The organism is Vibrio sp. 10N.222.52.B7, from assembly GCF_041474275.1.
Lineage (GTDB): Bacteria > Pseudomonadota > Gammaproteobacteria > Enterobacterales > Vibrionaceae > Vibrio > Vibrio crassostreae_C.
This window is the reverse complement of the sequence record NZ_JBFRTU010000021.1, coordinates 37,334-93,845: the sequence shown is the minus strand read 5'-3', so window position 1 is coordinate 93,845 and position 56,512 is coordinate 37,334. Positions and strand designations below refer to the sequence as shown.

Below are 56,512 nucleotides of genomic sequence, written 5' to 3'. Positions count from 1 at the left end.
CTGGGGTTCAATCCAGCGGCTTTTTTGTATGTTCTGGGAATCATTATTGCCCCATTACCAGTCAGAGTTAACAGAATGTTAACATGTATTTGCCCTACTAAAAGTAATCCCTTGTCTGTTGGATATTTGCAAGGCAAACTGCTGGGCAAAAGTTCGAAAACACTCTGAATGTCTAAAAATCGCCATATTTTTCGAAACTAGGGATTTTATATCATTGGCTTTTCGGTTTCGGTTTCGGTGGCTGAAAGTTTGGGATAATTTGAAAACCATTTGGACATAGCTATGCCTGTACTCTTACCAGAGTACTAGCGGCAGAAGTTTCATAATTTCTGTTGCGCTGCGCTTACAAACCGATAAGAACATAAATCGATATCTACTTAGCCATCTTTACATACCTTTACATCACATGACGTTATCTTACTTACATTAGTATATTCTTAAGTAGTGAAACAAAGAGAAGGAAAACGTCATGAAAATCAAAAGCACGATAATCGCGTTACTCGGTATCGTTATTGCCTTCGGAGCAATGGCTGGTGGCATGAATAACAATATGTCACGCCCAGTATTTTCACAGTTTGATCTCGATGGTGATGGCAAGATAACCGAAGCCGAGTTCAATCAAGCACGCTCAGAACGTATTGCCCAGCGAGCAGAAGAGGGACGTACGTTGAAAAATATCAATCAAAGCCACAGTTTTGCTTCGTTAGATAGCAACGCGGATCGCGCTATCTCTCAACAAGAGTTTAATGCTCATCAAGGCATGGTGAACCCCAAAAATACCATGGGCAAAGGCAAAAACAATCAGTAGCTCAATTCAATCAGGCCTCCATTTGTGAGGCCTGACTTATTTTGAGATCAAGGAAGCAAATCCGCTTATGTTGGTGTGCTACCTTTTGCTTAAGGAAAAGCTAATATATAGTAAGGGAATCGCTATGACTAGGTATAGCTGGTTACAAAGGGCTCTGTTTGTTCCTCCTGTTTTGTTGGGCATCGCGTTATTGGTGATCGCACCAGGGATGAAGGCTGAACCGCCTAATGCGAGTAATACGGCTGCTAAAAAGGTGGTTCGGGTGTTGAAAGTCGAGCCGCGAAATATCCAACCTTCTGCCATCGGATATGGACATACCGAGTCTGTTCAAGACTGGCAGGCACAGTCTGAACTTGACGGCGCGGTTGTGTGGGTTTCTGAGCAATACAAAACGGGCGCTATTATCCGCAAAGACAGCGAACTCCTTAGAATTGACCCCACCGCTTATCAACTTACTATTGCCCGTTTGCAAGCTGAGCTTGAAGTGCTAATGCTAACGAATCAGACCATTATCGATTCGCTCAAGATTGCAGAGAAAGAGTTTGAGGTACAACAGTCAGAATATGCCCGCTCAATCAAATTGAGTGAAACCGGGCATATCTCCAAAACAGAGAAAGACCGCGCGACCAAAGACTTGCTCAGCAGCCAGCAACAGCTCCAGACACAGAAAAACCAACTGGCAATTAATCAAGCGCAGCAAAAGGTTTTGCAAACGGAACTAGCACTTGCAAACCGAGATCTCGAACAAACCGTAATTAAAGCCCCATTTGATATTCGCATTGTCGAAACCTTGGTTGGACTCGCCGAGTATGTCAACAAGGGGGAATTGCTGCTCAAAGCGGATGACATCGATGCCGTTGAGGTTCGCGCGCAGTTTCCGCTTGGTAAAATGCGTCCGCTAAGAAATTCCAATCGCTTTGACTCGCTTGACGAAGATGTTCATAGCAACTTGAGCGCGACAGTCGAGCTCCAAGCAGGCGATAAAGTAATTACTTGGCCTGCCGAGATCAGCCGCTCCGGCGGTGAAATCGATGCTCAGACTCAAAGCCAAAGCCTGGTTGCACAAGTAAATCAGCCCTATCAGCAAGCCATTCCCGGGGAGAAGCCACCACTTATTCGTGGGACTTTCGTTAAAGTCACGATTAAAGCACCAATGATGGAGCAACAAGTCTTGCTACCGATAAACGCCATCCATGATGGTAAAGTTTACACTGTCTCTGAAGGTAAACTGAAAAGCAAACCTGTCAGGATAGATTTCGTCCAAGGGCAGGTTGCGGTGATCAAATCTGGCGTGGAATTCGGTGATGTGGTTGTGCTAAGTAAACTTTCACCCGCCGTTGAGGGGATGGCTTTACAACCGCAACCGGATGAGAAAATCGGCCTTTGGTTGGATACGCAGAGCGGATTTAAAGCCCTAAACGCGATTCAGAAAGAGGGCAAATTATGATCGCTTTTTTTGCTCGGCACACCACTGGCGCCAATGTCCTGATGATGGCGGTACTGCTGTTAGGGGCTTTTGCCTTGCCCAAACTGCAGAAAGACACTTTTCCGTTGACGCCGACCAAAAATATTGAGGTTCGGATCGTTTATCCGGGCGCGTCACCTTTTGAGATGATGGAAGAAGTGTGTTACCCGTTGGAAGATTCTCTCGATAAGCTGAGTGGAATTAAAGAGTTAAGCTGTGATGCCCGAGAGAGTTTGGTCATCGCCAATGTGGAAATCGGCGATGATGAAGACATTGACACTTTAACCAGCGATATTCAGCAGCACGTTAACGCCATCAGTGATTTTCCGGATCGAGTTGAGCAGATCACGGTGTCGAAACTGGACCGAGTGGCAACGGTGGCCAGTGTCGCGATTACCGGCAATATGTCAGATAGGGACTTATATCTCTATGCCCAACAAATTAAGCACAAGTTAAAAGAGAGCCCATTGATCGCTCAGGTGACCGTGAGCGGTTTTGCGGATCAAGAAATAGAAATTCACGTATCGCAGTGGAAGTTGCAGCAGTACGGCCTGAGTGTGTCCGACTTGTCCAATCTAGTACAACAGCAAAGTATCAGCACTCCTGCTGGCGTATTTAGTAATGACTTGGAAGAGATCAGCGTCCGCTTCGACCACTTAGGCAGCAACGTCAGAGACTTCGAAAATATCGTGATTAAATCCAGTGAGACGGGGACTCAGGTTCGCCTCGGTGATGTTGCCGTTATTCAGCAGAAGTTCACTAGCGATGAAAATCAAATCCTGTTCAATGGTCAGCGTGCCGCTTTGCTTCAGGTGTCCAAAACGCAATTTCAAGATACCTTAACGGTCAAAGATGCGATCGTCAGCATCGTTGAAAAAGAACAGGCGAGAGCCCCTGAAGGCGTCGCTTTAACCATCACCCAAGATTCCAGCACCAATATTATTGAGCGTCTGAGAATCCTCACCAGCAATGGCGCACAGGGATTAGCACTGGCATTTTTGATGTTGTGGGCGTTTTTTAATATTCGCTTTAGCTTTTGGGTCACCATGGGGCTGCCGGTTTCATTCCTTGGCGCCATTTTTGCGATACAACTTCTCGGTTATACCCTGAATATGATGACGCTGGTCGGGCTGATTGTCGCGATTGGTCTGCTAATGGACGACTCGTTGATCATTGCAGAAAACATCGCTGCCAAGAGGCAACAAGGGCTACCCGCGTTTGACGCTGCAGTTGAAGGTACCAAACAAGTCTTCCCAGGTGTGATTGCATCGTTTGCTACCACCATCATGGTGATAGGGCCGCTGATGTTTCTCACAGGCAAGATGGGCGAAGTACTACGCTATATTCCCATCGTGTTATTGATTACCTTGCTTGTTAGTCTGATAGAAGCTTTCTTGATCTTGCCGTCTCATTTGGCACATAGCCATACTGAATCTCGCTCTAATCCTATACGGGACAAGTTCATTGCCGGTTTTGAAAACATCAGAGACAGATTCTTTGTGCCAGTGAGTGTCAAGGCGATGAATGCACCTTATCTTTCAGTAGGGATATTGGTGATGGTGGTGATGATTTCAACCGCTTCCATTTCGTCAGGTTGGCTGAAATTCAAAGCCATGCCTGCCTTGGAAAGTGATGTGCTGCAGGCGCGTATCTTGCTCCCTCAAGGCAGTTTACTGAGCCAGACAGAGGCGGTGGTGGAGAAGGTTTCAAACGCGCTTGATGAACTCAACCAAGAATACGCAGAGAAATACCCAAGCTCAAAACCTTTGGTCGCGAGCACCACGATCATGTTCAACTCAAATGCTGATGCTAATGAGTCGGGGCCGCATATGGCAACCGTCAGTGCCGATCTATTGCCAGCGCAATTTAGGCAGCAGAGCATTAAAGATCTGATCCAAGATTGGAAACAAAAAGTAGGCCCTACGGCGGATGTGGTTTCACTCAAGTTTACCGATAAAGAACGGGGCATTGCTGGCAATGGCATTGATATTCGGGTTCAGGGTGAGTCGTTACAAGAGCTCAATCAAGTCAGCCGCTCGCTGGTGAAATGGTTGAAGGGATTTGACGGTGTCTATAACCTCTCCACCGATCTGCGTGAGGGCAGAACCGAATTTCACGTTAACCTTAAAGATGAAGCTGGCGTGATGGGAGTTAATGCTTCCAACATTGCTCAAACGCTGCGCAGCGCGGTAAAAGGCAGTACTGATCTGACGGTTTTCCAACAAGGCGAGCTGGTGGATATTAGTGTGAGACTGGATGAGTTTACGCACCAAGCTAGCCTGTATGAGTTGAATAACTTGATGGTGACGGCAGGCAATGGAACCCTAGTTCCATTATCAAGTGTTGCGACGTTTGACAGAAAACAAGCCTTCTCGCGAATTCACCGCATTAATGGGATGAACACTGTGGTTGTGCAAGGCAATATCGATACGCGGGTTGCCAATGCGCGTGAAATCATGCTGCAGTTCAATAGCGAATTTGTCTCGCAAACTCAACACAAATTCCCAGACATCACCTTCACCTCGCAAGGTCAGGATAAAGAAAGCTCAGATACGGGCTCCTCGCTGGCGACCTTCTTTGCTCTTGGCGTGGTGGGGATTTATCTTATTTTAGTGTTCCTGTTACAAAGCTACACTCAACCGATTGCTGTGCTGCTGGCAATCCCTATGGGCTGGATTGGTGTGGTATGGGGGCACTTGGGCATGGGGTTCGATTTGACTATTCCAAGCTTGGTTGGCTTTGCTACCTTAGCGGGTATCGTCGTTAACGATAACATTCTGTTGGTCAATTTTATTAAGAAGAATATCGCCCAAGGCGAGCGCTTGATAGACGCTTGTCGAGAGGCGGTACGTGACCGATTTAGAGCGATATTTATCACCTCGTTAACCACATTTGCAGGATTGCTTCCACTGTTAACCGAAACCAGTACGCAAGCGCAATTTCTGATCCCGTTAATTGCCAGTATTGCGTTTGGCTTAGTCTCGGCTACGTTACTAGCGTCAATTGTTGTGCCTTGCGTGCTGCTTATTTTGGACGATTTAAAGCTGACCAAATGGGCAGAAGGTGCTCAATCTTCCCTTTGAGGCCCTTGGGAGTGCATGCTGAACCATGTCATTTAGCCCGGCATGAAAATGGTAGTTTGCGTAGAATTTATTTGGCGATTAAACCCTATCACTGACTGCTGTTTTTTTGCGTACAAAAAACAATAGGGTCAGGTCTTGTCTTTTGCTCTTTGGTGGCAGTTTTTCTATCAGGTTTAGTTATTTGTCATACCTGAAGTTATTAGTCATTTGCTAATGTTTGATTTTCCAAAACTCATTTCTGTCCAAAAGTTTGTTATACACACATCCACTATACGGTGATCCCTACACCACACTCACCACCAAAAAAAGCGCAGACCTTTCGATCTGCGCTTGTGGTTATTGTCCCGATAACACTGTTTAAATCGTTTTCAATTAACCCACGTTCTTACGTGCGTTTTGGAACATACGCATCCAAGCGCCATTCTCGCCCCAACCTTCCGGAGACCAAGAGTTTGCAACCGTACGGAATACACGCTCTGGGTGAGGCATCATAATTGTCACGCGGCCGTCAGTCGTTGTTAAACCTGTGATAGCGTTTGGCGAACCATTCGGGTTATTCGGGTATTGCTGCGTTTGGTTACCGTTGTTATCAACGTAACGTAGAGCAACCGTACCTGAGTTTTCAATCGCGTTTAGGTGGTCGTTATCACGTACTTCTACGCGGCCTTCACCGTGAGAAACAGCGATTGGCATACGAGAACCTTCCATGCCGTTGAAGAATACAGAATCTGACTTCTGAACTTCTACTAGGCTGAAACGTGCTTCAAAGCGCTCAGATTCGTTGCGAACGAAACGTGGCCAGTACTCCGCACCTGGGATAAGTTCACGTAGATTCGACAGCATCTGACAACCGTTACACACACCTAGAGAGAAGGTATCTTCACGCTTGAAGAAGTTTTCAAACTGGTCACGAGTAGAGTCATTAAACAAAACCGACTTCGCCCAACCTTCACCAGCACCTAGTACATCACCGTAAGAGAAGCCACCACATGCCACAAGGCCGTTGTATTCTTCTAGTACCGCTTGACCTGTTAGGATGTCGCTCATGTGAATATCAGTTGCTTCGAAGCCTGCACGGTCGAATGCTGCTGCCATTTCAACGTGAGAGTTAACACCCTGCTCACGTAGAATCGCCATCTTAGGCTTAGCACCTGTGTTGATGAACGGTGCTGCGATGTCTTCGTTTACGTCAAAGCTCAGTTTCACGTTCAGACCTGGGTCCGAGTTGTCTTTCTTCGCTTCATGTTCTTGGTCAGCACATACTGGGTTATCACGCAGACCTTGCATCTTGTGCGTTGTCTCAGCCCAGATAGTACGTAGTTCAGTACGGTTACGTTCAATCACTACAGACTCGCCAGACTTAATCACTAGTTCATCTGATGCTTCCCCTTCACCAACAACGCTGCCAATCACATGAGAACATGCTTCTAGACCGTTAGCTGCAAGAGTAGAAAGTACTGCGTCTAGGTCGTCGTTACGGACTTGGATTACTGCACCTAGCTCTTCGTTGAACAGTGCTGCTAGCGTGTCTTCACCTAACGCTTCAATGTTTGCATTAACACCACAGTGACCTGCGAATGCCATTTCTGCTAGCGTTACGAATAGACCACCATCGCCTTTATCGTGGTAAGCGACAACTTGGTCGTTCGCTACAAGTGCTTGAACGCCTTCGTAGAAACCTTTTAGTTGCGCTGCGTTGTCTACGTCTGCTGGCTTGTCACCAAGCTGCTTGTAAACCTGTGCAAGTGCTGTTGCACCCATACGGTTTTTGCCGTTACCTAGGTCGATAAGAACTAGGCTTGTATTACCTAGTCCTTCAAGGTTATCAGGGGTGCGAAGCTGAGGAGTAATCGTCTTACGAACATCTTCAACACGTGCAAACGCGGTGATAACAAGAGATAGCGGAGACGTTACTTCTTTCTGCTCGCCATTCTCTTCCCACTTAGTCTTCATCGACATTGAGTCTTTACCCACTGGGATAGTTAGACCCAGAGCTGGACATAGTTCTTCACCAACCGCTTTAACCGCTTCGTAAAGACCTGCATCTTCACCTGGGTGACCTGCTGGAGACATCCAGTTAGCCGACAGTTTAATGTGTTTGATATCGCCGATGTTGGTCGCTGCGATGTTAGTAATTGCTTCACCAACCGCTAGACGAGCCGATGCGCCGAAGTCTAGAAGTGCCACTGGCGTACGCTCACCAAGAGACATAGCCTCACCGTGGTAAGAGTCGTAGCTTGCCGCTGTTACTGCGCAGTTAGCAACAGGAACCTGCCATGGACCAACCATTTGGTCACGAGCTACAAGGCCTGTTACCGAGCGGTCACCGATGGTGATAAGGAATGTTTTCTCAGCGACTGTTGGCAAGCGAAGAACACGGTCAACCGCTTCGTTCATCTCGATGCCAGAACGGTCAATCGCAGGGTTGTTAGCTTTTAGCGTTTTCGCGTCACGGTGCATCTTAGGTGTTTTACCTAATAGGATGTCCATTGGCATGTCGATTGGCGTGTTGTCGAAGTGTGAATCTTCTAATTTCAGATCACGTTCTTCAGTTGCTTTACCAACCACTGCGTACGGTGCACGTTCACGCTTACAAATCGCGTCGAACGTTGCCATGTCTTTATCAGCAACCGCCATTACATAACGCTCTTGAGATTCGTTACACCAGATCTCAAGTGGGCTCATGCCCGGCTCATCGTTTGGTACGTCACGTAGGTTAAAGATACCGCCACGCTCGCCATCGTCTACTAGCTCAGGAAGTGCGTTCGAGATACCGCCCGCGCCCACATCGTGGATGAATGCGATTGGGTTCGCATCACCTAACTGCCAACAACGGTCGATAACTTCCTGACAACGACGCTCCATTTCTGGGTTTTCACGTTGTACAGAAGCGAAATCAAGATCTTCAGAAGAAGAACCAGAATCCATTGAAGATGCCGCACCGCCACCAAGGCCGATGTTCATCGCAGGACCACCAAGAACGATTAGGCTTGCACCTACTGGGATCTCTTTCTTCTGAACGTGCTCATCACGGATGTTGCCAAGACCACCAGCTAGCATGATTGGTTTGTGGTAACCACGCACTTCTTCACCTGCGTGAGAGTTTACTTTCTCTTCGTAAGTACGGAAGTAACCAAGTAGGTTTGGACGACCAAATTCGTTGTTGAATGCCGCACCACCAAGAGGACCTTCAAGCATGATATCCAAAGCAGTCACGATACGGCTTGGCTTGCCAAAGTCAGTTTCCCAAGGTTGAACGAAGTTCGGGATCTTAAGGTTAGATACAGAGAAAGCAACAAGACCCGCTTTTGGCTTACCACCAATACCGGTTGCGCCTTCATCACGGATTTCACCGCCTGAACCTGTCGATGCACCTGGCCACGGTGAGATTGCCGTTGGGTGGTTGTGCGTTTCAACTTTCATCAAGATGTGTGTTTTTTCTTGGTGGTAGCTGTACTGGCGAGTTTCTGGATCTGGGAAGAAACGACCAACTTCAGAACCTGTCATTACCGCTGCGTTATCTTTATAAGCAGACAGAACATGTTCTGGTGTCGTTTCAAAGGTGTTCTTAATCATCTTGAACAATGATTTTTCTTGCTTAACGCCATCGATAGTCCAATCAGCGTTAAAGATCTTATGACGACAGTGCTCTGAGTTCGCTTGTGCAAACATCATTAGCTCGATGTCCGTCGGGTTACGACCTAGCTTCTCAGTGAAGCTTTCAAGAAGGTAATCAATCTCATCTTCTGCAAGTGCAAGACCTAGGGTAACGTTTGCTTTTTCAAGCGCTTTACGTCCGCCAGTTAATAGGTCAACTTCCGCATAAGGAGCAGGCTCAGCAACGGTAAATAGTGCCGCCGCTGATTCGAAGTCAGTGAAAACCACTTCCATCATACGGTCGTGCAGGATTGCTTTCAGCTCAACAAGTTGAAGTTCAGAAAGTTCAGCAGAGGTTTCAATGTAGAAAGCAGTACCGCGCTCTAGACGTGACACTTTAGCCAGTCCGCAGTTGTGTGCGATATCTGTTGATTTTGAAGACCAAGGCGAGATAGTGCCTGGGCGTGGCGTTGCAAGCAGCAGTAAACCTTCAGGTTCATGCTCTTCAATCGTTGGACCGTAAGTCAGTAGCTTTTCTAGCTTCTCAACTTCAGACTCATCTAGGTCTGCCGTTAGATCAGCAAAGTGGGCAAACTCAGCGTAAATACCTGTTACAGGTAAGCTTAATTCACGACAAAGCTCTAAAAGCTTGTTAACACGAAACTCAGATAGAGCTGGGGAGCCACGCAAAATTCTCATGTGCTTACGTCTCTTATGCAGTTGATTAAGGTAGTATTGGAATAAATTCAGTGGGTTAAAGGAAAAACCTAACTGTTTTCTTCGAAGCTATTCCCGAAGGTTTAAAAACCTATGCCGATCCCACCTCTTCAATGCGAGCGCATTATAAAGCATTTCTTTTTGTGACGTAACACCAAAAGCAACCGTTTGCGTGATTTTTTTTATCTTTCTGCGTAAATGGTACTTTTGCTGCATTTATCACCACTTTTACAACTGTTTAATTAAACCTGCTTTGCCAGCCTTGCGGGGTTTGGTATAAAGGAGCTTCCACTTTTCGAGATTTCATTTTGATGCCTAAATTTACGCTCATCTTTTCGTCTAAGTTCCTTCTGCTCGCCATCGCCCTATTTGGGTTGGCTGGATGCCAGATTGAATCTGAACCTAAAAGTGTCCTTGAGCAGATACGAGATCGTGGCGTTCTTCGTGTCGGCACCCTAAATAACCAACTCTCTTATTACATCGGTCCTGATGGTCCTGCTGGCTTGGATTACGAATTAGCTCGTGAATTTGCGCAGGAGCTTGGTGTAAAGCTTGAGGTTAAACCCGCTTACCGTTTGTCTGGCTTGTTCCCTGCACTGCAGAAAGGCGAAATCGATCTTATCGCGACCGGCTTAACGCAAAACAACAAACTGACACGAGCTTATCGCGCCGCACCTGCTTATTACTACGTAAGCCAACAGGTCGTATACAAAAAAGGCCAGTGGCGACCGAGAAACCTTGAACAACTGATCAATTTCGAGAATGAGCGTCAGGCTGACTTTGTTAAAGCACAAACTGAATCAGAAGAGGCGGCGTCTACTGACACATTAACGCCATCTTTGGTTGTGGTGAAAGACTCACACTTTGAACCAACACTCAAACTGCTGCAGAAAACGCACGATGACTTCATCTATGACGCGGTTGGCAATGCAGACATCAATGACCTGCTAAAAGAAGTATCAACAGGCGAACGTTTATTCACAGTGGCCGACTCTATCGAGCTATCACTGGCGCAACGTTTGTACCCAGATGTTGCCTTGGCATTTGAGCTGACAGAAGACCAACCTATCTCTTGGTACCTAAATAGATCGGAAGATGAAAGCCTGTATGCTTTGCTGATTGAGTTCTTCGGTAACCTAAAACAGTCTGGTGAACTGGCTTCACTAGAAGAGAAATACATCGGCCACATCGGCACTTTTGACTACGTTGATACTCGTGCCTTTATCCGCGCACTGGACAGCAAGTTGCCAAAATGGTCGCCGCTATTTCAAAGGTACTCTCAAGAATTTGATTGGCGCTTGATTGCCGCTTTGGCCTACCAAGAATCACACTGGAACCCTGTTGCGCGCTCACCAACGGGTGTTCGTGGCATGATGATGTTGACACTGCCCACCGCGAAGAGTGTTGGGGTAACCAACCGTCTCGACCCGAACCAGTCGGTACAAGGCGGTGTTGAGTACCTGCGTCGTATCGTGAACCGAGTACCAGATTCAATCACTCAACACGAAAAGATCTGGTTTGCACTTGCTTCATACAATGTCGGTTACGGGCACATGATGGACGCGCGTCGCCTCACGAAGGCACAAGGAGGAGATCCTGATGCTTGGGGCGATGTGAAAGACAGATTACCTCTGTTAAGACAGAAGAAGTACTACAGCCAAACTCGATATGGGTATGCGCGTGGTGATGAAGCGAGAAACTACGTTGAAAACATTCGCCGTTATTACCAAAGCATTATTGGCCATGTAAATAAGCGCAATAAAGAACAAGAAGCGACCCTTGAAGGTTTGGTGGTGATCCCACCTTTAGAAACCTCAGGTGCTGAATCGAGTATCAGCGCAGCTCAGTCGACAGTAAGCAGTTCTGAGCCTTCACAGTAAAACCCAAAAGAGCAATGCCATCTAGCATTGCTCTTTTTTATTGTCTTTTTTCGACTCTTCTTTCGTCACTAAGGGATAAGGGAAGCAGGCAAGAAAATGATGATGAGATCTAGAGTGTCATATTGCAGTAACAATCGAACCTTACAACGGCACACCACAATCAAGATTATGCTCTGTTGCACTGCAATGCTGGCTTTAGACTAGAACTGCTCTTCTATTTAAGCCAAGCGTGCGACAGGCCAAACAAACGAATAACACTATAATTAAATCGTTAGTCCAAACTAAAAAGTCAGACGACAAATAGGAAATCATTGAAATGATGAAGAAACTGAAATCGAAACGCCTTGATAAGACCGTTGCTGCAAACCGTCGTAAGCGTATGCTTTCAAATAATAAGAAGAAGATCATTTGGCGCAATCGCGCTTTCATGCAGATGATTGCTGAGTAAATGTAGTTACTCAGTCAGTTTGCTTGGCACTCTTGCGATAGAGAGTGCCGAAAGTACGCTGCTATTTCTTATTGCCAGCCTTCATCTCTGCTTCTAAACGCTGCTCTTCCAACAGACGTTCTTGCTTTCGCTTCTCTTTTATCTCTTTTCTACGACGCTTGAAAAACGCTTGTAATTGCTCACGGCACTCTTCCTCTAACAAACCATGTTCAACGTCGGCATAGTGGTATGAGGCTTGGCTTTCAAACAAATTCAACACTGTACCTGCAGCGCCTGCTTTTAAGTCTGGAGCACCAAACACAATGCGCTTTACTCGGCTGTGTAGCAAGGCACCTGCGCACATTGGGCAAGGCTCTAGCGTAACGTATAAAGTGGTATCGAGTAGCCGATAGTTTTCTAAGGTTTGACCGGCTTTACGCAAGGTTTCAATTTCTGCGTGTGCCGTAGCATCGTGGCTGCCAATCGAACGGTTCCATCCTTCAGAGATAATCTCCCCATCTTTTACTAATACTGCACCAACAGGAACCTCTCCCTCGCTCTCTGCTTGCTTAGCTACCTCAATGGCGCGTCGCATGAAGATTTCATCTTGAGGGGTGAATTGATGGTCTGACAAAGGGAACTCCAGAAACAAAGGATAAAAACGAAAATAAGTATGCGGTGAAGCATACCTAATCTTAGAGATAATGAACAATAAAGAGGTAATAGACAACAACAGACAATGAACCATTGCCGCTTGCTGGTTGGTCGAACTGTTAGCTATTAGCGTCTTCTATGTCATCGGCTATTGGCGTCGCTTTGATACTCACAATGCGATTGTTCTCAACAGAGATAATTTCAAACTGCCACTGCTGGTATTGAACAACTTCGCCTGCATCCGGTAAGCGCCCTATTAACCATGTCACAAGGCCATTCAGCGTTTGGAAGCTCTCGCTTTCGCCCTCAAAATCCGATAGCTCTAAACGGTTTTTCAGTTCACTGATAGGAATCAATCCATCCACCAACAAACCGTCTTCCACTTGCTCGGTCCAAAGATCGTTCGGATTATTCGATAGCTCGCCAGCAATCGCCTCAAGAATATCGTAATGAGTCACAAGACCTTGAACATCGCCATACTCGTCGACAATGAATGCCATCTCGGTGCCCGACTCTTTAAAGTAGCCAAGTAGACGCAGAGCTTTCATCGATTCTGGAACATAGATCGGCGAGCGAGACAGCCCCATGATCACTTGAATGCTTAGATTGCCCGCCTGATTCAGCAAGGCTTTGGCTGACACTGTACCCACCACTTTATTGAGGTGATCTTGGCACAATGGAAACACACTGTGTTTTGATGAACGCAGTTTCTTTAATATCTGCTCAACGGGTTGGTCGACATCCAGAAAGTCGATGTCTCGACGCGGAGTCATCAATGAGCTCACAAGACGATCATCAAGCTGCAAGATATTACGAATCATCTCTTGTTCGCCGCGTTCAATCACACCCGATTCTGAGCCCTCTTTCACAAGTGCATGGATATCATCTTCGGTAACGCTATCTTCTTCACCGCCTCGGCCCATCAACTTAAGAATACCTTCCGTTGAAGCCGACAACGCAAACACAAACGGCGTCGCGATTTTAGATAACCAGAAGATTGGCAGCGCGACTAACACAGCAATGTTTTCAGCTTGAGACTGAGCAAAACGCTTTGGTACCAACTCACCGACAACGATAGCGAAATAAGTAATACCTACCACCACAACCGCAGTAGACAAGATGTTCGCTTGTGTTGGGTCTACTCCCCACAGTTCAAGTTGAACGGCTAGTGGAGCCGATAGCGTCGCCTCACCCACAATCCCGCTGAGTAGGCCGATTACCGTGATACCGATTTGGATTGTAGAGAGGAAGCGGGTTGGGTTTTCTTTGAGATCAAGAGCAACCTGAGCGGAGCGGTGTTTTTTGGCTAAGCGTTTCAGCCGACTATTTTTTGCTGCTACCAATGCAATCTCAGACATGGCAAACAGACCATTTAAAACAATTAACCCTACTAAAAGCAGAATTTTCATGTGGCTTGGATTTCCTAAATTTACCGGCCAACAATTAGCCGTAATCCGGAGTATAAGCTGAGTGCCTTTATTTTGAATATAAAAAGTTTTGGATATAGAAAGTTTTGGATATAAAAACCTTGGATATAAAAAACGGAAAAAATAGCGAAAAAAAGCCCGCACATTTCGGTGCGGGCTTAGCAATGAATAAAGCTTAGTTTTGCTTAGTTCAATCTTACATTGTGTAAGTATAAGGTGCTTGGATACCTAGTGGGATACCAAGAGCCCAGTAAGCTAGCAAGAAGATAGACCAACCGATTAACATCGCAATCGAGAATGGCATCATTAGAGAAGCTAGAGTACCGATACCTGTCGACTTAACGTAGCGCTGACAGTAAACAACAACCAGTGGGAAGAACACCATTAGTGGAGAGATGATGTTAGACACTGAGTCACCTACACGGTAAGCCGCTTGAGATAGCTCAGGAGAGATACCCACAACCATTAGCATTGGAACTAGGATAGGACCAATCAGTGCCCACTTAGCTGAAGCAGAACCAACAAGAAGGTTAACTGCAGCCGTTAGTAGAATCATACCAACAACCGTTGCTTCACCTGGAAGGTCCATCGCTTTCAAGCCTTCAGCACCGTAAAGTGCCAGCATAGTACCGATGTTTGATTGAGCGAATGCAGATAGGAACTGAGCACAGAAGAACGACATTACAATGTATGCGCCCATCGTTGCCATCGTCTCAGACATTGCTTTGATAACATCATTACTATTCTTGAATGTACCCGCTACACGGCCGTAGACGATACCCGGAATAATAAACAGGATGAAGATCAGAGGAACGATAGACTTCATTACTGGTGCTGAGAACGCCGTTAATTCGCCTTCAGGTGAACGAAGTGCTGAGTTTTCAGGCATTAGAGCCGCGATAAGCAGACCAATACCGGCAACCATTGCCCAACCAGCGAATTTGAATGCTTTAGATTCAATGGCTGTGAACGTACCTAGATCAGGTGCTTGTTCTGCATCTTCATCTACAGGCGTATTAGCAAGACGAGGCTCGATAATTTTCTCTGTAACGTACCAACCAATTGCCACAATTAGAATTGAAGACAAACCAGTAAAGAAGATGTTCGCTAGAGGGTTGATCACATATGCAGGGTCAAGAACGTTTGCCGCTGTTTGAGTGAAACCAGCTAGTAGCGGATCAATACCTGAAGGGATAAAGTTCGCTGAGAAACCACCTGATACACCAGCAAACGCTGCTGCAATACCCGCTAGAGGGTGACGACCCGCAGCGTGGAAGATGATACCGCCAAGAGGGATTACTAGAACGTAACCTGCATCAGCTGCTGTGTGAGACACGATAGCAACCAAGATTAGCATCGGCGTTAGTAGCTTAGCTGGCGTGAAGTTAAGCATCTTCTTAAGGCCAGTCGTAATGAAGCCTGAAGAGTCTGCAACGCCAACACCTAGCATAGCAACAAGTACGATGCCTAGAGGTGCGAAGCCTGTGAACGTGGTAACCATATTCGCTAGGAAGCTAGCAAGCGCTTCACCAGTTAGTAGGTTGTTTACTTCAAGAGCAGCACCCGTTTGAGGGTTGATTAAGTCGAATGAAAGATTCGATAAAAGTGCAGATGCTACCCATACAATAACTAGAGCCCAGAAGAACAGGATTGCTGGATCTGGAATTTTGTTGCCGGCGCGTTCAATGAAGTTTAGAAAGCGGTCCATACCACTGATCTTCTCAGTCGATGGTGCTTTTTTTACGGCTTGGTTACTCATTGTAACTCCATATGTGATGTTGTTTTGTTTAGGCCTAATATAAGTTTTGACCACGGCCTATTGGTACAGCACATATTCTATTAAAGTCGTTGTTAAAAAGCACAAGATTCCACCTAATTTTCCATAAATGGAGACATATTTTGCAAAAATACCATACAACCACAACAATATAAAAACATAAAAAACACCATTCCATATACAGATTTTTAACTAGCACGTAAACAATGTCCGAGGAGTGAAAATTATCAGTAAAAGGGGTAGCATGAGCCTTGGCATGCAGTAAACGTTTGCTTGAGGGTCAATCAAACTCACTGTATTTGGAGAGCATAGTTTCGAGGTAAATACTTTGTGCGTGGTTCATACGATCTTGCCATGCAATTGTGACAGTAATGCTTTTTAATGCGCTAGACAGAGCACCGTTTGCATTAGTCACTTCACAAGTCATGGCATAGGCAGACCCCGACAAACCGGATAAAGGATCTGAACTTGCTGTGTTGAGACAATGACTCGCCTGATTTAGTTCTGAAAAAGGAATTAAACCTACCGCCCCACTCGCATTAGACGCCCGAGTTCGATAATACTCCATCTGCCTTTCTGCAAAATGCAGCGCTTCGATACTCTGAATCGCATAGTCGGCTTTCTGCTCAGTGTAGGTCTGCAGCTTGACCATGCCTAACGCGGCCACGCCCACCAGTAGAAAAGAGATAAGTACTTCAAGTAAACTAAAACCACGCTGGTTAGAAATCACTCCATGAGCCCTTTTTCCACTGTATTTCGACAGGTTCATCATGCGGGTTGTATTCTCCTCGATAATCTAGATTCATCGAGCCTTTAATCGTAGAAAGCCCCCCGATTGAATCCAAAAATATGCCTCCTTTAGGGAAGAAGGAAGCGTTAGCTATATAGGTACTATTTTCTTCAACCAATAAAGAGTAATCCATCGTTGCTGGTAACTTATCCCAACTATCAGCAAGAAAGTCCGTGTTTTTTTCAGCACCTGAAGCGTCCTTGAAGACACTCATGTCATTCAAGTGATAAAAAGCACCATCAAGTACACTGGCGTTTCCATTTGCGAAAATCCCATTTTCGACCACTAAAGATCGTGGTGTGATCGTTCCTGCACTATCCACAATATTAATGGCTGGGTGCCAAACTACACAGTCCCCAATGACCCACACCTTAGTTTTACCAGCTGAAAAGGCATCATTGATTCGAGTACTGCACTCCTTGCCCACGTATTTATTTGTGTTTGAATCGAAATCTACATGCACGGTATTCCCGTGAGAATCCGTCTCTAATAGGTTTATTACCTCATATTCATTACTTTTAAGGGCGTTGATATTGTCCGTTGTTTTCTTTACCCCGAAGTAGTTTTCGAAACCATTTAGATTGGTGTCATGAACGTAATCACTCATAAAAGCACCGCTAGGATCACTACCCGATGCGGTAATCGTTGCGCTCTCACTCAAGTCAGTTACCGCATCTTTACAAGCGCTAAAATCTGCAGGTGCATTCTCAGGATTAGAAACGGTGGTTAAGCTCCCCCCTGTACCTTTGGTGTGTATAACAGAGTCGAAAAACCGAACTGCCACACACTCATATACACCGTTGTTACTGGTTTCACTGAGTTCAGGGTCGATATCCATGATGTCCTCGGAAATAATTTCGAGAGCCGATATTGCTTGTATGGCCCCCAAACCCGAATCATTAGAAAATCGAATTTCTTTATTAATCGATGTTCTGTTGGCGGTTGAGACAAGGATATTAGCGTTATCGGATGATTTATCTAATGAAGAAAGCTTGTTGCTACAGGAATCCAGGAGATCACCTGGGATCGCGGTACTGCTGTTTTCAATAATAACGCTTAGACCACACTCCAATCCCCCCTCGGCGGTCCAATGTTCTTTGCGAGCTTGAACCTCGTTTTGAGCACGCTTTATTTGGTAAAAAGTGGTTTTAAAGCTACCAAGAGAAACGATCAGCACACCAATCAATAGAATACTGACTAGAAGTAGTGTTACCGCTCCATTTTGCTTTAATCGCATCATTGCCAATTCCTTTGTACCACTGAAGTCACTACTCTCTGACTTTCATCTGCATTCACAAGAGAAGCTTCTAGAGCGATATCGACTCTTTGCGAGGTTGCCAGACTGTTAGATAACTCAGTTACAGAAACCAAAAAAAGTTCTACTTCTATTTGCTTTTCGAAAAACAAACTTTCACATGTCATTGCTCCCAAACCAGATGACGTAATCTGAGTGATATCTAATAAATAAGAAGATTCTTCTTGGCAATAGTTCAGCTTATTACCCTTAAATTGATAGACAATGTTTCGATAGGCCGAAGATGCGCTGTTTTGTCGATAAACAAAACCAACGTAAGATTCACTGGCACTGGATTGAAAGGTATAAATCGTATTGGCAGCGCCCGATAGCTTCACTGATTGTCCAGAGTCTGCATCATAACCGGCTCGCCAGAGCTCCTCTTTCATCATTTGAGTAGTAGCGAATAGGTTCTGAGATAAGAGCAGCTCCAAGCTCTTTTCTGAACTCAAACGTTGGTTGGTAACAAATACCGAGCCGATAGTACCGATAACAATCACACCGATCACAGAGGCCACTAACATTTCGACCAAGGTACTACCTTGAACACTCCTAGCCACAGATCTCATAACCATAATGACCTATGCTATTGCGCCCATCGCTGTTTGGGTCACTGCTGCAAATTCGGATCCGCCCTGTCGTTTTCGATGCGATGATTGAAAGTACATCCGACAGCGCATTCGTGGAGGCGAGTGAAACATTACCGTCTCGAAAACGTCCCCTGACGTTATCGATCGCAATTGAAGTACTATTGGAGAAATTAAAGTCTACTTTTATACCTCTATATGCCGAACCATCAAGATGCATAAGTACATTATCAGAAACGTAAAATGTTGAACTGCTCAACACCATATCCCAATCACCATCAGAACTTTCGGTTCCACCTAAGGCACCTGAAACCAAGAACAAAACATAAAGCTCTTGGTTACGAGTGACCGCTTCTGATCGGGCAGTAATAAGAAAACTATGAACCTCAGGGGCTAAGCGCTGCAGTTTAGAAGAAGCCAACAAAGAACTAAAACTAGGGGCAGCCGCAGCCAGTAGCACTGAAAGCACCACTACAGTAATCAGCAGCTCTAATAGCGTAAACCCGCGAGTCATTTCCCAAATTCCTATGTAATAACTTGAGCAACCGTACTCAACCTTGCGCACATGCTAACACTAAGGAAAAATAGCCAGATAAGTGAAAAGGAAGTCCTCGTGATGATTCGAAAAAATAAATGCAACAGCAACAACACGCGCGTAAAAGGGATGACATTGATCGAGTTATTGATTGTGGTTGCCATCATTGGGATTTTGGGGGCTATCGCCTATCCGAGCTATACCAACCACGTAGTGACTGGACATCGAACTAGCGCACTCGCTGACATAGCTCGAATTCAATTAGAACTAGAAGCAGCCTATGACAGCGGTTATGACTGGAGTGGTATTGTTTCGGGAAGCGATTGTTTGATCTGCGATACCGAAGCGAGTCGTTTTGTTTTCAGTGTCACCAGTTCGGCTTCTGCTGCCTATACGATTACAGCAACACCTCAGTCGGGAGTAGGTCAAGATAAAGACAACTGCTTCGATGGACAAAACCATAAAGTGCTCACTCTCGACAGTGCTAATGTCGAATACCCAGAAGCCTGCTGGATGTAGTGTGATGAGGGTTTCAGGTGAAGAGAAAGAGAAAGAGAAAGAACCAGGTTTGAGATACAAAAAAAACCTGCTACATGAGCAGGTTTTTTAATTTTATCAACAACTTAAAGTATCAACAATCTAATTACTTAGTTAGGTCATCGAAGAAGTTTTTAACGCCGCTAAAGAAACCTTCAGACTTTGGCTTATGCTTGCTTGCCGCTTCACCACCACAGGTTTCTTCGAATTCACGCAGTAATTCTTTCTGGCGAGCGCTTAGCTTAACTGGAGTCTCAACCACTAGCTTAACGATTAGATCGCCCACACCGCCACCACGAACGCCTTTCACGCCCTTGCCACGCATACGGAACATACGGCCCGTTTGTGTCTCTTCTGGTACCTTAAGGTTTACACGACCATCCAGTGTTGGAACTTCAACTTCACCGCCTAGAGCAGCCATAGAGAAGCTTACTGGTACTTCGCAGTAAAGGTTGTTGCCGTCACGTTCAAAGATGTTGTGTTCTTTTACGTGTACTTGTACGTACAGATCGCCAGCTGGAGCGCCTTGCTCTCCCGCTTCGCCTTCGCCTGATAGACGAATACGATCGCCAGTATCAACACCAGCAGGGATCTTAACGTTAAGTGTTTTCGTCTTCTGTTTGCGACCTTGACCATGACATGAGTTACATGGGTCTTTGATGATCTTGCCTTTACCGTTACAAGTAGGACAAGTCTGTTGAACCGCAAAGAAACCTTGGCGCATTTGTACTTGGCCGTGGCCATGACAAGTGCCACACGTTTGTGCAGAAGAACCCGCTTTCGCGCCGCTGCCGTCACAAGTATCACACTCTACAAGTGTTGGTACTTCGATTTCTTTAGAAACACCACGAACCGCTTCTTCTAGAGAAAGTTCCATGTTGTAACGTAGATCTGAACCACGTTGTGCACGCTGTTGACCGCCACCACGACGACCGCCGCCGAAGATGTCGCCAAATACGTCACCGAAGATATCGCCGAAGTCACCTTGGCCACCGCCGCCGAAACCACCGCCGCCGCCCATGCCACCTTGTTCAAAGGCTGCATGACCGTATTGGTCGTAAGCTGCTTTCTTTTGAGAATCGGTTAGGATCTCGTACGCTACTTTTACTTCTTTAAACTTATCTGCTGCGGTCTCATCACCCTGGTTACGGTCCGGGTGGAATTTCATCGCTAAGCGTTTGTACGCTTTTTTAATATCGCGCTCTGATGCATCGCGGCTTACGCCTAATACTTCGTAAAAATCACGTTTTGACATGTTCTAGGTCACCAAAATAATTGCTACTACCGAATGATCACTTCAGTAGTCTGTGTATCAATCTAGATAAAAGTTCTGCCGGCTGAAATGCCGAATAAAGCTATTATCTAGATCGACAAGTCTAAATACAAATTTACGGGCGTGAGAGTTACCTCTGACGCCCGCAATAATAAGTCTTTGAGACAAATTTCTAAGCAGATAGCTTGAGTCCTAAGTGGAAGCGCGGAGCCTACGTTAGTAGGTGGACACTTCCGATAACGAAATCAGGCTACTCTGCGACGAAATTATTTTTTGTCTTCTTTAACTTCTTCAAACTCAGCGTCTACAACATCGTCGTCTTGCTTAGGTTGTTCACCAGCGTCAGCACCAGCTTGTTCAGCTTGAGCTTTCTGTTGAGCAATTTCCATTAGCTTTTGAGCTGCTTGCATAAGTTCTTGAACTTTAGCGTCGATAGCTTCTTTATCGTTACCAGACTTAACTTCTTCTAGTGCAGTGATAGCCGCTTCGATTTTAGCTTTCTCGTCTGCAGGTAGAGCTTCACCAGCTTCTTCTACTTGCTTCTTAGTGCCGTGAATCATTTGGTCAGCTTGGTTACGTGCAGTTACTAGCTCTTCGAACTTTTTGTCCGCTTCTTTGTTAGCTTCTGCTTCTTGTACCATTGCTTCGATCTCTTCCTCAGACAGGCCGCCTGATGCTTGGATAGTGATCTTCTGCTCTTTACCTGTTGCTTTATCTTTAGCAGATACGTTCAGGATACCATCAGCATCTAGGTCGAATGTTACTTCGATTTGTGGCATGCCACGTGGTGCTGGTTGGATACCTTCTAGGTTAAACTGACCAAGAGACTTGTTGTAAGTCGCTTGCTTACGCTCACCTTGAAGAACGTGGATAGTTACTGCGTTTTGGTTGTCTTCAGCTGTAGAGAACACTTGATCCGCTTTAGTAGGGATAGTTGTGTTTTTCTCGATAAGCTTAGTCATCACGCCGCCCATCGTTTCGATACCGAAAGATAGAGGAGTAACGTCTAGTAGTAGAACGTCTTTAACGTCACCAGCTAGTACACCACCTTGAACAGCAGCACCCATTGCAACAGCTTCGTCAGGGTTCACGTCTTTACGTGGCTCTTTACCGAAGAATTCAGTTACTTTAGCTTGAACCATAGGCATACGAGTTTGACCACCAACTAGGATAACGTCAGTGATTTCGCCTACAGATAGGTCAGCATCTGCTAGAGCTACTTTTAGTGGCTCAAGAGAACGTTGAACTAGGTCTTCAACTAGAGACTCAAGCTTCGCACGAGTCACTTTGATGTTCATGTGCTTAGGACCAGTCGCATCAGCAGTAACGTAAGGTAGGTTTACGTCAGTTTGAGTAGTAGAAGAAAGCTCGATTTTCGCTTTTTCTGCTGCTTCTTTAACACGCTGCATTGCTAGTGGATCAGCTTTAAGGTCGATACCTTGCTCTTTCTTGAACTCATCTACTAGGTAGTTGATCATGCGGTTATCGAAATCTTCACCACCAAGGTGAGTGTCACCGTTAGTTGAAAGAACTTCGAAAGTTTTCTCGCCTTCTACTTCATCGATTTCGATGATAGAGATATCGAATGTACCACCACCAAGGTCGTATACAGCGATAGTGCGATCACCACCTTGCTTGTCTAGGCCGTAAGCTAGAGCAGCAGCAGTTGGTTCGTTGATGATACGTTTAACATCTAGACCAGCGATACGGCCAGCATCTTTCGTTGCTTGACGTTGAGCATCGTTGAAGTAAGCAGGAACAGTTACTACTGCGCCAGTTACTTCTTCGCCTAGGAAGTCTTCAGCTGTTTTCTTCATTTTCTTAAGAACTTCAGCAGATACTTGAGGAGCAGCCATTTTTTGGCCTTGCGCTTCAACCCATGCATCACCGTTGTCAGCCTTAACAATGTTGAAAGGCATGATTTCGATATCGCGTTGAACTTCTTCATCTTCAAAACGACGACCGATTAGACGCTTGATAGCGAACAGTGTGTTTTGAGGGTTAGTAACAGCTTGACGTTTTGCAGGTTGACCAACTAGCGTTTCGCCTTCTGTGTATGCGATTACTGATGCTGTTGTGCGTTCGCCTTCAGCATTTTCAATTACGCGTGGTTTGTCGCCGTCAAGAACAGCAACACAAGAGTTAGTAGTACCTAAATCAATACCAATGATTTTACCCATCAGGCCATCTCCGAAATATTTTCTATTAAGTTTTTGCTATACCCACATATGTGGGGGTGGTAATCAGGGAATCAACCCTAATACACAAAATTAAAGTGCAAATGTAATTTGCTTTCGTATGCACCATAGATAAGGGCTGCAAACTGGTTTTCAAGGGAATAAGTAAAAAAAATCTATTTTTTCCCGTATCTTTTTACATAAAGGTAAAAAGTGACCGATCCCTTGCCAATTAAGGCTCCAATGTTGAGAAACTCTCGCATTTGTCGCCACATTGAAACCTCAACCCTATTCCAGATGCCATAAAAAAAGACCTTCATGTGGAAGGTCTTTTTCAAATAGATATTAATCAGTTAAATATTGTTCAAATGGTGACTGATTCAGCCATATTATTGGTTGAGCACTAACTGGTAGAAGCTCGCTTGAGTGTAATCACCCGCTTCCATACCACGCCATTCACAGGCTGAGCTCGACTTCTTAGTGTTGCATTGATTGTATGCGCCCGCCTTGAAGTACATCCAGTCCTGTCCATAACCAAGGTCGATATCATGCCCCTGATACTTACCCTTGGCCAAATCAACATCATACGTCTTCACAATAGGATCGGCTGAGTTTGGATTCTTAGTAAAGGTTAAGTGCATGATGTTATCTTTGATATTCACATCGTATGAGAACACTTCACCTAGCTTGATGCCATCAGCAGGGTCCGAGCTGCCTTTTTTCAGATTGTATTGACCAAATACATCATGGCGAATGTCTTTACGAAGTTTCTTTCCGTTTTCATCCTTCGCGTTTTTCATCTCTGTCGGCGGGTTTAACTCATAGTTCCACGTTAACGAACCATGCTCATGTTCTGGCAACTTGCGGTAAACAATTTTCAGTGGCTCATTGTCTGAACCATGAATTTGGCCGATCACTACCGAGAATGCGCCTGTTTTTTTGTAGCTACCGCTGGTACTCACCTGATCAACAGAAAGTGTTGCCGTCATTTGACCACCGATAGAACCAAACTCTTCCGCGTTCTTATGGCTTGAAATCGCGAAGTTGTTGCTCGGCGCAGAGTAGCTATCCGCTAGCATCGCTCTTAGCTCACTACGCGTGTTTTTACTGTTTGGCGTCGTTGGAGCTGTATTCGGAGCCACAAACACCATCGCACCAGATTCAGCATCCGTGTAGAACCATTTAGGGTGAACGTAAGGCGTGTCTACATTCGACAGTTCCTTTTTACCAATCTCCAGCGTTTTACCTTTTCTAGACCCTTCAGTCGTCAGCTCCGGTAAGTTAATTTTCCATTTAGATAAATCGAAGTTTTGTGCTGGTGCTTTTGCAGGGTCAAGATTGAACTGTTGACCAATATCGTGATTAGAAGCAAGAGCGGGAGCGGCTAAAAGGCTGGCAGTCAGTAGGCTAAGGTAAGACAGCTTCATTATTGGGTTTCCTTTATGTCGTCATAATGTAGGTTGTCAGAACAATAAAATAATATTGTATTATTATATGTGATCTATATTAAAGATTGAAAACTGATGGCCAATTCGGCACGAGTAAAAAGAAAAAATGAGACTTAACACCAATCAAAGATATTTTTAGCCAAGTTATCAGATAGCCCAAAGCACTTATCATCAGAAACAAAAAAGCCCCGCTCTGGTTGAGCGGGGCTTCGCAGTTATTGAGTCTTAATTAAGAATTAAGCTTCTGCTTTTTGCAGCTCAGCTTCTTCGTTAGCTTCAACGCCAATTTCGTTTTCAGACTTAGCAACGATAGTGTTAACCGCTGTATCACCGACTACGTTTGAAGAAGTACAGAACATGTCACAGATACGGTCAACAGCAGCAACAATCGCTAGACCTTCTGGTGGTAAACCTAGTTGGTGCAAAAGAACACCGACCATTACAACACCGCCACCCGGAACACCACCAGCACCGATAGACAGTAGCAAGATAGTTAGACCAAGAGTAAAGATGTCAGCAGTGTTGATTGGTTGACCGAATGCGTTTGCTACGAACATTGTCGCTAGTGCGATGTAGATAGATACACCAGACATGTTCATTGTCGCGCCTAGTGGAACACCGAAACCAGCCACTGATTTAGATACACCAAGCTTTTCAGTTAGGGTGCGCATTGTTACAGGAATTGTCGCATTCGAACTTGCTGTTGATAGTGAGAAAAGGATTTGCTCACGGATTGCACGTAGGAATTGCTTAGGTGTAATACCTGTCGCGATGCCAACCATCATTGGGTAGAAGAAGAAAATCCAGAACACTAGCATTGCAACAACCAGTGCTACATAACCAGCTACCGACATTAGCGTGTCTGCATCAAGTGTTGCACCTAGTTGAATCATCAGTGCGAATACACCAAACGGAGCCAGGCTCATTACTAGGCCGATAAGCTTCATCATGATCTCGTTAGCCATCTTGAATGTCTTGATAGCTGGGCCACCACGAGAATCAAGAGCTTGGATAGCAAGACCAGTCAGAATAGCCATGAAGATGATTTGCAGCATGTCTCCACTTGCAAATGCTTCTACAGGGTTGCTAGGAACGATATTAACAACAAGAGAGAAGATATCTGGCGTTTCAGTTGTTGTAAGCGCAATTGTCTCAGAAACCGTACCCGCAAGGTTCGCACCTGCACCTGGTTGGAAAATAAGACCAATCGTTAGCGCTGCTGAAATCGCGATGATGGTGTTAATAATGTAAAGACCAAAGGTTTTACCACCAAGACGACCAAATGAACGAATATCTTTTAGCTCAACAATACCGCAAACAATAGATACGTAAACAAGAGGAACTACAAGCAATTTGATAAGTGATACGAACATACCACCAGCACCTTCGGCAGCGCCAAGTAGATACGTATCAAAAATAGCAATACCGCTGAATAGGTACTGAATAGCAGTACCAATAAGTAGACCGGCGAACAAGCCTACAAAAATTTTACTTGAGAGCGATTTATCCATCGTTCTTCTCCAGTTTGTTGTGTTTGAAATTTGTACTTTTATAGTTATATATGCGACCAAAATCGCTATATGGCAGTGGATTTTACATACAAAGATAACAATTAAAAGTATTTATTTACAAAAACATCACAAATGTGACATCAAAACATTTACTCAATCACAACAAGTTTCATAACACAAAACTCTAAATCGCTGATCTGAATGAAATAAAAAGAACGACATTCTTAATGCGGTTTTGATGCTTATTTACGTGGACTCTCAAGTTATAGGCACAAAAAAAGAGAGGCCTATACCTCTCTTTTTATTTTACGCAAACCAGTGATTTATTTTGTCGCTGCGACTAACTAAGTCAATGCACCAGTCAATCACTTGGCAACGTAATTCGTCATTACTTAGCAACCATAACCATCGCTGGGCGAACCACACGACCGTTTAGTTCGTAGCCTTTTTGCATCACAAACATAACCGTGTTCGATTCGTGATCTGGGCTTTCTTGAATAGACATCGCTTGGTGGAATTCAGGGTTGAACGCTTCACCTTCAGGGTTGATCTCTTTAAGACCAAACTTAGCAACTGTGTCTACGAACGTTTTGTGCGTTAGCTCAACACCTTCATACAGTGGCTTAACCACTTCGTTTTCAGCGTCTGCTGCTTGCATTGCACGCTCTAGGTTGTCGATTACAGGAAGCAGACCTTCAGCAAACTTGTTCAAAGCGAATTTACGCGCTTTATCAATTTCTTGTTCGCTACGGCGACGCATGTTTTCAACTTCAGCTTTCGCGCGAAGAACAGAATCTTGCTGCTCTTTCACTTTAGATTCACTAGAAAGCAGTGCAGCTTCCAGTTGAGCGATTTTTGCTTCCTGCTCATCAGCAGCGTCTTCATTCAGTTCAGCTTCTTCAACTTTCTCAGCTTCAGCGATGATCTGATCTAGCTCTGCTTCGGTTACTTTGTTTTCTTCGTTGCTCATGATATCTCCAGAATTCGTTTTCAATGCAAGTGACAGGCGTGTTTGCGCCCCAAATTGATATAAAACACTCGCATAGACGTTCAACTTGCCTTTATTATGGGGATGAAGAATTTTGATTCAAGCCTAATTCGTTTGGAAACGTTATGAAAAAGCCATTTGAAGTCATCGCCATTATCGGTAAACCTCGAGATCAGCAAGCAATTCAGACTCATAGAGAGCTCTATCAGTGGTTAAGTGCTGAGGGTTATCAAGTGTTTGTTGATGACAGACTCGCCACTATTTTGGACGACATCCCAAAAGAACATTTTTCTAGCCTGATTGAATTAGGTAAACGCGCCGATCTCGCTATTGTGGTCGGTGGTGACGGAAATATGCTCGGTGCCGCTAGAATCTTGTCACGTTTCGACATTTCAGTGATTGGTGTTAACCGAGGTAATCTTGGTTTCCTAACCGATCTCAACCCTGAAAACTTCCAGAGCGCGTTGACTGATGTTCTCAAAGGCGAGTTCATGGAAGAAGAGCGCTTCTTACTTGAAACGGAAATTCATCGTCACGGCCAGATAAAAAGCCACAATGCGGCACTTAATGAGGCAGTACTGCACCCCGGACAAGTGGCGCACATGATCGAGTTCGAAGTGTATATCGATGATAGCTTCGCCTTCTCACAGCGCTCTGATGGCTTAATCGTCTCAACACCGACAGGTTCTACCGCCTACTCGCTTTCCGGCGGCGGCCCTATCCTGTCATCAAGCCTAAATGCTATCTCACTCGTGCCAATGTTCCCGCATACCCTTTCAAGCCGCCCATTAGTGGTGGATGGCAAGCGTCGTATTAAGCTTATCGTATCGCCTGATAACCGTGGAACTCAGGAGGTGAGCTGCGATGGTCAAATCTCACTGCCTGTTTCTCCTGGTGATGAGATCCACATTTACCAAAGCCCGAATGTACTTAAGTTGATCCATCCTAAAGACTACAACTACTACCATGTTCTACGTAACAAACTAGGTTGGTCGAGTAAGCTGTTCTAAAAGAATAAACGCTCCAGTGGTAACCGAAAATTTGAAAGGCTGACGACATTCGTCAGCCTTTTTATTGCCAGTAAAAGCCCGTCGGCTCTAGCTTCTCTGCAGTTCCTTATACCTCCACTCCCAAGAGGGAGGAACGACTGAGTTGGGAATCTATAGCGGTTTCAGTGATCTACGAACAACCTCAATTCTGATAACGGTCGCAAAAAATTTTCACCTGTCGACTTTACTGTATAAAGAAACAGTATATACTGAGCTTATATACAGTATTGTTCAGTTATACAGGTAAATAAAAATGCTGGCTCATTTAAGTGTTAATAATTTCGCTATTGTTAAGTCTTTACAGCTAGAACTCTCTAAAGGCATGACAACAATCACCGGGGAAACTGGTGCAGGTAAATCTATCGCTATCGACGCTTTAGGCTTATGTCTTGGAGGACGATCAGATGCAGGAATGGTTAGACAAGGTGAAGAAAAAACCGAAGTCAGTGCCGCTTTTTTACTTGAGAACAATCTGCATGCAACCCGCTGGTTAGAAGACAACGAATTGCTTGATGGCAGTGAGTGCATCCTGCGCAGAACCATCTCAAAAGAAGGTCGTTCTCGTGCATTCATCAACGGTAGCCCTGTCCCTCTTTCGCAATTGAAATCACTTGGACAACTGTTGATCAACATCCATGGTCAACACGCGCATCACCAGTTGATGAAAAGCGATTATCAAATGGCCATGCTTGATCAATACGCAGGCCACTTGAACCTATTGAAATCGACACGTAATGCTTACCAAGCATGGCGACAAGCGGATAACCACTTAAAAGAGTTACGTGAGAATAGCCAGCAAAACCAAGCTCAAAAACAACTTCTTGAATACCAAATCAAAGAGTTAAATGAGCTGTCTATTGGGGAGGAAGAATATGAAGACCTCGAACAAGAGCATAAGCGCCTCTCCAATAGCGGAGAACTGGCCACAACCTGTCAGCAAGCTATCGAGCTTATTTATGAAGGCGAAGAAGTTAATGCGCTTGGTATTCTGCAATCGGCCAATAACTCCTTAATTCAGTTAGCTGAGCTAGATGAAAGATTGGCCGAGTTACCGAACTTGCTTTCTGAAGCCATTATTCAGATCGAAGAGACCAACAACGAGTTAAGAACCTACCTAGACAGCATTGATGTTGATCCCGGTCGTATGGCTTACGTTGAGGAGCGTTTCTCTAAAGTGATGTCGATGTCTCGTAAACACCACGTGTTACCTGAAGAGCTGTATAAGCACCATCAAGACTTACTACAACAAGTTGAAGCGCTTGATTGCTCTGATGAAAAATTGGAAGAACTGGCCAACGAGGTAGAAAACCAATACCAATCGTTCGTTGCTAAATCAGAGAAGCTTCATAAATCTCGAACTCGTTACGCAAAAGAGCTCAACAAGCTGATCACGCAAAGCATGCACGAACTGAGCATGGAAAAAGCGCAGTTTGCCATTGAAGTGAACAACACCAACACACACCCTTCTCCATTGGGTATGGATAACGTGACCTTCATTGTTTCGACCAACCCAGGCCAACCAATGCAGCCGATTGCGAAAGTGGCCTCTGGTGGTGAGTTATCACGAATCTCACTGGCGATTCAGGTGATCACAGCGCAAAAAGTGGATACACCAAGCCTGATTTTCGATGAAGTCGATGTGGGTATCAGTGGACCAACCGCTGCGGTTGTCGGAAAAATGCTACGTAAGCTGGGCGAATCGACACAAGTTATGTGCGTGACTCACTTACCTCAAGTTGCCGGTTGCGGTCACCAACAACTTTTTGTAGCGAAGAACACGAAATCAGGTAAAACCGAGACTCAAATGCACACGCTTGATGAGCAACAACGCGTTTCAGAGCTTGCTCGACTGCTTGGTGGCAGCCAGATTACCGAATCGACGCTTGCCAATGCAAAAGAGTTATTAATCGCAGCATAGGTTACATATTCAGCAACTTTCTGATAATTTACCGAAAATTCTTGGCAATTTTGCAACTTAATTCAAAATTGCCAGTCATAACAAGCTCAAAGCGCAAGGAGCTTTTTACTTCTTGCTGGAGCTTGTTTATTATCAGGCAGTATTTTAGCGAAGAAAGATCTCAAACTATGCGAATTAAAAAGTGGTTAGTTGCAGTTCCACTTGCACTAACAATGTTGACCGGTTGCTCTCTATTAGAGAAGTTGGTTTATCGAATTGACATCAATCAGGGTAACTATGTTGAACAGGAAGCTGTCGATCAGCTCAAGTTTGGCATGACAAAAACACAAGTTCGTTACGTTATGGGCTCACCTATGCTTATCGAAAATGGCTACCCAGATACGTGGTACTACATTTACCACCACACAAAAGGCCATGAAGACTCGATTCAAAAAAATCTTGTTGTTAACTTTGATGCAACGGGCACCTTAGTGACGATCAATGGTGATTTTGAAGCCAGTGATGAATTCTTCGAAAGCCTTCGCTAGCTTTCAACTAACAAAGCTTTCCAGTCAAAAGCAAGAATCGCAAAAGCCTGCTCATATGAGCAGGCTTTTTAATATCTGCTAACAAATGAGACTGTAGACTGTATTGTCTAACAAACAGATGAAAAAAAGCTCGCTAATGCGAGCTTCTTTATCATTCAAATTTGTTTGGTATTACGATTTAGCCGCCGCTTTCGCTTGTTCAGCACGCTTACGGCGAATTTCTTTTGGATCGGCTAACAGTGCTCGATAAATTTCGATACGATCTTTATCTCGAACGGTTGCATCTAACTTAACGTTGCGGCTGTATACGCCAACTTTATTTTTCGCCAAGTCGATTTCTGGATACAACTCTAAAACACCAGACTGCGCAATAATCTCTTCAACGGTCGCGTTCTTATTTACCACTAAGGTAAATACACGCTGCTCATGTGGAAGCGCAAACACAACTTCTACGTGGATCATATCTGATTCAATAGTCATGGCTTAATAAACCTGTTTCGCGCGTTGAGTAAAAGCACTGACCATATTGCTCGTCAGCTCATTGAAAACCTTACCAAATGCCATTTCAATCATTCGGCTAGAAAATTCAAACTCCAACTTAAGCTCAACCTTACACGCTTGCTCATCGAGCGGAGTAAAATACCAACCGCCCTGCAATTTTTTGAACGGGCCGTCCACCAGCTCCATCAAGATCTCAGCACCATCCGCTAAGCGGTTCGATGTGGTAAATGTTTTGCTGATACCAGCTTTAGAGACATCAACCGAAGCCACCATAGTTGAATCTGAAGATTCGATCACACGTGAACCAGAACACCCTGGCAAAAACTCGTGATAACGAGCAACATCATTGACCAAGTTGAACATCTGGTCGGCACTAAACGACACTAATGCTGAACGAGTAACCTTTGGCATATAGACTCCTGTTAAAGACAGCGTTACATTAACACAAACTGCAATTTTAATTGTATTGGGCCAGAGCGCAAATAAAAAGGATTCCCCAACTAGGGTGCAATCCGTATAATGAGGCCATTATGGCAAAGAATAAATCAAAATCAAAAGCCGGTAGTAATACCATTGCGCTTAATAAGAAAGCTCGCCACGAATATTTCATCGATGATGAGATAGAAGCGGGGCTTGAGCTACAAGGCTGGGAAGTAAAATCCCTACGTGAAGGCAAAACCAATATCGCAGAAAGCTACGTCTACATCCGAGATGGCGAAGCATTCATCAGTGGTATGACGATCACTCCGCTAACTCAAGCGAGTACTCATATCGTGGCGAACCCAACACGCATCCGTAAACTACTAATGTCGAGAAAAGAACTCGATAACCTTATCGGTCGTATTAACCGTGAAGGCATGACACTTGTCGCAACCGCACTTTACTGGTCTCGCTCTTGGGCGAAGATTAAAGTTGGTGTAGCGAAAGGTAAAAAGCTGCACGATAAACGTACTGATATGAAAGAAAAAGATTGGGCGAGAGATAAAGCACGAATTATGAAGAGTAATTTGCGTTAATTTTAAGCACTTAAACGCACAGTGCTAGACAGGGTAAGCTTTTCTGGTACTATGCAAATAACACTTGGGGCTGATTTAGGATTCGACAGGAATTTTGAAGTCTGAGGTGCATGCCGTGGGGCGGTTGGCCACGTTAAAAGCCGCAAAAAAATAGTCGCAAACGACGAAAACTACGCACTAGCAGCTTAATAACCTGCTCAGAGCTCTCTTACCCTAGCTTCCGCTCGTAAGACGGGGACCAATAAGAGATCAAACCCAAACTAGCTAGCGTGGCTTCTCCCACCTGAGAGGAAAAGCGCGAATTATAATTCAGGTTAGCCTTTAACTAGCGTGTCGGTTCGCAGGTTGCTGGTGAAATTAAAGATCGACTAAGCATGTAGTACCAATGATGAATGATTTTTGGACGCGGGTTCAACTCCCGCCAGCTCCACCAAACGTTTGGAAAAGGCCACCTTCGGGTGGCCTTTTTTGTATTTAATTACATGTACTTACTTATAAAACACCACCTATTCTGCCTCATGATGCTTCATACTATCCCACGTTTTTAGTACCCAACTATTTACCTTATACTCAAATCACCACTTAAATTGGGTACTAAGGGAAACTAAATGCCAAGACGAGTTCCGCCTCTAACTGACGCTAAAGTTAAAAACACTCGAGCAACAGACAAAGAGCAAGTTCTTTCTGATGGGAATGGGTTACAGATCAGAGTATTGCCAAATGGAACTAAATCATGGCGGTACGTTTATACCAATCCAGCTTCAAGAAAGCGCGCTAGTATTTCCTTAGGAACCTATCCAACTACGACGCTCGCAACCGAAAGGATTCTAGTACAGGAACTCAGAGAGCTTGTAGCACAACGTATAGATCCCAAAGCTCACAAACTCCAAGAAAGAAAAAAGGAAGAAGCGAAAACTTTTGAGACAACCTTAGATACAGTCTCATAAGGTATAGTTTTTTATATATCCAGAGTCGCGCTATGAAACTTACCGCACTGCTTAAAAAGCACCTGAGCTAGGACTTTTTACCTCTAAATAAAACCAGGCAATAACAAGTTAAAAATAAAAACCATCATGCCACGCAAAAACAAGAACATAACACCACCAAGCAAGCCAAAAACCAACTTAAAATTGACATTATATGCTTAATTAGTGATATTTTATGCCAATCTTAATTATAGCTAAAAACTGACAATGAGCACGACAACCACAACATCGGATACCATCCAAAATAAGACATGGAAAATGCCAGATACTCTGGTGCTAATTTTCTTTATCGCGTTGCTTGCGACTGCAATGACATATGTCATACCTGCAGGCATGTTTGAAACACAAGACATCAGCTATGTTTCTGATGGTGCAGAGAAAACTCGTACCGTTCTAGATCCAGCTTCATTTGCCTATCACACCGACCCCCAAGGCAACCCGATTTACAATACTGTCGGACTATTCGCCAGCGGTGGTGATATCGGCTTAATGAACTTCGTATTTGAAGGTTTAGTGTCTGGATCTAAGTGGGGTTCAGCAATCGGCGTTATCATGTTTATGCTTGTGATTGGCGGTGCTTTCGGCATTGTGATGCGCACAGGTACTATTGATAACGGTATCTTGCGTCTCATAGACAAAACCAAGGGCAGTCAATCTCTTTTCATTCCAGTATTATTTGCACTGTTCTCGCTCGGTGGGGCTGTATTTGGTATGGGTGAAGAAGCCGTCGCCTTTGCCATTATTATCGTGCCGCTAATGGTACGTATTGGCTATGATGGTATTACTACGGTAATGGTGACGTACGTAGCGACTCAGATTGGTTTTGCTGCTTCTTGGATGAACCCATTTTCTGTTGCTGTTGCCCAAGGCATTGCTGGTGTACCTGTCTTATCTGGGGCATCGGTGCGTATCGCTCTATGGGTTTTCTTCACCGCGCTCGGCATCGCTTTTACGATGTGGTATGCGAATTCGGTAAAGAAAGACCCTTCGAAATCTTACAGTAAAGCTGGTGATGTTTACTTCAAGAAGCAACAAGGAGACTTGACTCAATCACGTTGGAATATCGGCGATACGTTGGTGATTCTCACCGTGATAGCGAGCATGACCTGGGTTATTTGGGGTGTAGTGGTTCACGCATGGTACATTCCTGAAATTGCCTCTCAGTTTTTCACTATGGGATTTGTTGCTGGCTTAATCGGTGTTATTTTCCGATTAAATGATATGACCATCAACGACATGGCCGATTCATTTAAGGAAGGCGCAAGTGTGATGCTAGCGCCCGCTATTCTTGTGGGTAGTGCTAAAGGTATCTTGCTGATTTTAGGCGGCGGCAGCGATGCAACCGAGCCAAGCGTACTGAATTCAATCTTAAGCAGTGCGGGCGGTGTGATTAGTGCATTGCCAGAAGCGATGGCTGCTTGGCTGATGTTCGCCTTCCAAGCTATTTTCAACTTCTTTGTAACGTCAGGATCAGGGCAGGCAGCTCTAACGATGCCATTAATGGCGCCACTCGCCGATTTAGCAGGTGTGACTCGTCAAGTCGCGGTTTTAGCATTCCAGCTAGGTGATGGCTTTACCAATATCATCGTCCCAACATCAGCTTCTTTGATGGCAACACTAGGTGTATGCCGCATTGACTGGGGTGATTGGGCAAAATTCTGCTGGCGCTTTATCGTGCTGCTATTCTGCTTGTCGAGCGTTATTATTGTTGCGGCTCACCTGCTGGGTTTTGCATAACAGCGCCTTTCAATATTTACGTGTATCTCAATGGGCAGTTTACTGCCCATTTTTAATCACAGCTTTCAATAACAATCATCCAACACAGACTCAGAATAGATTGTGAACCAGAGACAAAGGAAACTAGTGTGAGAAAAACTACTTATACCAATGATGTTCTAAATGGACACCCTGTAATATCTCAACTCAATGTTGATGACTTACCGATGGGATGCCATCGTTTCTGGTTTGAGGCACAAACTAACGGTGTTGGTCAAAATCATCATTTACCTGTGGTCGTCTATCGCGGTGAGCAAAGTCAAAATGCTCGCAAAATAATGGTAACGGCAGGCGTTCATGGTGATGAATTAAATGGAGTTATTACCGCACAGAAGGTCATTCAAAAGCTCGTAAACGAGGAGATACACGGCACAGTCATCATTATTCCGATGATTAATGTGTCAGGTATGTTGATGCACAGCCGAGATTTTATTTCATCGGATCCGGATGCATCCCCAGCAAACCTTAACCGTATATTCCCTGGAAACCCGAACGGTGATGCCTCACAACGTTTTACACATTCAATTTGGCAGAACCTACTCAGCCATAATGCGGATCTTGCTATCGATCTGCATACCCAAACTCGCGGAGCAGAGTATCCTTTGTATGTCTTTGCCGATTATCGAATCCCCGCAGCAATCAAAATGGCTCGATTGATCAATCCTGACTGTATTTTTGATGATCCAGGTGATGATGGCGTTTTAGAAACGCAGCTCAATAAAAGTGGTACGCCCGCTATCACCGTCGAGGTTGGTTCTGGAAAGGTTTTACAACCCGACCTCATTGAGCGTTCAGTGAATGGCGTGATGAATATCCTGCACTCGGAAAATATCATCTCTACAAAGATAGATCAGCCTCACTATGCCTGCTTTGAAGGCAAAGAAACGGTGACCATTAGAGCCAATGTCGGTGGTTTCGCTCTCCCTCAAGTTAAGGTCAGTGAATCAGTACAATCAAAACAATTGATTTCAATTCAATATGATAGTTTTGGTTCTGAAAAACAACGTTATTACGCCCCTGCTGATGGCTATGTACTCAGTGTCAATCAAGATCCGATGCGTGAACCGGGCGCTTTGTTAGTCAGACTATTGAAGTAACACGTCACTTCATCAAATGGCTCTTTACTGATGGCATTTGAGTCGTTAACCCATATTGTGAAAAGGGGATAACTCGGCAGAGCTATCCCCTTATTATTACTTATAAATATTAATCACTTACTGTGATCGGTATGACTATGATTAGTATTACTGCTGAGAAAGCCCAGTACCACTGCGCCAACCATGACTGCACAAACAATGGCAAATAGACGTGTCATTTGTGCCGAGAGGGACGCAGATCCTGGGTGGCTGATGATCTGATAAGCCAAGGTCGTAAAATTAGTAAACAAGAGCTGATAAATCGTCAGATTCGCCTGCCGCCTGATAGCAAAACACGCAAGTTGCAAACCACACACCAAACTCACGCCATAAATAACCAAGATTGGAGCGCCTGACACCATCATGATCATCACAGGTAACGTAAACAGAATGCCAACGCCAGTGGTGACAAGCTTGTTTCGGCTGAATGTACGGTGGTCGTGATTCGATGGGCTTTTCAACATACTGCCAAGCGTAATCGCAATCAACATCGTTTGTGACACCGAATTTCCTACCAAAATCGCCAGCACAACCACAACCGCGGTCGCTTTAAATGCAACCATGATATAGTCACCAGTAGTGGGCGCATCGGAAACGGCCGCAGTCGGAAGGACATTCACTTCATCCCCCGGGAACAACCAGAACCCCAAGTAAGTGACGATCAAAGCTATCACCAGCTTTTCAAAGAACAATAGGGGCAATCCCGCCATTGGGAGATGCATCTGCTTGTTGACCACCACCATCACGATGACCACGATAATGGTCAGTGTCGCGATGATATCTTTTGTATTCTGATGGCTACGCTGATAACTCCAGAACAGCAATAGCCAGCAATAGAGGACAAAACCGGTTGGCGAGTCGACCAATACACTACCAAAAAACACCACACCAAAGCTGATTAAGATTAATGCAACAATCACCTTTAATATTAAATTAATCGGTGGTTTGGATGGCATCAATGTCATGAACATCACAACAAATATGGGCGACAAAACAGCGAGCATCTGCCCACTTTGTTGATGGTAGAACAATAGCGAAAGCGGCAGTAACACCAATCGAATAATGGAGTTAGCTGAGCTATGAAACATAAGTCCACACGCTTAGAATTCTCATCCAAAGCTGAGCAAGCCACTCACCTGGGGTACTTTGCTCTGTCATGACAGCCACTGTGGCTTGTGAACCAAAACGAATGTTGCTTGGAACCTCACCATGATCAAACACAATATTGACTGGGTAGCGCTGCGCGGCAATAGAATTGGTGTCTGAATTTAAAAAGCCAGTCTCTTGGTCAGTGCTATTGCTGCCACCCGTTCCCCAACCAATGCTATCAACCGTGCCGTATAGCACTCGCCCCGGTAACGCATCCAATACGATCTCAACTCTTTGCCCGACTTGTATATGCTCTAGCGAGTTTTCTCTGTATAACGCAGATATCCACACCTCTCGCGGATCAACAAAGGTCAAAACAGGTGAGCCTGCGGTTGCTCGCTGGCCTACCGTCAGTTGTAGGTTACTCACCACGCCATGAGAAGGAGCCATCACTTGGGTTTTCTGTAAGTTGAGCTGAGCCTGCTCAAGGGCTGCAATCGCCGCCAACACTTGTGGATTATCACTCCCTTCTGGCCCTAACGCTTGTTTTGCCTGAACCAAAGAGGCTTCTGCGGCTTTCAATGACGCTTCAGCACGATCACGATTCTCTATGGCGTTGTCTAATTCAGAGCGGCTAACCAGCCCTTTACTGGCGAGTTCACTCACTCGACTCGCTTGCTCTCGAGAATTATCCCGAGCCGCAACCGCCTCGGTCACTTTCGCTTGTGCAACGTTAACCGCCGCTGTGCTTGCGCCAATATTTTGGCCTACTTGAGCAAGATTCGCTTCAGCGGAACGCAAACTGATCTGATAGTTTCGAGCATCAATTTCAAACAACACTTGGTTCGTTTCAACGACCTGATTATTTTCAGTTTGCACAGACGTGATATTGCCAGAAACTTCAGGAGCAATACGCACAATATAAGAGTGAACACGGGCGATCCCCGTCATTGGTGTGACGCGGTCGGCCCACAAACTGTAAAGCCACACTACTAAAATAACCGAAATAATAATTAAACTAAGCTTACGCGAAGATTTTTCTGCTTTTGACATGCTCTCTCTCTCGATCCGACAGCACGATTTACTCGCCTGCCGAATACGATGTTTTAAAAATTAAAGTGAATTCCACTTCATTGTAGTCTAGTCGATCTGTCTCTTGAGTAAAAACAAACGATTACTTGAAATATTGTCACGGCAACAATTAACAATCAACAAAAAGCCACACATCCCATTAATGAAATGTGTGGCTGTTTAGATCTGTTCTGCTACGAACTTAGATAAGTTTAGGGGTTACTCCATATCACCTAACAAGTAATCTTCATCGCTGCTCACTACTGCGCCGTGCTTCAAGAAGTTCTTACCTAGGATCATGCTGTATTCGAAGCGAGAACGGTCTTGAAGGTTTACCCTCACCTCTTTCTCTAGGTCTCCGAGCTTAACCTTCATTTCTACCACAGGGCGAATGTTCACCTTCTCGCCTTTCTTGGCTTTGATACGCATTACATCAATCACTGGCTTGGTGAAATCTTGCTTATCGCCTTGGTTGTTTTGATAGGTAAAGCTCACCATGTCTTGGCCATCTTTCTTAAATCGTTTGATGTTGACTGCGTTCATTGAGCTTACATCCGCACCAGTGTCGAGCTTGGCCGGGAACTTCATGCCGTTCACTTCTACTACTTCAATATGCCCAACTTTAAACAGTGGTTCGGCTTTCAGAAGGTAATCAGAACGCGTATTAACGTAAACGCCCTCTTTTGCCATCTTCTTGCCTAAAATAAAGTACGCTTCTTTCTCATTTGTATTGAGCACGTCGATGGCGAACTCTTGCGTACGCACTTTTCCAGACACCGCAAACTCACCACTTACAACAGGGCGAGTATCATCCCCGACTTTAAGCTTCTTAATAATTGGCTTGGTCACCTTCTGCTTCTCACCATTTACATCGGTAAGATAAAATTCAACGGAAGCATCTTTGCCTTTACCTGTCATTTCAAAACTGTCGACCTTCAGCAAAGGTGTATTGACAGTGAAAGAAGCCACAGCCTTAAGCGGGAAGTCATCTAGGGTGATGTCCTCTTCCGGCGAGATAATCATAGGCTCACCAGACTCAGCCACATCACTAAAGTTCTCTGAACCTTCTAATAAAATATTCTCAGCACTGGTATCAATCATGAAGAGTTCGCTGGCGGTGTTGGTTCCAAATCTCAACTGCGACTCACTACTCGAGCGCTCACGTAGGTACACCAGAACGTCTTTAGTCGTGTTTTCATCGAGTTGAACAGGCACATACACCAAAGGTCTCTTCTTACCGCTCACGCTTAACATACGAACCAACGGCAATGTCATCTCTTTTTGCTTGCCGTCGTTGTCGAACATATCAAACGTCACTTCACTGTTCTTCTTATCTATATCGATGTCTTTTGCATGAAGGATGCTGTAGCGATTTTTTAATGAGAAGGTCGCGTTCATCGCCATTCCAGAGATAGACACCACCTCTTTTCGGCCAACAACGGTCGCGTTCTCTTGCTCTTGTAAATAGTCATAACCTGCAAACACCAGCGCGTTATCCGCAAGGAAGGTTTTACCAATCAGCACTGGCGCAGAGAAGTGGCTTCTGTCGGTCAGGTTAACGTCGGTTTTTAGCTCTTGGTCTGCAATGGTGAGCGACATTTTTACGGTAGGGCGAAGCAAAGGCGTGCTGCTGGTGCGGCTGCGTATCATGCTGACACGCTCTAAAGGCGCTTCGATTAATACCATGTCTCCCGTCCGCGGGTTTTGAACCTTAAAAGACACCACAGCCTCATATTTCGCAAAGGTACTGCCATCCCAATCATCGTAATCAACATCGGAATTGTTCAACAGGTCTTCGGTTAACGCCGCCATCAACTCTTGGTCTTTGAGATTTTGGTAATCGGGATTAGAGCTCTTCACATGAATGTCTTCAGCATGCATAGAAGTGGTTTCCGCACCGGTATCAATTTTACCAATGAAAGGAACGTCTTTTAGCCCTTGAACGCTAGATAGGTACACGTTCTCAGTGCGACCTAATACCGACTTACCATCGAGTTCGTAAGTGGGATTTTGAGTGGTAGGTGAAGTGTCAGTAGCCAAAGTGTATTGTGAAAAAAGTAGAGTGCTTAAAAGAGTTAGAGCCAAAGGTATCTTTTTCATTAGTTGGTCCGTTGTGATCAGTTCACTAATAATACTGGCGTTTGCGCGAAGAGTTCCCCCACCAGCAATGGTTCTCACATAACGTTAACGCTATGAGTTTTTAAATGACAAACCGATGACTTTGCGCTGCATTCGCTTATCGATTATTGACTAATGGATACCCAATAACCTTTTCAATGCTCGGTGTTCTATTGAAGAAATGAATACAAAAAAGGCCAACGACGAGCGCTGACCTTAGCGATTCAAAACACACCTGAAGCGAGTTTAACTTGCTAAAACACAAACGGTTCTAGATAAACATAGCACTAAAAAGTCCCGACTGTTTTCTTTGCACAGATAGCTCGAGCTTTTTCTGCGTCCTCACCTTTATTTTTGAGATAGCACTGTCGATAAGATTCGACGTAGCGCTCAAATAACACCTTGGCTTCAGGTTGTGGTTTAGAGAGCAGTTGGTTAACGAACTTTCTTGATCCAACCTCAAAATGCTGAGTATCGATTGGGCTATTCCAATCCCCTCCCCAGATCATAAATCCGTGATGGGCAAACAGCTCCACCACATCTTCAGCCATGCCGCGGCGTTCAATTTCATCACGAGCACGAAAACGAGTACGGTTCACATAACGAGTCGCAGATTGTGAAGGCTTTACCGTGATTCTTCCGTTGCTATCAAACTCTAAGAAAGGGTTTTGAACTGGGTTGATGTCGATTGCCACACCATAGGCATGTTTCGACCAACCTCCTCCGCCTGTAATAGGACGAGCGTTAAAGGCGCTGCTGTTGTTCGCATCCATTGAGGCGCTATCATCACCTCTGAATTCACGCATTAGGCGAGCGGAATGAAGAGGAAAATTGCGCTGTTTGAGCTCTGAAAAGATTTGTTCAACAGCAGGCGCAATAACATCAAGCACGATCATATTGCCCTGTTGCGTTTCCCCTTTGAAACTAATGAAATCGAAATCCACTTTGGATAGTCGCTCACAACCAACGGGCGCACCACTACTCAAGACATTGTTCTTTTTCATCATGTCGCATTGCCATTGAGATATAGGAGCGACTTGGGCATAACTCACTGCACTGAGCACAGTGGCCAGACAGCCGACAATAAAACGTTTCATATCAAAAACTCAAAATAGTAAGAGTGAAAAGTAGCAGAAGTTGGAAAATAGCATATTAAGCCAAGTTGAGCGCACGCTTTGTTAGCGTGTTTTGTTCCAGTAAACAATCTCTCTAACTCGTCCGTTCTGATCCTTGTCAGCTTCTCCACCAACATCAGAAAGTTCAGGTAAGGTCGATAATTGCGGAGCGTAATAGGCAACTAACATAAGTACGAACGCATCGTAAATATCGTCTATCGCGGCGTCTTTACGTTTGGTATTTGAAATGGCCAACGACAAGCGGTCACACCATTGAGGGGATAGCTGCTGAATAATAGAAAGCCGTTCCTCTTTGCCTTCTTGCGTTCGTTTTGAAAACGTCAGCGGTTCGTCTTTCAATGCTGCAAACACCACTTCAGGATGTGATTCCCTGATAGAAAGATTGGGATGAGTTTCAATGAGCTCATCAAGCTCGCGAATCTTGGGCACAATTCCCCAAGTCTGTTTAGAAAACTTCTTATCAAGCTGCTCCACATTGGCACTGCACGCCGCAATGTAATCGGTTTGGTAAACCGCCTCACGACACGGAACCGGAAACACCGAAGAACCACGTTTGCTGGTTAGAAAACGCCTTGCTGCTTTGTCACACAAGCGATCTGGAGTTTGTGCATCACTAAAACCAATAGGCATATCGATAAGCGCCGTTGAACCGATAAGATCACTCGCTAGCTCATCGAGGGTGTTTACCACTTTAAACGCAGGTATCTCATTGTCAGAGACAATCCAAGCGATCCAACCCGACTTGCAGCCATCAATTCCGATGTATTTCATTATGTTCTCGATGATTAGTTTGTTGAGGGTTATTTGGGATAACTAGCCCACTTAATGATCAGTGCCACTCACTAATCAGCAGTCTGCTTTTTACACCACGTACCTGCAAGCCCATTGCATCGAACACCTCTTCAAAGTCTCGACACTGCGCAGGGATGTTAGGTAACGAAAGCGCGGCTTCTGAAAAGAATTGTTGTTCAAAATGAGCCGAATCGTTCCAAGCGAGTTGCCACCACTCTAGAATCCTCGACTTAGACGAGCGCAGCTTTTCAGCCGTAGGAACTTTATCACTTTTACTTAAGTTCTCTTTGCTTGTAGTAGGAAAGAGGTTCCACTTATCGTTGTTTGGCCAGTAAGCGAAAGGCAAACAGTGATCAACGTGATACTCATTTTTTAATGATTTTCCACTCCACACGCTGACAATGTCGGCACGATCAGATCTAAGTTGCTCGACACGTTTACGCACATCGCGAGTATCATGGTTTTGATCGATCCATACCAAGCAGTCGTGATAAGTCTGTAGTGAAATGCTTCGCTGTCGGTTCAACTCGAAACGCTGCATCTCCATGACCCATTGATTCACCACCAGCGGTTCAATCCACGAGTGGTAGATTCTAAAGCACTCCCACAGGCTTTCATCGAGAGTAAAATAACCAAAACTTTCTAAGAACTCACTATCAATGACCAGTGATTCTAGGCTCTTCCGTCGTTTGTGAGGTGGGTATATATCGAATAGTCGGTTGTCTTTCGAGCCTTGATAAATGAAAGTCACAGGTCCTGATTTAATGGTACTGATCGTTTGTGAAAATAGCTTTTGTAGAGCCTTGGCTTCATCGCCGAGAAACATAGCGCCTATCGCTAGATCATCAGCACTTAAGTGTTTGAGTTTATTCCAACCATCCTCTTTTACAAACCCAAGTCCCTTCGTTGTGTTGCTATTTTGCTGAATCCCAGCGCCTTCTATGTCGATATCAATCAGTCGCTTAAACTGCCTAACCCAATACAGAGCAACCAAGCCCACTGGTAGAGAAATTTTCCCATCAGTTCGATCAATCACAGCGCCTGAATGCGCATCAGCAATTCTCAGTAGAGTTCTCAACAAAGCCAACTTGTATGTGGCCGACTTGTTGTCATTCACAATAATGTGGCGCACCTTGTTCAAGTCACCGGAGCCATCGTCTGGTAGTGTCATCACCACGGTTTGCCACCACACCTCACTGCGGTTCAATGTGTCTTGGCTATCATCAACATGACGAACCAACAAGGCGCTGTTTTTTGATAAACGCTCGAGCTCTTCAACCGAGACTTCATAGCCTTGTCGACTGTCTTGAAACTCCCCATGACGCAGAGTGATCACCAACTTGCCATTTGGAGCTAGCAAGTTAGACAACTTTCTAAATGCGCGCTCTCGATGAGACGGAGCGAGATGCATCCAAACCGCACTGACCAATATCAAGTCAAAACGCATTCCGAGGTTTTCAGTGCGGCTAAGCGAGGGAAGTGAATCATCAATCCAGGTAACACTTGGGCCTGTATATTTCGAGCCTTGTTCGCGTAATGAAGCACTTGGTTCTATCGCAATAACATCAAATCCGGCCTTGTGCATCCATAGCGCATCACGACCGCATCCAGCACCGACATCGAGTACTTTATCGCCCACTAAAGGCCAATAAGCTTGCCAGCTTTTATGCACCGTCTCGAAGGTCACTGAGTTGTACTGCTGGCAAAGTGTGTGAGCATTTTTATCGTAAAAAGGAATCGATGAGGACATATGCGCTATTGGAGTAAGGAGTCTATCTCAATAGTAATGGGGAGCTTAGGCGATTGCTAGCAGCTCATGTAAGTTCAGCCACACCAATCAGCATTTATCGTTAGTGACTGTTTTATATCAATATCCACCTAATGAGTTCATCAGGCGAGTCACACCTCGAATTGATCTCGTCAGAAAAACAAAAACAAACAAGGTGCAAGCTGACGTGCGAACAGAGATAATTGTTTGAAGATGATTAACTCGCCTCAAGCACCTAGCCGATAAAGACTAATGAACACATACTCACACATAGACACCCCGTTCAATCTGCGCCACACCTGTTGGTTTTGTGGTGAGCCTTCCAGTAACCTTGTTGAATTCCCTAAGACAGCGCAGGCTGTTGCCAAGATAGGCCATTCACCGATAGCACTGCCGGCTTGTAATGAGTGTGCGAGAATTAACTATTCAAAGAATCTGACCTCAATTTGGTCTGTGCGCGATCAGATAAAACACACTCTGATAGACAAGTACGCTAAGCACCTTGGCATCGGTGAGAACTGGACGGAGCAAGAGCTTATTGATTCTGATTTCTCGGGTTCGACGCTCGGTGGGTTTGGGCGCAGCGCTTGGAAGATGTATCAAATCGCCAAACAACGCGTCGATTATAAAGGCTGGCCTTTGTCGGTTGATGACATCCCACTTGAGGTATACGACGAAACCAGTGGCTTTGAGTTTGACGGTACTCGTTATGCCTCAATCAATTCATGTATCGACTATTTCACCAAGGCAGCAGGCGTAGACAAAGAGCTGTTGTCGCAGCTTGTCGACATCGTTTCATCAGAAAGGTTTAGCTACGCACTGCGAATCACCAAGCTGAACAAGAATGTCTCTAATACCAAGCGCTCGGAGATCGTCGAAGAGGTACTACAACAAGAGTCTGAACAAGAAGAGATACTGCTTGAGCAAGCTAATTCAATGTTTAACCCAAACGTCGAAGAGGTGAATATTTCAGGCTCAATAGCGCCTGTATTTGCCATTCAGTGGGCGCTGGCTAACAAGGTTAAAGATTTAGCCCACCTTTGTGCTCTCGAAGATGAGTATTTTGACTATTTCGAGCACCTCGGCGGCCCTGCAGCTTTCATGTCCTATAACGGCCTACAACTCTATTTAGAGTCGCGTCAAGATCCTGAATGGGTAGAAGAGTTGGATCCAAATAAACAGTATTGGTGAACATGCCTCGCTACTGGTGAACACGTGTAAGCTCGATAATCGTGTAAAACACCCATTGTTAGTCCTTGTTTTATATAAAGATCTAAAAACAGAACCCTATAACAGTTAATTGTTGCAATTCGGTTAAATAGAGTGAAAACTTCAAGCATCTAAGACTATTTAATCACTGCCATCTGCGGTGAGTAAGGAGTGAATTGTGCTTGCTGTTCTTCGTATTATTTTGGCTACGGTGTTTATTATTTTCACCACTCTATGTGCTTTTGTTTACTGCTTGTTTAGCCCCAAGAACCCCAAGCATGTGTACGTTTTCTGTCGTTGGTTCAACCAACTCCAAAAGATCATCGGTGTAAAACTGGTGCAACGCGGCCTAGACAATGCCCCGACACCAGAAAACAGCGTCTACATCTCTAACCACCAAAGCATATTGGATTTTGTGACCGATCCAGGAATGCTAAGACCACGCACTGTTTCATTGGGCAAACGCGATTTGTTGTACGTGCCTTTCTTTGGCCTGCTGTATTGGATCACCGGTAACATCATGATTAACCGCGAAGACAAATCCAAAGCACGCGATACCATCAAGCAAGTGGCGGAAGCGATTCATCAGAGAGATCTGTCTGTTTGGGTTTACCCGGAAGGAACCCGTAGTAAAGGGCGTGGACTACTGCCATTCAAAACAGGCGCTTTCCGAATGGCAATTGAAGCTGGTGTGCCTATCACCCCGATGTGTACTAGCACCACGCACAATAAGATCGACTTTAATCGTGCCAATAATGGCATTGTGATCACCGAGATGTTGGAACCTATCGATGTATCCGGATACAAGCTTAGCGATGCGAGAGAGTTGGCCAATCGCTGTCACGCACTCATGGCAGAGAAAATAGCAGAGCTTGATGCCGAAGTGGCTCGTTTAGAGGCGCAGCAAAAAACAGAGTTGGATTCAGATCGTTCTTCTACGAACTAACTCGCAACGAAACCACTGAGTCATCGCTCAGTTACTTAAAAAGACACTCAACGATCGCAACTCTCATTGTTCTTGTTTTACTTGCTGGCGCTTATCCGCAAAATAAAAACAGGCGTTAACGGCTTTATAGAGCAATGGGAGCAAACGATGGAAGTGATTCACCATGGTGGCAAACATACTGTCACAGGATCTTGTCACGAGCTAAGAGATTCAGGCCAAGCGGTGCTCATCGATTGTGGCCTTTTTCAAGGTTTAGATCTTCAAAGTAAAAAGCTTCAAGGTGAAGACACTCGCCCTCTCGATATTGAATTTGAAACGTCCCACCTTAACGCTCTTCTGCTGACTCATACTCACATTGACCATATCGGGCGATTACCTTGGTTGCTCGCCAGTGGCTTTAACCAACCAATTTATTGCACTCAGGCTACGGCTGAACTCGCTCCTTTAATGATTGAAGATGGCTTAAAACTGCAAGGGCTCAGTCATAAACAATCCAAACTCATCCTTAAAAAAATTCATTCGTTGATTGCTCCTAAGCCTTATGGGGAGTGGTTTCCAATCGTCTCTAAACAGCAAAACGACGGAAAAGATCATCATAGGCCAAATACTCTGTATGCTCGTTTTCAAACTGCTGGGCATATCTTAGGCTCCGCCTATATTGAGCTTAAGTTACCAAACCAAGAAGTGGTGGTCTTTTCAGGCGACTTGGGCCCAAGTAACACGCCACTGCTGCCGGATCCAAAACCACCACAACAAGCCGACTATCTGTTTATCGAATCGACTTACGGCACTAGCACGCACGACGATATTGCTTCACGCTCTGAACGCCTCAAAGCAATTATTGACCGTTCGTTACTCGATGGTGGCGTCATCCTGATCCCGGCATTTAGTATCGGCAGAACACAAGAACTGTTGTTTGATATTGAAAACCTGATCTTTGAGCATCAACTCAGCGCCGATATTCCTATCATCCTCGATTCGCCTATGGCGGAGAAAGTAACGCGTTCATACCGACGCTTTAAAGAGTTATGGGGTCAAGAAGCTAAACAGCGCCTTGAAGTGAAACGTCACCCACTCGCTTTTGAGCAATGCATTACCGTTGATGGGCATAGAATGCACAAGAAAATCGTCAATCGTCTTAAGTCGACAGGTGAACCCGCAATTGTGGTCGCAGCTTCTGGAATGTGTCAGGGCGGCAGGATAATGAACTACTTATCCGCTTTACTTCCCGATAAACGAACCGATGTGATTTTAGCGGGCTATCAAGCACACGGAACGCTCGGGCGCGAGTTGCAACAAGGTAAAACACAGGTTTTTATTGATAACAAAGACGTTGAGGTTAATGCTCAAATTCATGGCATGTCTGGCTATTCTGCCCATGCTGATAAAGGGGACCTCTACCAATTTATAGAAGGCATCGCGACGCCACCGAAAGAGGTGCATTTGATTCATGGCGAGCCAAATACTCAGTCTGAATTCGCTAAAGAATTACAGGCGCGAGGGTTCGTGGTTGTTTGAAACAGGCATCAAATTAACAACTTTTACTAGGTAGATATTAAAGCCTCAATTATCAAACCTTCAAAAGCCATAGTCTCTTAGACCTGCTAGCTCACCCAATGTAGGTGATATATTCCAACCTACTTATCTCACCATCCATATGTCAGCCGTTTATGCTAAGCGGCTTTAACCGCTGTTTTGCGCAATTTCGTTTCTTATGCGCATCTCAAGATCTCCTTTCTGTATTAATCACTATTTATTCACTTTGCAAAACACCAGAAAAACACAACCAGTTGCATAGGTAATTAAATAGAACGATTATCAAATTAGCACTAAGCGTTAACAACCCCCCCCTGTAACATGCTTTATGTCACAGTAATCCTAATAGGCAGTTAAATAATTTAACACTCGAGTTACAAGTGAAGTATTGTGTTGTTCGAAAAACAATCATAAGCAAAACTAACAGGGAAAATACTCATGCAGTCATTCGTTGATTTTTTGAATGGAATAATCTGGAGCCCAGTACTTATCTACCTATGTTTAGGTGCAGGTTTGTTCTACTCCATCATGACTCGATTTGTTCAAATCCGTCACTTCTTTGAAATGTGGCGCTTGCTACTATCGGGTAAAAGCTCATCAAAAGGCATCTCGTCTTTCCAAGCTCTAGCCGTTTCGCTATCTGGCCGTGTAGGTACAGGTAACATTGCTGGTGTTGCTGCCGCTATCGGTTTCGGTGGCCCAGGTGCAGTATTCTGGATGTGGGTTGTAGCCTTCTTTGGCGCCGCGACTGCTTATGCAGAATCTACGCTAGCGCAAATCTACAAAGAAGAAGACGAAGGCCAGTTCCGTGGTGGTCCGGCTTACTACATTGAAAAAGCAATGGGTCAGAAGTGGTACGCATGGATCTTCGCAATCGCGACTATTTTTGCATGTGGTATTTTGCTTCCAGGTGTTCAGTCAAACAGTATTGGTAATGCTGTAGAAGCTGCATTTGGTTCAGGTGACATGATTGAAACAGCTGTCGGTACATTCAGTTTCGCTAAAATTTTCACCGGTACTGTTGTTGCTATCATCCTTGCTTTCATCATCTTTGGTGGTGTTAAACGTATTGCGAACTTCACACAGATCGTTGTTCCTTTCATGGCATTGGCTTACATCATCATCGCGTTCGTTATCATTCTGCTAAACATCAGCCAAGTGCCAACTGTTTTCGCAATGATTGTTGGTGATGCATTCACACCTATGGCAGGCTTCGGTGCTGCAATTGGTTGGGGTGTTAAGCGTGGTGTTTACTCAAACGAAGCAGGTCAAGGTACTGGTCCTCACGCGGCAGCTGCTGCAAGTGTTGATCACCCAGCTCAGCAAGGTTTAGTACAAGCATTCTCTATCTACATCGATACTCTTCTAGTATGTTCTGCTACAGCGTTCATGATCATCATCACTGGTGCTTACAACGTTCACGGCGGCGCTGAGGGTGTGTTCCTTGTTCAGAACCTAGCAGCAAACATCGGTGCGAATGGTCCTGTATTTACACAGCTTGCTATTGAAAGTGCACTACCAGGCATTGGTAAGCCGTTCATCGCATTTGCTCTGTTCTTCTTCGCATTTACAACGATTCTTGCTTACTACTACATCGCAGAAACGAATATTGCTTACCTACGTCGTACCATCAAGATCCCTGGCATGATGTTCGTACTTAAGCTTGTTCTTATCACTGCCGTTTTCTATGGCACAGTTAAAACAGCGAACCTTGCATGGGCAATGGGTGATGTTGGTGTTGGCTTGATGGCATGGTTAAACATCGTTGGTATTCTGATCATCTTCTTCATGTCTAAGCCTGCGCTTAAAGCTCTAGCTGACTACGAAGAACAGCAGAAACAAGGCGTAACTGAGTACACGTTCAACCCTGTAAAACTAGGCATTAAAGGTGCTACTTACTGGGAAGAGAAGTACAAGCGTAAGACAGGCAAGTCTCCTGAAGCAGAAGCTGCAGACACTAAACCTGTAGAGCAACCTTCAGCTTAAGCTTTCCTTAGCAAATAGGTCGCTTTAAAAAAATAGCGCTATTATTAACGCATAAAAAAGGGGTTAGCCATTTCGGCTAACCCCTTTTGTTTTATTCATAACCAATAAATGGCTTATAACAAACTAACTGTTCCCGAGTTAGAGTATTAAGCAGCGATTTCTTGTGTTGCCATTTGAGGTGCTTTCTTCTCACCGATAGGCAGTACTGTGCGGCCGTATTCGTTGTTGATTACTTGTGCCATTGCAAAGTAAATAGCTGAAGCGCCACAGAAGATACCTTCAAAACCAGCGATAGTGCCGATTAGTTCGCTGCCAGTGAAATCACGAGCTGCAAGTAGGAAGAACAAGATAGTTAATGAACCGAATACTACTTGTTTCGCCACTGGGTAGCATAGAGAACCGATGAACATGAAGCCTGTGAAGATGCCCCATAGTAATAGGTACCAACCCATGAATGCAGCAGGGCTTGCTGGAAGGCCCATGTAAGGCATTACAATCAAACCAACCAAAGACAACCAGAATAGGCCGTAAGAAGTAAACGCAGTTGTACCGAACGTGTCACCACGTTTGAAACACATTGTGCCCACGATAACTTGGCTCAAACCACCGTAAAAAATACCCATAGCAAGAATCATTGAATCGATTGGAAAGAAACCTGCGTTGTGGATATTAAGAAGAATAGTGGTCATACCGAAACCCATTAAGCCTAGTGGCGCTGGGTTAGCTAGTTTGGTCGACATTGCGAATTTACCTTATTAAAGTGGTTGATTAAAAAAAAACAATAAAAGTTGTCAGAAAATTTTAATCTATAAACCGTACAACTAGGTAATCCAGTTATCGAAAACTAAGATTGTGTAAATGATCTTATGGAAAATTAGTTTCATAACAACGCTAATTAATTCATAGAACCTATAAATGAACAAATTCCCTGTCGCGCTATGAAAAAGATGCGAGTAACGAGATGCGAGATACGAAAAGAGTCTTTAGATTCGAGTAAGCGGGATAAGAGGAGCAGGTCTCGATTGAAGCGTCATTCCAGAATCGAGGGACGAGATATCTGGAATCTCCTCTTCGATATAAGCACGTTTGGCGCACTAAAGAGATTCCCTATCACGTTCGTTCCTCACTGTAGGGAATGACGGAAGTTTGCTTAGATGCGAGTAAGTGAAATGAAGAACAAGAGAGCGAGCTTTTCGTTACTCGTTTACTCGCATCCCGTATCTACTCACTCACCTGTTATCTTAAATTATGCTTGTTGAGCTTTAGACTCAGACACTTGAGATTGAACGTCTGAAGAAGCGTTTTTACTCGCATCACGCTTGGCTAACAACGTCACGACAATCAACTGAGCAACAAGAGCGCCTAACACAACCAATGCACTTCCCGTAAAGCCTGCGACTACAAAACTAATCAGAGCAATAGAGCCGTTCATCAATGCGTAAGGAAGCTGCGTCTTAAAGTGTTCAAACTGATCACACCCTGCCCCGGTTGAAGAAAGAATCGTGGTTTCAGAAATCGGTGAGCAATGGTCACCAAACAAGCCACCAGACAACACAGCGCCAATTGCGACGAGAAGCGGAGCATCTATCGCAATCGCAGTTGGAATAACCAATGGCATCATTATCGCGAAGGTTCCCCACGATGAGCCCGTTGCGAATGAGATAATAGCCGACAGTAAAAAGGCTACAGCAGGAACTAACCAGTAAGGGAAACCGCTCTGCGCTTGCTCAGCAATATAAGCCGCTGCACCCAACTCTTTACCAACGGTGCTTAATGCCCAAGCCAGTACCAAGATGATCGCGACTGGCATCATGTTTCCCATACCTTTTAAGTACACAGAAACACCATCTGAAAGCTTTCTTACACCGTAGTAAGCCATTAGCGAGATTAAGGTAATCGCCGCAAAGAAGTAAGCCGATGATAAAGCAGCTCTGAACGATGAACCTGCGACCTTTTGGAATGGGAAACCTTGTGGTACCAGCATGGCACACAACACCACCAGCATCACTAACAATGGTGCCCAGACAAAAGATGCCTTTGCATTTTTATGCGAGAACGGATTTAGTGATTCGTTATTCACGCCAGAGTTAATTCCCGCCTGGCAATCACGCTCAGCTTTTGCCATTGGCCCAAAATCTAAACCTTTAACGGACACGAGCGGAACGATGAAAATCGCGAGGAATGCGTAGAACTGAAAAGGAATCGCACCGATGAACGCATCCCAATCAGACATGTTGACATTCAACGCCGTGAACTCTTTTTGAATCAGACTCATGATGTAAACGCCCCATCCAATGAAAGGAATAAGGATCGCAACTGGCGATGAGGTTGAATCGATGATGAATGCTAGCTTCTGTCTTGAGAGTTTTAGTTTATCGAAAAGGGGACGAAAAACAGGGCCAACAATTAAAGGGGTGCCTAAGTCTGAGAAAAATATCACGATTCCACCCAACCATGCTGAGATTTGAGCTTGGCATTTGTTGCCTACCCATTGGGTAACACGCTTAGCAAACGCAACACCACCACCCGACTTTTCCATCAAAGCGACAAAACCACCGATGAACACCAACAGCATAATCACGCCAGCGTTGTAGCTATCAGTAAGCTGAGGGACTAGGTAACCTTTAACCATGGTACCAAACGTATCAAGCGGGTTAAGTTCGCTAAACATGCCAGTCAGCATCGCAACACCACTCAGCACGCCAGCAAAAAGGCCAATCACCACATTCCTTGTCGCCAACGACAACACCAAAGTAATCACAATGGGGATGAGTGACGTGATATCTGTCTGTTCCATAGGTACACCTTAACCCTAAAATAAAAAAAGAATAAATATAATTTAAATTTGAATATAAATTCACACCCATCGTTTGTACAGAACTTTATCCTCTAACTGGATAATTAGTCTTTAAATGCGCTTCAACATAGCCAAATAGACCAATAGCCCTCCTTAGATAGCCAAGTTCGAAACGAAAAAAAGCCGAAAGTAGACACTTTCGGCTTTTGATTATTTATATCATTATGGTCGTACTACTGAACTCGTCGGTTAGACCGCTTTTCAGTATTCAGACGATCAATTACAACTAATTTCATCCCAGAACCAATTCGATTGAACTGGGCTTTCCCATACGCCCGGGCCGTTTTTAGCCACGAAGCACTTGCCGTTATGCGTCACTTTGTCGCCATTACTCACTTGGCTAACGCCCGCTTGCCACGTGATAAACACAGATGGGTCAACAACGACAGGTGACTCGGTAACTGGCGGTTCAACTGGTGTTGGGTCTACCGGAGCAGGATCAACAGGCGATGGATCTGTCACTACCGGTGGTGTTGGCTCTCCAGCAATCAATGTCCAAGGGCCGCCATTGGTAGGGTCATCCCCTTGTGTCCACCATTTCGCTTCATAGGTTGCACCGTTGTGAGTCACTTGGTCACCCGCGTTGTAAACCTTGGTCGCACTCCAACCATTACCACCCGGATCAGTACCAGGATCTACCGGATCCAGCTTATCGACCACTTTCACTTCAGGCCAACTCGCATGAGAACCATAAAAGTTGGTCACACACTTCTCGTAATCGCCAGCCACCAGTGCGGAATAAGCAGTTTGAAAGCCCACTAGCTCACACTCAAATGAATACCCTTCTGGGCGGTCTGCGTAGTATTTCCAGTTGCCATCCCAGTTGGTATACAGCACATCCGTCGCACCGTTAAGGTTCAAGCTTCCGTAAGGCGTTTGCTGCCAACATGTATTGGCTTCATCGGCTTCTACAGGAATTTCATAGTGCGCGGCTAACCCTTCCCAGTAACGAATACGGTTAACGGGTTGGCCTTTGTCTTTGTTCTGCTCCCCACATTCAATACCACCATTAATCACATTGATCGTGGTACCAAACCCATAACCAATGCCCGCATCTAATTCGCGCTGAGATGGCGTCCAAGTGCGGTCGATAACGTGCAGCATTGCTGGTTTAGGTGCTTGAGGAGTAAGGAAGAACCAGATAGCAGAAGCCAAGTTCAGCCAAGAATCAGCGACTAAGCCCGGATTATTCAGTAACACCGTTGCATCACCATCGAACATCACTTCAGAGAACGCGCCGTAATTAAAATGGTAAGAAAGCTGTTTAGCACCACGTCCGAAGTAACCCTGCCCCGCAGCACATGGCCAACGGGCATTCTGCCAATCATTCTGACCACAACCTGTGGTGTAACCTTCTTGGCCTTCAGACCAACCCATTTCGCGAACATGCACCAGCGCTTGCTGCCACTCTTCTAGAGCTAATGGATTATCAGAGGTGTTGCCTATCGCGATGTGCCCACCCGTCTCTTGTGAAAAGTGAGCAAAGGCCGTGATGATGGATTTCTTACAGATGGCATCGGAGTCACGGCCATCGGTGTACTCTCCACAGAACGCTGGGAATTTACCGATCGCACGTAAGAAGCGAGTGTAGGTGTATTCTGGCGCTGCCATCTGAGTGAGGAAGTCCCATTCAGATTGAGGGAACACGCGCTCTACACGCTTTATGTTTTCAGGATTCGAGGGGGAACCGGGTTCAATCGCTTCAACGATTGTATTCGGGCGAGTTTGAAGGGCCTGTGACCAGATCGCATACATAGGATCGGATGTTTTCGCTTGTTCAGCAGCTTGTAGAGCCGACTTTTCAACAAGGTAACCATTCGGGTTTTGCGGATCAGGTTGAATGTTCAAAGACGCATGACTTTGCGCTGCTAATGTGCAGCCCAGTACTGTCGCCAAATATTTGATTTTTAACATGATGGATTCTCTTATCTGTCCTTAATAAGTCCATCAAAGAGTATGCTTCACATGTGGAATGGCCTAGCTGTAGCTGTGTGAATTTATAAAAAGTGCGAGTGATCTTTTTGATACATGGCTCAGCACAACAAAGCGTCTCATGGTTTCTTGAGCTGATATCTAGTTTCCAACTCATTTGGTTTCTAGTTATTGTTCATTTGATTTCGAGGTATTGCTCATAAGCCTTTAATGTAATGAATCAATATAATCAATCGAAAAGAAAAAAGCCCCGAACTGAGTTCGAGGCTTAAGATCTTAATCAAAGCTGGTTAAATCTCTAAGAGATTATTCCCACTCGATAGTTGCTGGTGGCTTACCAGAAATATCGTAAACAACACGTGAAATGCCGTTAACTTCGTTGATAATACGGTTAGAAACCTTACCTAGGAAGTCGTATGGTAGGTGTGCCCAGTGAGCAGTCATGAAGTCGATAGTTTCTACGGCACGTAGAGATACAACCCAATCGTACTTACGGCCATCGCCCATTACGCCAACTGAACGTACTGGTAGGAATACCGTGAATGCTTGAGATACTTTGTGGTAAAGGTCAGCAGCGTGAAGCTCTTCAATGAAAATAGCATCTGCGCGACGCAGTAGATCACAGTACTCTTTCTTGATTTCGCCAAGAACACGAACACCTAGACCAGGACCCGGGAATGGGTGGCGGTAAAGCATGTTGTATGGAAGACCAAGCTCAAGGCCGATCTTACGTACTTCATCTTTAAACAGCTCACGTAGAGGTTCAACAAGACCCATTTCCATATCATCAGGAAGGCCACCAACGTTGTGGTGAGATTTGATTACGTGTGCTTTACCTGTCTTAGATGCTGCAGACTCGATTACGTCTGGGTAGATAGTACCCTGAGCAAGCCATTTAGCATTAGATAGTTTCTTAGACTCTTCATCGAAGATATCTACGAATACGTGACCGATGATTTTACGCTTAGCTTCTGGTTCAGCTTCGCCTTCCAGAGCTTTAAGGAAACGATCTTCTGCATCGACTTTGATGATGTTTAGGCCGAACTGGTCACCAAACATATCCATAACTTGCTCAGCTTCGTTTAGACGAAGAAGGCCGTTATCAACAAATACACATGTTAGTTTGTCGCCGATAGCGCGGTGAGCAAGCATCGCAACTACAGATGAATCAACACCACCAGAAAGACCAAGGATAACTTCGTCGTCACCTACTTGTTCTTTAATACGTGCAACTGCATCTTCAATGATTGAAGCTGAAGTCCACAGACCTTCACAACCACATACGTTAAGAACGAAGTTCTCAAGCATTTTCAGGCCGTTTTTAGTGTGTGTTACTTCTGGGTGGAATTGAACACCGAAGTACTTCTTCTCTTCGTTTGCCATTGCAGCGTATGGGCAAGTGTCTGTTTCAGCGATCTTTGTGAAATCAGCTGGAATCTCAACTACTTTGTCGCCGTGGCTCATCCAAACATCTTGAGTAGACTCAAGGTCAGCGAAAAGTGCAGATTCGCCAGTCACTTGTACCGCTGCGTAGCCGAACTCGCGCTCAGTAGACGTTGCTACTTTACCGCCAAGTTGCTCAGCCATAGTTTGCATGCCGTAGCAGATACCGAATACAGGAACACCTGAATCAAATACGTACTGAGGTGCACGTGGAGAGTTCTCCTCCGTTACACTTTCAGGACCACCAGATAGGATGATGCCGTCTGGATTGAATTCACGAATATCCGCTTCTTCTACGTCCCAGCTCCAAAGTTCACAGTAAACACCGATCTCACGAATACGACGAGCTACTAGCTGTGTGTATTGAGAACCGAAGTCCAGAATTAGAATACGTTGGTCATGAATATTTTTAGTCATTGTAAGCAGTCTTATTGGCTATGTGATAAAACGGAGGTGAGTTTACTCACCTCTGATTAACTCTTCAAGAAATAAAGCAAACGTTTTCGTTAGATATCTTTAACCACGTGTTTTGAGAAAATCGGACTTTTAACAAAACAGGCGGTAGATATAATACCAATCACAGTAAGTAAGTGTTCAGGAATAGCGTAGGAAAAAAGCCTGAGAACGAGGCAGCTCTATTCGACAAAGAGTTCTGATAAGTAGTTATTCTACAATCAAAAATTCTAACGAAGTTATCGAGGTTTTTAACAAGCTAGGATGACCAGTTATTTACTACGATTGGTAT

At 44.9% G+C, this 56,512-nt stretch carries 41 protein-coding genes, 1 other RNA gene and 1 pseudogene; 18 read left to right on the top strand and 25 right to left on the bottom strand.

Translation table 11 applies throughout. The features are described 5' to 3' along the window. The first annotated feature begins 469 nt into the window (after positions 1–469). From AB4512_RS08340 to AB4512_RS08330, 3 genes are all read left to right on the top strand, one after another. Positions 470–808 (top strand): EF-hand domain-containing protein, encoded by a 339-nt coding sequence (locus tag AB4512_RS08340; protein WP_102428270.1) that lies wholly within the window; start codon positions 470–472, stop codon positions 806–808. Between the two features lie 124 nt (positions 809–932). Then, positions 933–2,255, top strand: a complete 1,323-nt coding sequence (locus AB4512_RS08335) for an efflux RND transporter periplasmic adaptor subunit (RefSeq protein WP_032545691.1) — start codon at positions 933–935, stop codon at positions 2,253–2,255. Beyond that, positions 2,252–5,356: an efflux RND transporter permease subunit gene (locus AB4512_RS08330; protein ID WP_372174744.1), complete on the top strand. Its 3,105-nt coding sequence runs from the start codon at positions 2,252–2,254 to the stop codon at positions 5,354–5,356. Before AB4512_RS08335 ends, AB4512_RS08330 begins: the two co-directional genes overlap by 4 nt. Before the next feature lie 372 nt (positions 5,357–5,728). On the opposite strand, the gene purL is transcribed toward AB4512_RS08330, so the two are convergent. After that, positions 5,729–9,652, bottom strand: coding sequence for a phosphoribosylformylglycinamidine synthase (purL, locus tag AB4512_RS08325; RefSeq protein ID WP_137001235.1), 3,924 nt, complete (start codon positions 9,650–9,652; stop codon positions 5,729–5,731). Between the two features lie 329 nt (positions 9,653–9,981). Here purL and mltF point away from each other — a divergent pair, with 329 nt between their 5' ends. Then, positions 9,982–11,550 (top strand): membrane-bound lytic murein transglycosylase MltF, encoded by a 1,569-nt coding sequence (gene mltF / locus AB4512_RS08320; RefSeq protein ID WP_372082509.1) that lies wholly within the window; start codon positions 9,982–9,984, stop codon positions 11,548–11,550. 316 nt (positions 11,551–11,866) lie between these two features. Then, a complete protein-coding gene (locus tag AB4512_RS08315; RefSeq protein ID WP_017059878.1) occupies positions 11,867–11,998 on the top strand; it encodes a hypothetical protein in 132 nt (43 codons plus the stop codon). Between the two features lie 61 nt (positions 11,999–12,059). Here the strand turns inward: AB4512_RS08315 and tadA are convergent. The 7 genes and pseudogenes from tadA to AB4512_RS08280 form a co-directional block, all read right to left on the bottom strand. Next, positions 12,060–12,664: pseudogene (gene tadA / locus AB4512_RS08310) on the bottom strand (tRNA adenosine(34) deaminase TadA). Between the two features lie 86 nt (positions 12,665–12,750). Further along, positions 12,751–14,040, bottom strand: coding sequence for a hemolysin family protein (locus AB4512_RS08305; RefSeq protein WP_372082508.1), 1,290 nt, complete (start codon positions 14,038–14,040; stop codon positions 12,751–12,753). Between the two features lie 214 nt (positions 14,041–14,254). Further along, positions 14,255–15,817, bottom strand: coding sequence for an AbgT family transporter (locus AB4512_RS08300; protein WP_017059875.1), 1,563 nt, complete (start codon positions 15,815–15,817; stop codon positions 14,255–14,257). A gap of 298 nt (positions 15,818–16,115) precedes the next feature. Beyond that, entirely contained in the window at positions 16,116–16,565 is a 450-nt protein-coding gene (locus tag AB4512_RS08295; protein ID WP_017059874.1) for a prepilin-type N-terminal cleavage/methylation domain-containing protein, read from the bottom strand. Continuing rightward, positions 16,555–17,865 (bottom strand): hypothetical protein, encoded by a 1,311-nt coding sequence (locus AB4512_RS08290; RefSeq protein WP_372082507.1) that lies wholly within the window; start codon positions 17,863–17,865, stop codon positions 16,555–16,557. Before AB4512_RS08290 ends, AB4512_RS08295 begins: the two co-directional genes overlap by 11 nt. Continuing rightward, positions 17,862–18,428: a pilus assembly protein PilW gene (locus AB4512_RS08285; protein WP_372174743.1), complete on the bottom strand. Its 567-nt coding sequence runs from the start codon at positions 18,426–18,428 to the stop codon at positions 17,862–17,864. The genes AB4512_RS08290 and AB4512_RS08285 overlap by 4 nt, the downstream gene beginning before the upstream one ends. Before the next feature lie 43 nt (positions 18,429–18,471). Then, positions 18,472–19,020, bottom strand: coding sequence for a GspH/FimT family pseudopilin (locus tag AB4512_RS08280; RefSeq protein ID WP_017059871.1), 549 nt, complete (start codon positions 19,018–19,020; stop codon positions 18,472–18,474). Between the two features lie 102 nt (positions 19,021–19,122). Between AB4512_RS08280 and AB4512_RS08275 the strand changes: the two genes are divergently transcribed. Continuing rightward, a complete protein-coding gene (locus tag AB4512_RS08275; protein WP_017059870.1) occupies positions 19,123–19,560 on the top strand; it encodes a type IV pilin protein in 438 nt (145 codons plus the stop codon). Positions 19,561–19,684: 124 nt separating this feature from the next. Here the strand turns inward: AB4512_RS08275 and dnaJ are convergent, their stop codons facing one another. The 5 genes from dnaJ to grpE form a co-directional block, all read right to left on the bottom strand. Further along, the gene (gene dnaJ / locus AB4512_RS08270; protein ID WP_017059869.1) at positions 19,685–20,833 is read right to left on the bottom strand and encodes a molecular chaperone DnaJ; all 1,149 of its coding nucleotides are present in this window, start codon (positions 20,831–20,833) and stop codon (positions 19,685–19,687) included. A 284-nt stretch (positions 20,834–21,117) separates the two neighbouring features. Next, positions 21,118–23,031 carry a molecular chaperone DnaK gene (dnaK, locus tag AB4512_RS08265; protein WP_017067645.1) on the bottom strand — a complete coding sequence of 638 codons (1,914 nt, stop codon included), beginning with the start codon at positions 23,029–23,031 and terminating at the stop codon, positions 21,118–21,120. 386 nt (positions 23,032–23,417) lie between these two features. Next, positions 23,418–24,455, bottom strand: coding sequence for a polysaccharide lyase family 7 protein (locus tag AB4512_RS08260; RefSeq protein WP_136978957.1), 1,038 nt, complete (start codon positions 24,453–24,455; stop codon positions 23,418–23,420). Between the two features lie 257 nt (positions 24,456–24,712). After that, on the bottom strand, positions 24,713–25,987 hold the full coding sequence (locus AB4512_RS08255; RefSeq protein ID WP_372174742.1) for a dicarboxylate/amino acid:cation symporter: 1,275 nt from the start codon (positions 25,985–25,987) through the stop codon (positions 24,713–24,715). A gap of 388 nt (positions 25,988–26,375) precedes the next feature. Further along, a complete protein-coding gene (gene grpE / locus AB4512_RS08250) occupies positions 26,376–26,957 on the bottom strand; it encodes a nucleotide exchange factor GrpE (protein ID WP_017069543.1) in 582 nt (193 codons plus the stop codon). Positions 26,958–27,100: 143 nt separating this feature from the next. Between grpE and nadK the strand changes: the two genes are divergently transcribed. The 3 genes from nadK (at position 27,101) to bamE (ending at position 30,469) form a co-directional block, all read left to right on the top strand. Next, a complete protein-coding gene (gene nadK / locus AB4512_RS08245) occupies positions 27,101–27,985 on the top strand; it encodes an NAD(+) kinase (RefSeq protein ID WP_017066747.1) in 885 nt (294 codons plus the stop codon). A gap of 292 nt (positions 27,986–28,277) precedes the next feature. Further along, on the top strand, positions 28,278–29,942 hold the full coding sequence (recN, locus tag AB4512_RS08240) for a DNA repair protein RecN (RefSeq protein ID WP_017059862.1): 1,665 nt from the start codon (positions 28,278–28,280) through the stop codon (positions 29,940–29,942). Between the two features lie 167 nt (positions 29,943–30,109). Next, the gene (gene bamE / locus AB4512_RS08235; protein WP_010438918.1) at positions 30,110–30,469 is read left to right on the top strand and encodes an outer membrane protein assembly factor BamE; all 360 of its coding nucleotides are present in this window, start codon (positions 30,110–30,112) and stop codon (positions 30,467–30,469) included. Between the two features lie 171 nt (positions 30,470–30,640). Here bamE and AB4512_RS08230 read toward each other — a convergent pair whose 3' ends face one another. Next, the gene (locus AB4512_RS08230) at positions 30,641–30,949 is read right to left on the bottom strand and encodes an RnfH family protein (RefSeq protein ID WP_016796754.1); all 309 of its coding nucleotides are present in this window, start codon (positions 30,947–30,949) and stop codon (positions 30,641–30,643) included. A 3-nt stretch (positions 30,950–30,952) separates the two neighbouring features. Further along, positions 30,953–31,381 (bottom strand): SRPBCC family protein, encoded by a 429-nt coding sequence (locus AB4512_RS08225; protein WP_017065998.1) that lies wholly within the window; start codon positions 31,379–31,381, stop codon positions 30,953–30,955. A gap of 119 nt (positions 31,382–31,500) precedes the next feature. On the opposite strand from AB4512_RS08225, the gene smpB reads away from it, so the two are divergent. The 5 genes from smpB to AB4512_RS08200 all read left to right on the top strand — a co-directional run bounded on the left by smpB (position 31,501) and on the right by AB4512_RS08200 (position 35,845). Continuing rightward, on the top strand, positions 31,501–31,986 hold the full coding sequence (gene smpB, locus AB4512_RS08220; RefSeq protein ID WP_004735156.1) for an SsrA-binding protein SmpB: 486 nt from the start codon (positions 31,501–31,503) through the stop codon (positions 31,984–31,986). A 66-nt stretch (positions 31,987–32,052) separates the two neighbouring features. After that, positions 32,053–32,419, top strand: a transfer-messenger RNA (tmRNA) gene (gene ssrA / locus AB4512_RS08215). A 175-nt stretch (positions 32,420–32,594) separates the two neighbouring features. Continuing rightward, a complete protein-coding gene (locus tag AB4512_RS08210; protein WP_137001232.1) occupies positions 32,595–32,933 on the top strand; it encodes an Arm DNA-binding domain-containing protein in 339 nt (112 codons plus the stop codon). 297 nt (positions 32,934–33,230) lie between these two features. After that, entirely contained in the window at positions 33,231–34,709 is a 1,479-nt protein-coding gene (yfcC, locus tag AB4512_RS08205; protein ID WP_017071864.1) for a putative basic amino acid antiporter YfcC, read from the top strand. 128 nt (positions 34,710–34,837) lie between these two features. Then, positions 34,838–35,845, top strand: coding sequence for a succinylglutamate desuccinylase/aspartoacylase family protein (locus tag AB4512_RS08200; RefSeq protein ID WP_017059743.1), 1,008 nt, complete (start codon positions 34,838–34,840; stop codon positions 35,843–35,845). Between the two features lie 113 nt (positions 35,846–35,958). Here the strand turns inward: AB4512_RS08200 and AB4512_RS08195 are convergent, their stop codons facing one another. The 6 genes from AB4512_RS08195 to AB4512_RS08170 all read right to left on the bottom strand — a co-directional run bounded on the left by AB4512_RS08195 (position 35,959) and on the right by AB4512_RS08170 (position 43,840). Beyond that, positions 35,959–36,972 (bottom strand): DUF2955 domain-containing protein, encoded by a 1,014-nt coding sequence (locus AB4512_RS08195; RefSeq protein WP_017059742.1) that lies wholly within the window; start codon positions 36,970–36,972, stop codon positions 35,959–35,961. Next, on the bottom strand, positions 36,962–38,026 hold the full coding sequence (locus AB4512_RS08190) for an HlyD family secretion protein (RefSeq protein ID WP_017059741.1): 1,065 nt from the start codon (positions 38,024–38,026) through the stop codon (positions 36,962–36,964). Before AB4512_RS08190 ends, AB4512_RS08195 begins: the two co-directional genes overlap by 11 nt. 237 nt (positions 38,027–38,263) lie before the next feature. Next, positions 38,264–40,144: an ATP-dependent zinc protease gene (locus AB4512_RS08185; RefSeq protein ID WP_372137610.1), complete on the bottom strand. Its 1,881-nt coding sequence runs from the start codon at positions 40,142–40,144 to the stop codon at positions 38,264–38,266. A 305-nt stretch (positions 40,145–40,449) separates the two neighbouring features. Then, complete coding sequence (locus tag AB4512_RS08180; RefSeq protein ID WP_029235463.1) at positions 40,450–41,259, bottom strand: M15 family metallopeptidase; 810 nt, start codon at positions 41,257–41,259, stop codon at positions 40,450–40,452. A gap of 81 nt (positions 41,260–41,340) precedes the next feature. After that, positions 41,341–42,069: a DUF429 domain-containing protein gene (locus tag AB4512_RS08175; RefSeq protein ID WP_017062812.1), complete on the bottom strand. Its 729-nt coding sequence runs from the start codon at positions 42,067–42,069 to the stop codon at positions 41,341–41,343. 58 nt (positions 42,070–42,127) lie between these two features. Next, positions 42,128–43,840, bottom strand: coding sequence for a class I SAM-dependent methyltransferase (locus AB4512_RS08170; RefSeq protein WP_372174741.1), 1,713 nt, complete (start codon positions 43,838–43,840; stop codon positions 42,128–42,130). A gap of 270 nt (positions 43,841–44,110) precedes the next feature. Between AB4512_RS08170 and AB4512_RS08165 the strand changes: the two genes are divergently transcribed. The 4 genes from AB4512_RS08165 (at position 44,111) to AB4512_RS08150 (ending at position 49,535) form a co-directional block, all read left to right on the top strand. Continuing rightward, complete coding sequence (locus tag AB4512_RS08165) at positions 44,111–45,049, top strand: hypothetical protein (protein ID WP_136974081.1); 939 nt, start codon at positions 44,111–44,113, stop codon at positions 45,047–45,049. A 196-nt stretch (positions 45,050–45,245) separates the two neighbouring features. Then, on the top strand, positions 45,246–46,013 hold the full coding sequence (locus AB4512_RS08160) for a 1-acylglycerol-3-phosphate O-acyltransferase (protein ID WP_065584647.1): 768 nt from the start codon (positions 45,246–45,248) through the stop codon (positions 46,011–46,013). 147 nt (positions 46,014–46,160) lie between these two features. Further along, positions 46,161–47,531, top strand: a complete 1,371-nt coding sequence (locus tag AB4512_RS08155) for an MBL fold metallo-hydrolase (protein WP_372174740.1) — start codon at positions 46,161–46,163, stop codon at positions 47,529–47,531. A 456-nt stretch (positions 47,532–47,987) separates the two neighbouring features. Beyond that, positions 47,988–49,535, top strand: coding sequence for a sodium:alanine symporter family protein (locus AB4512_RS08150; RefSeq protein WP_017069529.1), 1,548 nt, complete (start codon positions 47,988–47,990; stop codon positions 49,533–49,535). Positions 49,536–49,681: 146 nt separating this feature from the next. Here AB4512_RS08150 and AB4512_RS08145 read toward each other — a convergent pair whose 3' ends face one another. The 4 genes from AB4512_RS08145 to guaA all read right to left on the bottom strand — a co-directional run bounded on the left by AB4512_RS08145 (position 49,682) and on the right by guaA (position 56,184). Beyond that, positions 49,682–50,275, bottom strand: coding sequence for an acetate uptake transporter (locus tag AB4512_RS08145; protein ID WP_010440610.1), 594 nt, complete (start codon positions 50,273–50,275; stop codon positions 49,682–49,684). 506 nt (positions 50,276–50,781) lie between these two features. Then, on the bottom strand, positions 50,782–52,332 hold the full coding sequence (locus AB4512_RS08140; RefSeq protein ID WP_372174739.1) for a Na+/H+ antiporter NhaC family protein: 1,551 nt from the start codon (positions 52,330–52,332) through the stop codon (positions 50,782–50,784). A gap of 276 nt (positions 52,333–52,608) precedes the next feature. Further along, a complete protein-coding gene (locus AB4512_RS08135) occupies positions 52,609–54,306 on the bottom strand; it encodes a glycoside hydrolase family 19 protein (RefSeq protein ID WP_372174738.1) in 1,698 nt (565 codons plus the stop codon). A 324-nt stretch (positions 54,307–54,630) separates the two neighbouring features. Beyond that, positions 54,631–56,184 carry a glutamine-hydrolyzing GMP synthase gene (gene guaA / locus AB4512_RS08130; protein WP_017059729.1) on the bottom strand — a complete coding sequence of 518 codons (1,554 nt, stop codon included), beginning with the start codon at positions 56,182–56,184 and terminating at the stop codon, positions 54,631–54,633. Positions 56,185–56,512 lie beyond the last annotated feature (328 nt).

What these genes read in the sequence shown, in the direction of transcription:
- AB4512_RS08340 (WP_102428270.1), top strand. Translation starts at nt 470, where the DNA reads ATGAAAATCAAAAGCACGATAATCGCGTTACTCGGTATCGTTATTGCC.
- AB4512_RS08335 (WP_032545691.1), top strand. Translation starts at nt 933, where the DNA reads ATGACTAGGTATAGCTGGTTACAAAGGGCTCTGTTTGTTCCTCCTGTT.
- AB4512_RS08330 (WP_372174744.1), top strand. Translation starts at nt 2,252, where the DNA reads ATGATCGCTTTTTTTGCTCGGCACACCACTGGCGCCAATGTCCTGATG.
- purL (WP_137001235.1), bottom strand. Translation starts at nt 9,652, where the DNA reads ATGAGAATTTTGCGTGGCTCCCCAGCTCTATCTGAGTTTCGTGTTAAC.
- mltF (WP_372082509.1), top strand. Translation starts at nt 9,982, where the DNA reads ATGCCTAAATTTACGCTCATCTTTTCGTCTAAGTTCCTTCTGCTCGCC.
- AB4512_RS08315 (WP_017059878.1), top strand. Translation starts at nt 11,867, where the DNA reads ATGATGAAGAAACTGAAATCGAAACGCCTTGATAAGACCGTTGCTGCA.
- AB4512_RS08305 (WP_372082508.1), bottom strand. Translation starts at nt 14,040, where the DNA reads ATGAAAATTCTGCTTTTAGTAGGGTTAATTGTTTTAAATGGTCTGTTT.
- AB4512_RS08300 (WP_017059875.1), bottom strand. Translation starts at nt 15,817, where the DNA reads ATGAGTAACCAAGCCGTAAAAAAAGCACCATCGACTGAGAAGATCAGT.
- AB4512_RS08290 (WP_372082507.1), bottom strand. Translation starts at nt 17,865, where the DNA reads ATGATGCGATTAAAGCAAAATGGAGCGGTAACACTACTTCTAGTCAGT.
- AB4512_RS08280 (WP_017059871.1), bottom strand. Translation starts at nt 19,020, where the DNA reads ATGACTCGCGGGTTTACGCTATTAGAGCTGCTGATTACTGTAGTGGTG.
- AB4512_RS08275 (WP_017059870.1), top strand. Translation starts at nt 19,123, where the DNA reads ATGATTCGAAAAAATAAATGCAACAGCAACAACACGCGCGTAAAAGGG.
- dnaJ (WP_017059869.1), bottom strand. Translation starts at nt 20,833, where the DNA reads ATGTCAAAACGTGATTTTTACGAAGTATTAGGCGTAAGCCGCGATGCA.
- dnaK (WP_017067645.1), bottom strand. Translation starts at nt 23,031, where the DNA reads ATGGGTAAAATCATTGGTATTGATTTAGGTACTACTAACTCTTGTGTT.
- AB4512_RS08260 (WP_136978957.1), bottom strand. Translation starts at nt 24,455, where the DNA reads ATGAAGCTGTCTTACCTTAGCCTACTGACTGCCAGCCTTTTAGCCGCT.
- AB4512_RS08255 (WP_372174742.1), bottom strand. Translation starts at nt 25,987, where the DNA reads ATGGATAAATCGCTCTCAAGTAAAATTTTTGTAGGCTTGTTCGCCGGT.
- grpE (WP_017069543.1), bottom strand. Translation starts at nt 26,957, where the DNA reads ATGAGCAACGAAGAAAACAAAGTAACCGAAGCAGAGCTAGATCAGATC.
- nadK (WP_017066747.1), top strand. Translation starts at nt 27,101, where the DNA reads ATGAAAAAGCCATTTGAAGTCATCGCCATTATCGGTAAACCTCGAGAT.
- recN (WP_017059862.1), top strand. Translation starts at nt 28,278, where the DNA reads ATGCTGGCTCATTTAAGTGTTAATAATTTCGCTATTGTTAAGTCTTTA.
- bamE (WP_010438918.1), top strand. Translation starts at nt 30,110, where the DNA reads ATGCGAATTAAAAAGTGGTTAGTTGCAGTTCCACTTGCACTAACAATG.
- AB4512_RS08230 (WP_016796754.1), bottom strand. Translation starts at nt 30,949, where the DNA reads ATGACTATTGAATCAGATATGATCCACGTAGAAGTTGTGTTTGCGCTT.
- AB4512_RS08225 (WP_017065998.1), bottom strand. Translation starts at nt 31,381, where the DNA reads ATGCCAAAGGTTACTCGTTCAGCATTAGTGTCGTTTAGTGCCGACCAG.
- smpB (WP_004735156.1), top strand. Translation starts at nt 31,501, where the DNA reads ATGGCAAAGAATAAATCAAAATCAAAAGCCGGTAGTAATACCATTGCG.
- AB4512_RS08210 (WP_137001232.1), top strand. Translation starts at nt 32,595, where the DNA reads ATGCCAAGACGAGTTCCGCCTCTAACTGACGCTAAAGTTAAAAACACT.
- yfcC (WP_017071864.1), top strand. Translation starts at nt 33,231, where the DNA reads ATGCCAGATACTCTGGTGCTAATTTTCTTTATCGCGTTGCTTGCGACT.
- AB4512_RS08195 (WP_017059742.1), bottom strand. Translation starts at nt 36,972, where the DNA reads ATGTTTCATAGCTCAGCTAACTCCATTATTCGATTGGTGTTACTGCCG.
- AB4512_RS08190 (WP_017059741.1), bottom strand. Translation starts at nt 38,026, where the DNA reads ATGTCAAAAGCAGAAAAATCTTCGCGTAAGCTTAGTTTAATTATTATT.
- AB4512_RS08185 (WP_372137610.1), bottom strand. Translation starts at nt 40,144, where the DNA reads ATGAAAAAGATACCTTTGGCTCTAACTCTTTTAAGCACTCTACTTTTT.
- AB4512_RS08180 (WP_029235463.1), bottom strand. Translation starts at nt 41,259, where the DNA reads ATGAAACGTTTTATTGTCGGCTGTCTGGCCACTGTGCTCAGTGCAGTG.
- AB4512_RS08175 (WP_017062812.1), bottom strand. Translation starts at nt 42,069, where the DNA reads ATGAAATACATCGGAATTGATGGCTGCAAGTCGGGTTGGATCGCTTGG.
- AB4512_RS08170 (WP_372174741.1), bottom strand. Translation starts at nt 43,840, where the DNA reads ATGTCCTCATCGATTCCTTTTTACGATAAAAATGCTCACACACTTTGC.
- AB4512_RS08165 (WP_136974081.1), top strand. Translation starts at nt 44,111, where the DNA reads ATGAACACATACTCACACATAGACACCCCGTTCAATCTGCGCCACACC.
- AB4512_RS08155 (WP_372174740.1), top strand. Translation starts at nt 46,161, where the DNA reads ATGGAAGTGATTCACCATGGTGGCAAACATACTGTCACAGGATCTTGT.
- AB4512_RS08150 (WP_017069529.1), top strand. Translation starts at nt 47,988, where the DNA reads ATGCAGTCATTCGTTGATTTTTTGAATGGAATAATCTGGAGCCCAGTA.
- AB4512_RS08145 (WP_010440610.1), bottom strand. Translation starts at nt 50,275, where the DNA reads ATGTCGACCAAACTAGCTAACCCAGCGCCACTAGGCTTAATGGGTTTC.
- AB4512_RS08140 (WP_372174739.1), bottom strand. Translation starts at nt 52,332, where the DNA reads ATGGAACAGACAGATATCACGTCACTCATCCCCATTGTGATTACTTTG.
- AB4512_RS08135 (WP_372174738.1), bottom strand. Translation starts at nt 54,306, where the DNA reads ATGTTAAAAATCAAATATTTGGCGACAGTACTGGGCTGCACATTAGCA.
- guaA (WP_017059729.1), bottom strand. Translation starts at nt 56,184, where the DNA reads ATGACTAAAAATATTCATGACCAACGTATTCTAATTCTGGACTTCGGT.